General features: G+C 64.9%; 48 protein-coding genes and 3 rRNA genes (2 of these 51 cut by a window edge). 8 read left to right on the forward strand and 43 right to left on the reverse strand.

All coding sequences use genetic code 11. From position 1 onward, the window contains the following. The 28 genes from QPC17_RS04785 to tyrS form a co-directional block, all read right to left on the reverse strand. On the reverse strand, window positions 1-130 hold the 5' end (the start) of the coding sequence (locus tag QPC17_RS04785) for a metal-sulfur cluster assembly factor (RefSeq protein ID WP_062612643.1). The gene continues 194 nt to the left of window position 1, outside the view; 130 of the gene's 324 nt are visible here — the first part of the coding sequence; it begins with the start codon at window positions 128-130; the stop codon falls past the left edge of the window. 16 nt (window positions 131-146) lie between these two features. Further along, the gene (gene sufU / locus QPC17_RS04790) at window positions 147-587 is read right to left on the reverse strand and encodes a Fe-S cluster assembly sulfur transfer protein SufU (RefSeq protein WP_062612645.1); all 441 of its coding nucleotides are present in this window, start codon (window positions 585-587) and stop codon (window positions 147-149) included. A gap of 4 nt (window positions 588-591) precedes the next feature. Continuing rightward, window positions 592-1,905 carry a cysteine desulfurase gene (locus QPC17_RS04795; RefSeq protein WP_062612647.1) on the reverse strand — a complete coding sequence of 438 codons (1,314 nt, stop codon included), beginning with the start codon at window positions 1,903-1,905 and terminating at the stop codon, window positions 592-594. After that, window positions 1,905-2,654, reverse strand: a complete 750-nt coding sequence (sufC, locus tag QPC17_RS04800) for a Fe-S cluster assembly ATPase SufC (protein ID WP_062612649.1) — start codon at window positions 2,652-2,654, stop codon at window positions 1,905-1,907. The genes QPC17_RS04795 and sufC overlap by 1 nt, the downstream gene beginning before the upstream one ends. 32 nt (window positions 2,655-2,686) lie before the next feature. Continuing rightward, complete coding sequence (locus tag QPC17_RS04805) at window positions 2,687-2,995, reverse strand: Rieske (2Fe-2S) protein (protein WP_062612650.1); 309 nt, start codon at window positions 2,993-2,995, stop codon at window positions 2,687-2,689. Beyond that, window positions 2,992-4,125 carry a Fe-S cluster assembly protein SufD gene (sufD, locus tag QPC17_RS04810; protein ID WP_062612652.1) on the reverse strand — a complete coding sequence of 378 codons (1,134 nt, stop codon included), beginning with the start codon at window positions 4,123-4,125 and terminating at the stop codon, window positions 2,992-2,994. Before sufD ends, QPC17_RS04805 begins: the two co-directional genes overlap by 4 nt. Then, window positions 4,125-5,564, reverse strand: a complete 1,440-nt coding sequence (sufB, locus tag QPC17_RS04815) for a Fe-S cluster assembly protein SufB (protein ID WP_068539260.1) — start codon at window positions 5,562-5,564, stop codon at window positions 4,125-4,127. The genes sufD and sufB overlap by 1 nt, the downstream gene beginning before the upstream one ends. Beyond that, entirely contained in the window at window positions 5,564-6,301 is a 738-nt protein-coding gene (locus tag QPC17_RS04820) for a helix-turn-helix transcriptional regulator (protein ID WP_236698635.1), read from the reverse strand. The genes sufB and QPC17_RS04820 overlap by 1 nt, the downstream gene beginning before the upstream one ends. A gap of 170 nt (window positions 6,302-6,471) precedes the next feature. Further along, window positions 6,472-7,110 carry an NUDIX domain-containing protein gene (locus QPC17_RS04825; RefSeq protein WP_083200646.1) on the reverse strand — a complete coding sequence of 213 codons (639 nt, stop codon included), beginning with the start codon at window positions 7,108-7,110 and terminating at the stop codon, window positions 6,472-6,474. Between the two features lie 9 nt (window positions 7,111-7,119). Continuing rightward, the gene (gene murJ, locus QPC17_RS04830; protein WP_285347522.1) at window positions 7,120-8,673 is read right to left on the reverse strand and encodes a murein biosynthesis integral membrane protein MurJ; all 1,554 of its coding nucleotides are present in this window, start codon (window positions 8,671-8,673) and stop codon (window positions 7,120-7,122) included. After that, entirely contained in the window at window positions 8,670-9,470 is an 801-nt protein-coding gene (locus QPC17_RS04835; protein ID WP_083200647.1) for a hypothetical protein, read from the reverse strand. Before QPC17_RS04835 ends, murJ begins: the two co-directional genes overlap by 4 nt. Then, window positions 9,467-10,519 (reverse strand): copper transporter, encoded by a 1,053-nt coding sequence (locus QPC17_RS04840; protein ID WP_068539265.1) that lies wholly within the window; start codon window positions 10,517-10,519, stop codon window positions 9,467-9,469. Before QPC17_RS04840 ends, QPC17_RS04835 begins: the two co-directional genes overlap by 4 nt. 9 nt (window positions 10,520-10,528) lie before the next feature. Beyond that, window positions 10,529-11,704, reverse strand: coding sequence for a putative cytokinetic ring protein SteA (gene steA, locus QPC17_RS04845; RefSeq protein ID WP_062612664.1), 1,176 nt, complete (start codon window positions 11,702-11,704; stop codon window positions 10,529-10,531). Window positions 11,705-11,711: 7 nt separating this feature from the next. Then, window positions 11,712-13,406 (reverse strand): DNA repair protein RecN, encoded by a 1,695-nt coding sequence (gene recN / locus QPC17_RS04850; protein WP_285347523.1) that lies wholly within the window; start codon window positions 13,404-13,406, stop codon window positions 11,712-11,714. Then, complete coding sequence (locus QPC17_RS04855) at window positions 13,403-14,245, reverse strand: NAD kinase (RefSeq protein ID WP_062612668.1); 843 nt, start codon at window positions 14,243-14,245, stop codon at window positions 13,403-13,405. Before QPC17_RS04855 ends, recN begins: the two co-directional genes overlap by 4 nt. Beyond that, window positions 14,242-15,075, reverse strand: coding sequence for a TlyA family RNA methyltransferase (locus QPC17_RS04860; RefSeq protein WP_062612670.1), 834 nt, complete (start codon window positions 15,073-15,075; stop codon window positions 14,242-14,244). Before QPC17_RS04860 ends, QPC17_RS04855 begins: the two co-directional genes overlap by 4 nt. Next, window positions 15,076-15,216, reverse strand: a complete 141-nt coding sequence (locus QPC17_RS04865; RefSeq protein WP_160326857.1) for a hypothetical protein — start codon at window positions 15,214-15,216, stop codon at window positions 15,076-15,078. Continuing rightward, the gene (locus QPC17_RS04870) at window positions 15,216-16,238 is read right to left on the reverse strand and encodes an HAD-IIA family hydrolase (RefSeq protein ID WP_062612671.1); all 1,023 of its coding nucleotides are present in this window, start codon (window positions 16,236-16,238) and stop codon (window positions 15,216-15,218) included. The genes QPC17_RS04865 and QPC17_RS04870 overlap by 1 nt, the downstream gene beginning before the upstream one ends. Continuing rightward, window positions 16,235-17,965 (reverse strand): tetratricopeptide repeat protein, encoded by a 1,731-nt coding sequence (locus QPC17_RS04875; RefSeq protein ID WP_285347524.1) that lies wholly within the window; start codon window positions 17,963-17,965, stop codon window positions 16,235-16,237. The genes QPC17_RS04870 and QPC17_RS04875 overlap by 4 nt, the downstream gene beginning before the upstream one ends. Window positions 17,966-18,341: 376 nt before the next feature. Then, a 5S ribosomal RNA gene (rrf, locus tag QPC17_RS04880) occupies window positions 18,342-18,458 on the reverse strand. A 104-nt stretch (window positions 18,459-18,562) separates the two neighbouring features. Further along, window positions 18,563-21,641 (reverse strand): 23S ribosomal RNA (locus QPC17_RS04885). After that, entirely contained in the window at window positions 21,636-21,842 is a 207-nt protein-coding gene (locus tag QPC17_RS04890) for a hypothetical protein (protein WP_201783186.1), read from the reverse strand. Before QPC17_RS04890 ends, QPC17_RS04885 begins: the two co-directional genes overlap by 6 nt. A gap of 14 nt (window positions 21,843-21,856) precedes the next feature. Further along, window positions 21,857-23,382: ribosomal RNA gene (locus tag QPC17_RS04895) — 16S ribosomal RNA — on the reverse strand. Together the 16S, 23S and 5S rRNA genes form the textbook arrangement of a ribosomal RNA operon. Before the next feature lie 383 nt (window positions 23,383-23,765). Then, a complete protein-coding gene (locus tag QPC17_RS04900; protein WP_068539011.1) occupies window positions 23,766-24,680 on the reverse strand; it encodes a metal ABC transporter permease in 915 nt (304 codons plus the stop codon). Then, window positions 24,677-25,567 (reverse strand): metal ABC transporter permease, encoded by an 891-nt coding sequence (locus QPC17_RS04905; RefSeq protein ID WP_068539010.1) that lies wholly within the window; start codon window positions 25,565-25,567, stop codon window positions 24,677-24,679. Before QPC17_RS04905 ends, QPC17_RS04900 begins: the two co-directional genes overlap by 4 nt. Further along, entirely contained in the window at window positions 25,564-26,286 is a 723-nt protein-coding gene (locus tag QPC17_RS04910) for a metal ABC transporter ATP-binding protein (protein WP_062613850.1), read from the reverse strand. The genes QPC17_RS04905 and QPC17_RS04910 overlap by 4 nt, the downstream gene beginning before the upstream one ends. A gap of 33 nt (window positions 26,287-26,319) precedes the next feature. Next, window positions 26,320-27,249: a metal ABC transporter substrate-binding protein gene (locus QPC17_RS04915; protein WP_068539009.1), complete on the reverse strand. Its 930-nt coding sequence runs from the start codon at window positions 27,247-27,249 to the stop codon at window positions 26,320-26,322. 142 nt (window positions 27,250-27,391) lie between these two features. Further along, window positions 27,392-28,651 (reverse strand): tyrosine--tRNA ligase, encoded by a 1,260-nt coding sequence (tyrS, locus tag QPC17_RS04920; RefSeq protein WP_068539008.1) that lies wholly within the window; start codon window positions 28,649-28,651, stop codon window positions 27,392-27,394. Between the two features lie 193 nt (window positions 28,652-28,844). On the opposite strand from tyrS, the gene QPC17_RS04925 reads away from it, so the two are divergent. Genes QPC17_RS04925 through QPC17_RS04935 form a run of 3 tightly spaced genes read left to right on the forward strand, consistent with a single transcriptional unit; the run spans window position 28,845 to window position 30,707 of the window. Next, window positions 28,845-29,666, forward strand: coding sequence for an ABC transporter ATP-binding protein (locus QPC17_RS04925; RefSeq protein ID WP_068539007.1), 822 nt, complete (start codon window positions 28,845-28,847; stop codon window positions 29,664-29,666). Window positions 29,667-29,697: 31 nt separating this feature from the next. Continuing rightward, entirely contained in the window at window positions 29,698-30,483 is a 786-nt protein-coding gene (locus QPC17_RS04930; protein WP_068539006.1) for an ABC transporter permease, read from the forward strand. Continuing rightward, complete coding sequence (locus QPC17_RS04935) at window positions 30,483-30,707, forward strand: helix-turn-helix transcriptional regulator (RefSeq protein ID WP_068539005.1); 225 nt, start codon at window positions 30,483-30,485, stop codon at window positions 30,705-30,707. The genes QPC17_RS04930 and QPC17_RS04935 overlap by 1 nt, the downstream gene beginning before the upstream one ends. Window positions 30,708-30,768: 61 nt before the next feature. Here the strand turns inward: QPC17_RS04935 and argH are convergent, their stop codons facing one another. Beyond that, window positions 30,769-32,190 (reverse strand): argininosuccinate lyase, encoded by a 1,422-nt coding sequence (argH, locus tag QPC17_RS04940; protein WP_257000620.1) that lies wholly within the window; start codon window positions 32,188-32,190, stop codon window positions 30,769-30,771. An 87-nt stretch (window positions 32,191-32,277) separates the two neighbouring features. Between argH and galE the strand changes: the two genes are divergently transcribed. The 3 genes from galE to QPC17_RS04955 all read left to right on the forward strand — a co-directional run bounded on the left by galE (window position 32,278) and on the right by QPC17_RS04955 (window position 35,631). After that, window positions 32,278-33,321: a UDP-glucose 4-epimerase GalE gene (gene galE, locus QPC17_RS04945; protein WP_062613843.1), complete on the forward strand. Its 1,044-nt coding sequence runs from the start codon at window positions 32,278-32,280 to the stop codon at window positions 33,319-33,321. A gap of 71 nt (window positions 33,322-33,392) precedes the next feature. After that, window positions 33,393-34,394, forward strand: a complete 1,002-nt coding sequence (gene argF / locus QPC17_RS04950; protein ID WP_062613842.1) for an ornithine carbamoyltransferase — start codon at window positions 33,393-33,395, stop codon at window positions 34,392-34,394. Next, window positions 34,387-35,631: an MFS transporter gene (locus QPC17_RS04955; RefSeq protein WP_285347053.1), complete on the forward strand. Its 1,245-nt coding sequence runs from the start codon at window positions 34,387-34,389 to the stop codon at window positions 35,629-35,631. Before argF ends, QPC17_RS04955 begins: the two co-directional genes overlap by 8 nt. Window positions 35,632-35,794: 163 nt before the next feature. Here the strand turns inward: QPC17_RS04955 and QPC17_RS04960 are convergent, their stop codons facing one another. The 7 genes from QPC17_RS04960 to argC all read right to left on the reverse strand — a co-directional run bounded on the left by QPC17_RS04960 (window position 35,795) and on the right by argC (window position 47,258). Next, entirely contained in the window at window positions 35,795-40,900 is a 5,106-nt protein-coding gene (locus QPC17_RS04960) for a S8 family serine peptidase (RefSeq protein WP_285347055.1), read from the reverse strand. A 327-nt stretch (window positions 40,901-41,227) separates the two neighbouring features. After that, window positions 41,228-42,463 (reverse strand): argininosuccinate synthase, encoded by a 1,236-nt coding sequence (locus QPC17_RS04965; RefSeq protein WP_101923858.1) that lies wholly within the window; start codon window positions 42,461-42,463, stop codon window positions 41,228-41,230. A gap of 11 nt (window positions 42,464-42,474) precedes the next feature. After that, window positions 42,475-42,972: an arginine repressor gene (locus QPC17_RS04970; protein WP_308802793.1), complete on the reverse strand. Its 498-nt coding sequence runs from the start codon at window positions 42,970-42,972 to the stop codon at window positions 42,475-42,477. Next, the gene (locus QPC17_RS04975; protein ID WP_068538998.1) at window positions 42,969-44,108 is read right to left on the reverse strand and encodes an acetylornithine transaminase; all 1,140 of its coding nucleotides are present in this window, start codon (window positions 44,106-44,108) and stop codon (window positions 42,969-42,971) included. Before QPC17_RS04975 ends, QPC17_RS04970 begins: the two co-directional genes overlap by 4 nt. Next, entirely contained in the window at window positions 44,105-45,034 is a 930-nt protein-coding gene (gene argB, locus QPC17_RS04980; protein ID WP_201783166.1) for an acetylglutamate kinase, read from the reverse strand. The genes QPC17_RS04975 and argB overlap by 4 nt, the downstream gene beginning before the upstream one ends. Next, window positions 45,031-46,218: a bifunctional glutamate N-acetyltransferase/amino-acid acetyltransferase ArgJ gene (argJ, locus tag QPC17_RS04985; RefSeq protein WP_068538997.1), complete on the reverse strand. Its 1,188-nt coding sequence runs from the start codon at window positions 46,216-46,218 to the stop codon at window positions 45,031-45,033. The genes argB and argJ overlap by 4 nt, the downstream gene beginning before the upstream one ends. Beyond that, window positions 46,215-47,258: an N-acetyl-gamma-glutamyl-phosphate reductase gene (gene argC / locus QPC17_RS04990; protein ID WP_285347056.1), complete on the reverse strand. Its 1,044-nt coding sequence runs from the start codon at window positions 47,256-47,258 to the stop codon at window positions 46,215-46,217. The genes argJ and argC overlap by 4 nt, the downstream gene beginning before the upstream one ends. Window positions 47,259-47,392: 134 nt before the next feature. Between argC and QPC17_RS04995 the strand changes: the two genes are divergently transcribed. Beyond that, window positions 47,393-48,349 (forward strand): sugar-binding transcriptional regulator, encoded by a 957-nt coding sequence (locus QPC17_RS04995; RefSeq protein WP_083200609.1) that lies wholly within the window; start codon window positions 47,393-47,395, stop codon window positions 48,347-48,349. Further along, window positions 48,350-49,411: an NAD(P)H-dependent glycerol-3-phosphate dehydrogenase gene (locus QPC17_RS05000; protein ID WP_062613833.1), complete on the forward strand. Its 1,062-nt coding sequence runs from the start codon at window positions 48,350-48,352 to the stop codon at window positions 49,409-49,411. On the opposite strand, the gene ybaK is transcribed toward QPC17_RS05000, so the two are convergent. The 7 genes from ybaK to QPC17_RS05035 form a co-directional block, all read right to left on the reverse strand. After that, complete coding sequence (gene ybaK / locus QPC17_RS05005; protein ID WP_285347057.1) at window positions 49,412-49,897, reverse strand: Cys-tRNA(Pro) deacylase; 486 nt, start codon at window positions 49,895-49,897, stop codon at window positions 49,412-49,414. 62 nt (window positions 49,898-49,959) lie between these two features. Next, window positions 49,960-52,536 carry a phenylalanine--tRNA ligase subunit beta gene (gene pheT / locus QPC17_RS05010; RefSeq protein WP_070445580.1) on the reverse strand — a complete coding sequence of 859 codons (2,577 nt, stop codon included), beginning with the start codon at window positions 52,534-52,536 and terminating at the stop codon, window positions 49,960-49,962. Then, on the reverse strand, window positions 52,536-53,624 hold the full coding sequence (gene pheS, locus QPC17_RS05015) for a phenylalanine--tRNA ligase subunit alpha (RefSeq protein WP_062613830.1): 1,089 nt from the start codon (window positions 53,622-53,624) through the stop codon (window positions 52,536-52,538). The genes pheT and pheS overlap by 1 nt, the downstream gene beginning before the upstream one ends. A 113-nt stretch (window positions 53,625-53,737) precedes the next feature. Beyond that, on the reverse strand, window positions 53,738-54,574 hold the full coding sequence (locus QPC17_RS05020; RefSeq protein WP_083200614.1) for an SGNH/GDSL hydrolase family protein: 837 nt from the start codon (window positions 54,572-54,574) through the stop codon (window positions 53,738-53,740). After that, window positions 54,535-55,623: an NADH:flavin oxidoreductase/NADH oxidase gene (locus tag QPC17_RS05025; protein ID WP_218837031.1), complete on the reverse strand. Its 1,089-nt coding sequence runs from the start codon at window positions 55,621-55,623 to the stop codon at window positions 54,535-54,537. Before QPC17_RS05025 ends, QPC17_RS05020 begins: the two co-directional genes overlap by 40 nt. Next, window positions 55,623-57,281, reverse strand: coding sequence for an NAD(P)-binding protein (locus QPC17_RS05030; protein ID WP_068538990.1), 1,659 nt, complete (start codon window positions 57,279-57,281; stop codon window positions 55,623-55,625). The genes QPC17_RS05025 and QPC17_RS05030 overlap by 1 nt, the downstream gene beginning before the upstream one ends. Further along, window positions 57,278-57,671, reverse strand: partial view of a thiamine pyrophosphate-dependent enzyme gene (locus QPC17_RS05035; RefSeq protein ID WP_068538989.1) — the end only. It continues 689 nt past the right edge of the window; only the last 394 of its 1,083 coding nucleotides appear in the window; its start codon lies beyond the right edge, outside the window — the gene reads right to left on this strand; it ends in the stop codon at window positions 57,278-57,280. Before QPC17_RS05035 ends, QPC17_RS05030 begins: the two co-directional genes overlap by 4 nt.

A 57,671-nucleotide genomic window follows, 5' to 3' on the forward strand; every position in this document is an offset into this window, starting at 1 on the left:
TGTTGCCATCGAGCGTGACGCCGTACAGCAGGCCGAGGTCAACAATGTTGATGCCCAATTCGGGGTCGATGACGTCGCGTAACGCTTCTTCGATGTCTGCGACGTTCGGTGGTGTCTGAGTCACTGCCATCTCCTATTTCTTGGCCCTACTCGAGGGCCTGGTCCGTTGCGTCGCGCAATGCCATCCATCCCAGCAGCGCGCATTTGATTCGCATGGGGAACTTGGAGACGCCTTGGAAGGCCGAGGCGTCCTCGAGCAGGTCGGCGTCCTCGTCCGAGATCGCCCCGCCCTGCTGGTCCATCATGTGGCGGAAGGTGTGGTAGAGCAGGTCGAATTCCTCCACCGTCTTGCCGTCCACGAGCTCGGCCATGATCGAGATTGACGCCTGCGAGATCGAGCACCCGTGCCCGTCCCAGGCCAGGGCGATCTTGCCGTCCTCGATGTTGACCTGCATGGTGACCTGGTCGCCACACGTGGGGTTGACCTGGAAGGATTCCCCCGCCGGGTCGGTCAGGCTCCCTTCGCCGTGGCGTTCGCGCGCGGCGTCGAGAATGATCTCCTGGTACATCTGTTCGAGTTCGTTCATCGCCTCAATCCTTTAGTCCAAAGAACGAGCGTACACCGGAAAGTACCTCGAGGAACACGTCGACTTCTTCCGCCGTGTTGTAGGGCCCGAACGACGCGCGGCTGGAGGCGTGAACTCCGAAGTGGGCGTGGACGGGCTGGGCGCAGTGGTGGCCCACCCGGATCGCGATGCCCTTCGAGTCGAGCACCTGGCCGACGTCGTGCGGGTGGACGCCGTCGACGTCGAAGCTGACGATACCGAGCCGGTCGCCGGCGTCGGTGGGGCCAAGCACGCGCACGCCCGGGATCTTCGCCATTCCCTCGAGCGCGCGGGCCGTGAGGGCGGCCTCGTGCTCCTCGACCCTGTCCATCCCGATATTCATGAGGTAGTCGGCGGCCACTCCCATGCCCACGGCCTGCGCAACCGGCTGCGTGCCAGCCTCGAAGCGCGCCGGCGGCATCGCGAACGTGGTCTTGTCCATGGTCACGATCTCCACCATCGACCCGCCCGTGAGGAACGGCGGGAGTGCCTCGAGCAGCTCCTTACGCCCGTAGAGCGCGCCGATGCCGGTGGGGCCGAGCATCTTGTGCCCGGAAAAGACGGCGAAGTCCACATCGAGTGCGTGGAAGTCCACCGGCATGTGCGGCACCGACTGGCACGCGTCCATGACGACGACCGCGCCCACGCCCCGCGCCAGCTCCACGATCCGCGCCACGGGCGCGACGACGCCGGTCACGTTGGCCACGTGGGCGTAGGCAACTACCTTCGTGCGCTCATCGACGATCCCGTCGGCAATCCCGCGGTCGACGTCGATCCGCCCGTCCTCCGTCAGCTCGAACCAGCGCAGTTCGGCACCGGTGCGCAGGCACAGCTCCTGCCACGGGATGAGGTTGGCGTGGTGCTCGGCGCGGGTGATGACGATGTTGTCGCCCTCCCGCAGCGTCATCCGCTCCTGAGCCCGACGCAGCTTCTCCGCGTGCTTGCGCCCGCCGCGAATCACGGACTCCCCGCGCCCGCGCGAGATGTCGTCGAACGCGTAGGCAACGAGGTTGAGGGCCTCGGTGGAGTTTTTCGTCCACACGATCTCATCCGTATCGGCGCCGACAAAGCGCGCCACCGACGCGCGGGCCCCTTCGTAGGCCTCCGTGGACTCGGCGGCCAGCTGGTGGGATCCGCGCTTGACCGCGCCGTTGTGGTGCAGCTCCTGGCGGTCGACGGCGTCGATCACCACCTGCGGCTTTTGCGACGTGGCGCCAGAATCAAGATAAACGAGGGCCTCCCCGCCCTGCATACGACGTTGCAGGACGGGGAAATCCTCTCGCGGAGCAACAGAGTGCATTACTTCTCGAAACGCTCGTAACCCTCGGCCTCAAGCTGATCGGCGAGCTCGGGGCCGCCCGAGAGCGCCACGCGGCCGTCCACGAACACGTGCACGTGATCGGGCTTGATGTAGCGCAGGATGCGGGTGTAGTGGGTGATGAGCATGATGCCGTTGCCGTTGGTGGCATGGACACGGTTGACGCCCTCGGACACGAGGCGCAGCGCGTCGATGTCGAGGCCCGAGTCGGTCTCGTCCAGGACGGCGAACTTCGGCTTGAGCATCTCCATCTGGAGAACCTCAAGGCGCTTCTTCTCACCGCCCGAGAAGCCGACATTGACGTCGCGGCCGGCCCACTCCTTCTCCACCTTGAAGTTCACCATCGCCTCATCCAGCTCCTTGACCCACTGGCGCAGCTTGGGGGCCTCGCCGTCGATCGCGGTCTTGGCCGAACGCAGGAAGTTCGTGACGGTCACGCCCGGCACCTCCACCGGGTACTGCATGGCGAGGAACAGGCCAGCCTTGGCGCGCTCGTCGGCGGTGAGCTCAACGATGTTCTCCCCATCGAGGAGGATCTCGCCCTCGGTGATGGTGTAGCTCGGGTGGCCCGCGATCGCGTAGGCGAGCGTAGACTTGCCCGAACCGTTCGGGCCCATGATGGCGTGGATCGCGCCGTGCTCGATCGTCAGGTCAACGCCCTTGAGGATCGGCTTGGGGCCCTCGGCGGTCTCAACGGACACGTGCAGGTTCTTAATTTCGAGAGTAGACACGAGTTTTCTTCTTTTCTCTTGAGGATCAATAGTTACAGCGTGAGGAGGACGCTTTCGCCGTCCACCCGCACCGGATAGGTCTGGATCGGCACGGTGGCCGGTGGGGAGAGCGGCTCGCCAGTTTCCACACTGAAAGCCGCGCCATGACGGGTGCATTCGATTTCGTCATCGAAGACCTCGCCCAGGGAGAGCTTGAAACGCCCGTGCGAGCACTGATCATCCATGGCGAACCAGCGCCCGGCCTCCGTGTGGATCACCGCGATGTCCTTGCCATCCATGGTGAATCCCTCCACGGTTCCGGGTGCCACATCCGACACGGAGCAGATTGGCCGTTCGCTCATTCGGCAAGCTCCAGCACGATGTCGAGTTCCTTCTCAATGGACTCCATGAGCTTGGACTGCACCGACTCCACGCCGATCTGGTTGATGAGCTCGGCGAAGAAACCGCGCACTACCAGCCGGCGCGCCTGATCCTCCGGGATGCCGCGCGAGCGCAGGTAGAACAGCTGCTCATCGTCGAAGCGGCCGGTGGCAGAGGCGTGGCCGGCGCCCTCGATCTCGCCCGTCTCGATCTCCAGGTTCGGCACGGAGTCGGCGCGCGCGCCCTCGGTAAGGACCAGGTTGCGGTTGAGCTCATAGGTGTCCGTGCCCTCGGCGTTGGGCTGGATCAGCACGTCGCCGATCCACACCGAGTGCGCGTCATCGCCCTGCAGCGCGCCCTTGTAGGTGGCGTTCGACTTGCAGTTGGGCTGGTTGTGGTCCACGAGCAGGCGGTTTTCGATGTGCTGGCCGGCGTCCACGAAGTAGGCGCCCAGCAGGTTGACCTCGCCGTTTTCGCCCCCGAAGTCCACCGACGTGGTGGTGCGCACCAGGTCGCCGCCGAGCGAAACCACGATGTGCTTGAGGTTGCCATCCCGGGCCACGTGGGCGCGATTGGAGGAGGTGTGGACGGCGTCGTCGTCCCAATCCTGGATCGTGACGAAGGTCAGGTGCGCGCCGGACTCGACGTCGATCTCGATACCTTCGGCGAGCCGCGCCGAGCCGACGTGGTTGACCACAACAGTGGCCTCGGAAAACGGCTGGGCATCGATGAGCAAGTGGAGGGCCGACACGTCCTTCAAACCGGAGCCGTTGATGGTCACCACGACCTCGCGCTCCAGCTTCGTATCCTTCGGAAGGGTGAGGACGTAGGCATCTTTCGAGCTGTTCCAGGCGAGGGCGGCCACGCGGTCCTCCGGGGGCATGATGCGGCCGAGGCGGTCGTCGTCGTGCGTCACCTTCTCCAGCAACGACGGCTCGGAGGCACTGATGGCCGGGAGCTCGCCGGAGACCTCGTCGGCGAAGAAGTCCTCCATGCGCTCGAGCGGGGTGAAGCGCCACTCCTCCTCCGTGCCCTGCGGGACCGGGAAGTCCCCCAGGTTAAAGGAGAGCAAACGCTCCGCTCGAGACGCTGCGGGTTGAATGGTAGTCATCAGCCAACGGATCCTTCCATCTGAAGAGCAATAAGGCGGTTAAGTTCGAGCGCGTATTCCATCGGGAGTTCGCGGGCGATCGGCTCGACGAAGCCGCGCACGATCATCGCCATCGCCTCTGTCTCCTCGATTCCGCGGCTCATAAGGTAGAACAGCTGATCGGCCGACACCTTCGACACGGTGGCCTCGTGGCCCATCTCCACGTCGTCGGTACGCACGTCCACGTACGGGTAGGTGTCCGAACGCGAGATCTGGTCGACCAGCAGCGCGTCACAGAGCACGTTCGACTTCGAGTGGCGCGCGTTCTCGTTAACCTGGACCAGGCCGCGGTAGGAGGAGCGCCCGCCGCTGCGCGCCACGGACTTCGACACGATCGAACTGTGCGTATTCGGTGCGTTGTGCACCATCTTCGAACCGGTGTCCTGGTGCTGGCCCTCGCCGGCGAACGCGATCGAGAGGGTCTCGCCGCGCGCCTGCTCGCCCATGAGGTAGACAGCCGGGTATTTCATCGTCACCTTCGAACCGATGTTGCCATCGATCCACTCCATGGTGCCGCCCTGCTCGACCATCGCGCGCTTCGTGACGAGGTTGTAGACGTTGTTCGACCAGTTCTGGATGGTCGTGTAGCGCACGCGCGCGTCCTTCTTGACGAAGATTTCAACGACGGCGGAGTGCAGCGAGTCCGACTTGTAGATCGGGGCGGTACACCCCTCCACGTAGTGGACCGAGGAGCCCTCGTCGGCGATGATGAGCGTGCGCTCGAACTGGCCCATGTTCTCCGTGTTGATGCGGAAGTAGGCCTGGAGCGGGATCTCAACGTGGACTCCCTTGGGGACGTAAACGAACGAGCCGCCCGACCACACGGCCGAGTTGAGGGAGGCGAACTTGTTATCGCCCAGCGGGATCGCGGTGCCGAAGTATTCTTCGAAGATCTCCGGGTATTCCCTCAAGCCCGTGTCGGTGTCCAGGAAGATGACGCCCTGCTCTTCGAGGTCCTCGCGGATCTTGTGGTAGACCACCTCGGACTCGTACTGGGCGGCGACGCCGGCCACCAGGCGCTGCTTCTCAGCCTCCGGGATGCCCAGGCGGTCGTAGGTGCGCTTGATGTCCTCCGGGAGGTCCTCCCAGGTGGTGGCGGTCTTCTCCGTGGAGCGCACGAAGTACTTGATCTGGTCGAAATCGATGCCGGTCAGGTCGGCACCCCAGGTGGGCATGGGCCGACGCTCGAACATCTTCAGCGCACGCAGGCGCTTGTTCAGCATCCATTCCGGCTCGTTCTTCAGCGCGGAAATGTTGCGCACGACATCTTCGTTCAGGCCGCGCTGAGCGGACTCAGCTGCCGGATCCTTGTCATGCCACCCGTACTGGTAATTGCCAATGGAGGCAATCGTTTCTTCCTGGGTCAAACCCTCGTTTGTACCCGGTGCGGTTTGGGTCATCAGTTTCCTTCCGAGACGCCGCCGTGGGGCGGTGTAGTTGTTGCGCGTTCCGTAGAGCGCGACGATCGTGAACGAGTTCGCAAATTCTTGGGTAGCCCGAGCGGGATATTCGTGGTGCACACGTGCCCGCCCGCGGCGATGGTGGACAGTCGTTGAATCGGGACGTCGAGGAGGCGCGCGAAGGCCTCGGTTTCTGCCTCGCACAAGAGCGGGTAGTCCTCGGCGCTCTCGTGGATTGGGCAGTGGCCCTGGCAGATCTGGATGGCCAGCGCGTTCGGCCCGCCGCGGCGCAGGGTGGCCACGTACCCGTCGCGGTTGAGGGCGTCAGTGAGCGCGGCAGCGCGGACAGCTGGGGTGGTGCCGGCGGCGTCGAGGATCGGCCCGTAGCGCTTGACGAGCGATTCGGCGCGCGCCTGAATGAAGGCCTCCAGGCCCTCTTCGCCCATGGCGTTGCGGACGAACTCGAGCGCGTTACCTGCCAGGTCGGAATATCCCTGGCCAAGCTGGCTCTGACCCTCGGCGGTTGCGACGTACTTGCGCGACGGGCGGCCGCGCCGGGCGTGAGCGCGCACCGGGGCGTCGTATTCTTCGATGAAGCGGTCCTCCACGAGCACTCCGATGTGGCGACGCACGGCCGCGGGGGTGAGGACGAGGATCTTGGCAAGTTCCCCGGCGGTAATCGGCCCGCGTTCGACGATCAGACGCAGAATCTGCCCGTACGTTCCTTGGTCATTCACTCGCTTCACCTCCTTGCGCCATTAAGAAACATGATCGTTGCTTTAATGTGAAATCTCAAGTCGACCCGCGGGCAGCGACACCGTACATACTCACATTCGCAGTGCGCGAAGAAGGCGCCAAGTAGCGGCCCTCATGCGAGAGCGGGCGCGCGCCTCGGGGCGTCGGAGCGCTAGTTCGTCAGCGGGAGGCGAACCTCGTCGTCGGCCTTGAGACCGCGGCTGAGGGAGACGTTCGCGGCGAGTATGCCCGCCACCAGGCTGGGGCTGGACAGCTCCTGGCGTAGCACGGCGTTCGTGACCGCATTCAGCCCGCACCACTCGACCACGATCTCGGCCTCCTCCTCTCGTCGGGTAAAGGACGGCGAGGGCCGGTGGGTGAGGTCGAAGGCGAGGAACACCCCCAGGTCCTCATCCGACACCCCGGGCGAGGTGACGAAGTTGATCACGCGGTACCAGGAGGTGGCCACGTAATCCGTCTCCTCCTGCAGCTCGCGGGCGGCCGTCAGCACCTCGGCCTCCCCCTCCGCATCCCGCAGGCCCGCGGGGATTTCCCACATGATACGCCGCGGCGCGTGGCGGTACTGGCGAATGAGGAGCACGTCCCAGTCCTCCCCCGGCGACTCCGAGGGGCGTAGCGCGACAATCGCCACGGCGTCGTCGTGATTCATCCACTGCCGGCGCGCCCGGTCGCCGGCCGCGAACTCGATCTCGTCGTCAAAGATGGTGAAAATCGGGCCGCGGAAGCGCTCCACACGGTCGGTGAGGCGGACGTGGCCCGGGGCGGGAATATCGCGCAGTTCAGGTTTCACTCTTCCAGCCTAACGCGTGAGGCTGGCGAGCGCCTGGCGGTCGGTGGCGTACAGGGCCGCGGCGGAGGCTCCAATGATCACGACGCCGCCCGCGCATGCCGCACCCAGCGCCGCAGGTATCGAGCTGCTCCCGGCGAGGACCCACTCGACGAGTGGCCAGGCACCCGCTCCTGCGAGGGCCACGACCGGGGCGAGGAGCAGGGAGCGGGCAATCCCGGCGAGGGCCTGAGGGCCGAGCGAGGCCCGGATCATGGCGAGCACCGCCACGCCGCCGACCGTCAGCCCCACTGACATGGCGATCCCGATCCCGGTGAGCGTTCCCGTGCGTCCACCCATCCCGGCCGCGTGCATGATCGCGAGGCAGACCACCACGGCGCCCCAGCCCACCGAGTTGGCGAGGATGACACGGCGCGCCTCTCCACGCGCGTAGAGCACCCGAACGCCGTGGTAGAGCAGCGAAAAGCCGATGAGGCCCACGGCCATCGACCGCATGGCGGCATCGAGCCCTGCGATGTCGCGCCCCACCTCGAGCACGATCTTCGCCGGCCGCGCAAGCACGATGAGAAGGGCCGCGCAGACGATCCCCATGGCGAGCACCAAGCGCGTGGACTGGGCCACCAGCCGCTGCAACTGATCCCCCATCGCGGCCGAGATCCGGGGGAAGGTGACGGTGGCGATGGGAACGGCCAGCACGGCATAAGGCACCATGAAGATGGCGTAGGCGTAGTTGAAGGCGGCGTACGTGCCCGAATCACCCGCGTGGTTGGCGCTGAGCATGATCGCGATGATGGCGATCTGCTGGGCGGCGAGCGCCCCGAGGCCGGCCGCCCCGAGGCGCAGGGTCTCGCGTCCCACACCCGACGGGAACGTGAAGGTTGGCCGCAGGCGCACGTACCGCCCTGCCACCGCGAGCTGGGGCAGGGAGAAAAGCACCACCCCGAGCGTCGTCCCCCAGGCCAGCAGGGCGACGTCGGCGCCCGTGAGCTCCCCGGGGTCGGCGAAGGCCGGCACCCGGGTGGCGTAGAGCAGGAACATCGCGGTAACCGACAGCGAGGACAGGAGCGGGGAGAGCGCGGGCCAGAAAAAGCGGTCGTGGCTGTGGAGCACGCCCGTGGCCACCACCGACAGCCCGTAGAGCGGCACCTGGACGGCGAACACACGTAGCAAGAGCGCGGCCAAGTGCTGGGTGGCCGGGTCGGCCTGGGGCAGGAGCAGGGCGGTGAGTGGGCCGGCGAGGAGCGCCACGACGACCGCAACGCCCGTGCCCACGCTCATAATCCACGTGGCGAGCGCGGAGGCGGTCTGCCCCACCAACCGCTTGTCCCCGCGCGTGACGAAGCGGGACAGGATGGGGATAACTGCGCCGGCCAGCGCGCCGCCGGCAGCCACTTCGAACAGCACGTTCGGCACGGTGTTTGCCGTGTCGTAGGCGGTGGCGATGGCGGAATCGGACAGGGCCCACGATTGGGAGAGCTTGCGCAGCAGGCCGAAGACGCGCGAGAAAAGCGTGAGGGCGGCCACCAGCCCGGCCGCCCCGGCAAGTGCCCGCCCCGAGCGCATCATGCCCGGCCCAGGTTATCGAACTCGCGTAGCACCGGCGTGTTCTCGATGACAGCCGAGAAGGAGACCTTTTCCGAGGCCGCGGTCAGCGCGATGAGCCCGGCAACGGCCGCGCACTTGCTCCGCATCGGCAACGCGGTGAGTGCCACGCCGAGGTGCGCGCCGATCGCGTTGGCGCCCAGGTCACCGAGCATCTTCTTCCCCAGCAGGTCCTCACGGATGCCCGCCTGCGCGGCCCCAAGTGAGACCTGCGCCAACGGCGTGGCCGGAAGGGCGGCGCAGGCTGCAAGTGAGGCAACCTTGCGGGCGCGGCCCGGGCGCAAATCGAGCAGATTGATGAAGTTGGCACTGAGCGCGATGAGGGCGGCATCCAGCGCCTTCTCCCCCGAGTGCGTGCCCGTAAGGGCCCCCGCGCCCAGCGCGCCCGCTCCGATCGCCGCAATCTTCAGCAGGCCCGAAGTCAGCTTACCCTCTTTCAGCGCGCCCAGGTGCCCGTGAAAACCCTTGCCTTGGGCGGGAAAGCGATCCTCCAGATGGTCATCGATGTAGCCCGCGCCGGCCGCGGCGAGCGTGGCAACAAGCGTAGCTGTCGACTGCCGCGCACCCGCCCGCATCCCCGTCACGGGACAGGGCAGCGCGGCCACCAGCGTGCCCGCCAGCAGGCCGGCCGCCGTCTCCAGACCGCCCGTCAGCGACACCTTCCGTCCGGCGAAGTTCGTCCGCTCCCAGCCCGGCAGCCGCCTCGCCAGCCCGTGGCGCGCCACGACACTACCGGCTATCGCGCCGGCCACACCCATCATGCGTTATCGGCTTCGTCCGACTCCCCCGCATCAGCGGGCTCCTCGGCAGGCTGCGAATCCTCGCTCGGATCTGCCGCGGGCTCCTCGGCAGGCTCAGCAGGTTCGGCAGGCGCCGCCTGGGCGGGGGCCTCCGTGCGAGCTCCCATGATCGCCTGGGCGCCCGCGTCGAGGCCAAGGTGGACCAGCTGGTCTCGAAGTTCGTTCGCCACCGCGATCGCCGCGTTGATCTGGCCGACCACGGTGTCAGGCGAGTCGATCGTCGACACCGGCGCCCCGGCCTCGCGCAACACCTTCACCACGTCCGTGTCCGAGTTCGCCGCGCCCGCCACCGCGGCAGGCCCGCGCGTGCCGAGCTCGGTGACGAGCGCGCTCAATGTCTGGGTGGTGTACTGCTGCTGGGCCACCGCGTCGGCGTCGGCGTCGGCGGGCATGTCGACGTCGGGCGCGAAGACGAGCACCGCGTCAGCGGCCTCCCCCAGGCCGTCAATCGCAAGCATCGGCGTGTCCGTGCCCGTCATGAGACCGGCCAACGTGTCGTGCTTGGCGGCCCCCTCGCGCACGAGCGCGTTGAGCGCCTGCGCAAGCACCAGGTTTGTATCGGCGTCGTCGGCCACGCCCGGCACGTAGGAGCGGATCTGGTCGGAGAAGGTGGAGCGGAACGACGTCGTCGACGCCGCCGTCCATGCCTCCGTCACACTCGCCTGGCCGGTCACCTTGGCGCCCGCGAGCTCAAGCTTGGCGCGCGCCGCGCTCACATCGGCCTCCACCACGCCCGGTAGTACGACGATCGCCACAGTGCGGCCCGTCAGCGTGCCCTCCACTAGGCTCGGCGCGATCTCATTGAATGCCTGGTCCTGGGAGTCGATGGTCTGGGCGAGGTCCGTGTTTTCCTGCTTGAGGTTCTCGTTCGTCACGCGCAGGTCAGCCACCTGGCCCTGCAGCACGTTGCCGATCGAGTTCTGCAACGGCCCTGCTCCCAGGATGATCCCGATCGCGAGGGCGAAGAAGACGGAGATGAGCGAAACTAAGTGATACCTAAAATCAACCACGATGAGACCCTAAAATAGATTCTTGATCCAGATGATCAGATCAGACCACCACACGTTACTCAGGTCGAACGCGATCCGCCCAAGCTCCGTGGCGGACACCGCCGCGACCACGCCGGCCACCCCGGCGATGATTAGCAACGCGATCTGCCAATTCGAGATGCGCGACCTGTAGAGCCGGCTCACGCCGCGCGCGTCAACCAGCTTCGAACCGACCTGAAGACGGGTCAGGAACGTCGAAGCCATGCCCCGCCTGCCCTTGTCCAGGAAGTCCATGAGATTCGAGTGCGTGCCCACGGCAACCAGCATGCTGGCGCCCTTGCCGTCGGCCAGCAGCATCGCGATGTCCTCCGACGTGCCGGCCGCCGGGAAGATCACGTGCTCCACGCCCAGGTCCTCCACGCGCTTCTCCCCCGGCGCGTTCCCGTCGCGGTAGGCGTGCACCACGACCTCGGCGCCCGAGCGGATCGCCTCATCCGACACCGAATCCATGTCGCCAATCACCATATCGAGCTTGTATCCGGCCTCGAGCACGGCGTCGGCGCCGCCGTCCACGCCCACGATAATCGGGCGGTACTCGCGAATGTAGGGGCGCAGCGTGCGCAGGTCTTCCTTGTAATCGTGCCCGCGCACCACGATCAGCACGTGGCGCCCCTCAAACTGTGTGCGCACGGCCGGCATTCCCGCGCCGTCCAGGATGAGGCTCTGTTCCTTTTCCAGGTACTCCATCGTGTTGTTCGCGAACGCCTTGAGCTGCACGGTCATCCCAGCCCGGGCCGTGGTTTGGTTCGCGTCGATGGTCTCCTGGGTCTGCACGTCGCCGTGGCTGATAAGCGTGGTACCGCGGTAAACCTCACCCTCGGGCGTAATGCGTAGCGAGTGGCCCTCGTGGATGTCCATGATCCCCGAACCCAGGTTATCGATCACCCAGATGCCGGCGTCGTGCAAAATCTGCGGGCCCATGTTGGGGTAGCGGCCCGAGGTGGACTTGGCGGCGTTCAGCACCGCGGCCGGCTGCTTTTCCACCAGGCCCTCGGCGGCCACGCGATCGATATCCTCATGGTCGATCACCGCGATCTCGCCTGGGCGCAGGCGTTTGACTAGATTCTTCGTGCGCGAATCGACCCGGGCGACTCCCGTGAGCTCCCCCGTTGCGATCTCCTCGACACGACGACGCTTAAACATCATGCCTTCATCATGACACAACAGCACCCGCAATGAGCTCAGCCGCGTGCGTGCGCGCCACCTCCGATTCGGCGTGCCCGGACAGCATTCGCGCCAGTTCCGACACCCGCTCCTCGCCCTCGACCACCACGACGTCCGTGGAGGTCGTCACGCCCTCGCTCTTCTTCGCGACCACGACATGGTGGTTCGCGTACGCCGCCACCTGTGCCAGGTGGGTGACGGTAAGGACCTGGCTGGCACGTCCCACCTTCGCCAGGCGCTCACCCACCGAAAGCGCCGTCTTTCCGCCGATTCCAGCGTCCACCTCATCGAAGATGAAGGTGTGGTCGGGGCGCGGGTCGGCATTGACGGTGACTTCGAGGGCAAGCATGATGCGCGAGACCTCGCCGCCCGAGGCGGCCACGCTGAGCGGCAGGTCCGGGGCTCCGCGGTGGGCGCGCAGGAGGAAGCTCACCGAATCGATGCCGTGGCGCGCCGGCTCCTCTCGCGGCTCAACCGCAACGCTAAATGTGGCGTCTTTCATGGCCAGATCGTGCAGCTCGGCCGTGACCATGGCCCCGAGTTTCTCGCCCGCGGTGCGGCGGGCGGCCCGGAGCTTGCGACCGGCGTCCATGAGCGTCTTGTGTGCCGCGCGCACCTGCTCCTCGAGCTGTGCCAGGTGCTCCTCGGGCGCCGCGAGCTGGGCGAGCTTGGTGTCGGCCGCGCCGCGCTCGGCCAGGATCTCCTCGACCGTCATCCCGAGGTCACGCTGGAGGGAGCGCAGCTCGGCGCGCCGGGCGTGGATGGAGTCGAGCTCCTCCGGGTCGGCGTCCAGCCCCGACAGCTTCACGCCGAGCGCGTTCGTCACGTCCGAGGCCAGCAACGAGACCTCGCGCAGCTGATCCGATAGGGCGCCCAATTCAGCGTCGGCGTCGCGAACCTGCGCCAGCAGCTCGGCCGCGGCGTCGATCGCGCCGAGCGCCCCGGCGTCGTCGGAACCGGACAGCGCCGCGATCGAGCCCGCCATCGCCGAACGCAGGTCCTCAACGTTCTCGAGCACGAGCGCGCGGGCCTTGAGCTCGTCCTCCTCGCCGGCGCGCGGCTCGACGGCATCCACCCGCTTGACCAACGCCTCCAGCGCCAGCCGCTCGGCGGCCGCCTGGCGCATGTCCGCCTTGAAGTCCGCTAGCAGCTCCTCGCTCTCCCGCGAGGCCGCCCACGCCGCCTCGTAGCCTGCGCGGGCCGCGGCGAGCTTCTGCCCGCCGAACGCGTCGAGCGCGTGGCGCTGCTGGGCCTCCGAACGCAACTTGAGCTGGTCGGCCTGGCCGTGGACGGTGATGAGATGCTCGGCGATCTGCTCAAGCAGCTTGACCGGCACCGACTGCCCACCCGCATACGCGCGCGACCGTCCCTTCGCCGGCACGTGCCGCGCCAAGATCACGGCCGCCTCGTCGCCCTCGACGTCGACGACGCCACCCGCGTTTTCCACCAGCTCCACCACCGGCGAGTCGGCGCGGACCACGAAGGTGGCCTCGACGCTCGCAGCCGTGGCGCCCTGGCGCACCCGGTGAGGCTCGGCCTTGGCTCCCATGAGCAGGCCGAGCGAGGTCAGCGCCATGGTCTTGCCCGCGCCCGTCTCGCCCGTAATCGCGGTCATCCCGCGCGAAAGATCAACGTGGGCGGACTCGATGACGCCCAGATTCGAGATACGCAGTTCGTCGATCACGCCTCATCCTTTGGTCGGCGCCAGCCCTCAACCGGAAGGTGGAACTTGCGCACCAGCCGCCCGGAGAAGGGCGAATCGTTGAGGCGGGCGAGCCGCACGGGGTGGCCGCCCTTGACGGCCGTGATGAGCGAGCCCTCCGGCGCCTCGATGTTACGCCGCCCGTCAAACCACACCACGGCGTTATCGGAGCGGATGTAGACCTCGAGCGTCGACTCCTTCGACACCACCAGTGGCCGGGCGAAGAGCGCGTGGGCCGCGATCGGGGTGAGTAGGAGCGCCTCCACGTCCGGCCACACGATCGGGCCGCCGGCGGAGAAATTGTAGGCGGTGGAGCCCGTGGGCGTGGACAGGAGCACGGCGTCGGCCTTGAACGAGGACAGCCCGCGGCGGTCCACCCCGATGTCGGCCTCGATCATGCGCATGTGCGGGCCCTTCTCCACCGAGGCCTCGTTCAACGCCCAGTCGGTCTTCGTGGAGCCGTCGGGGAAGGTGACCGTGACGTCGATCGTGAGGCGGGAGTCAACCGTCCACTTGCGCGCCACCACCGCCTGGACCACCAGGTCAAAGGCCTCCGGGTCCTCCTCCGCGAGGAAGCCGACGTGGCCAAAGTTGATGCCGAGGATCGGTGTCTCGTACGGGCGGGCCAGCTCGGCGGCCCGCAGGATCGTGCCGTCCCCGCCGATGACGAGCAGGAGGTCGGCGTCGGGAAGGCGATCCAGGTCCTCGTCCACCCAGAAAGAGTCGGCGCCCGCGGCGGCGAGCCGGTCACGCGCGACCCGCGCCTCGTGGCGCGCCTCGTCCCGGCGCTCGTGCGTGACGACTCCTACGCAAACACTCACTGGCCCTCCCAACGCGCGCCGGCCGGCCCCGAGGCCACCGCGTCCTCGATGGCCGCCTCGAGCCGATCACCCAGGTCGGTCCCACCGGCTTTCATGTGCAAGAAGTATTCTACATTCCCCGCCGGCCCGGGTAGCGGGGAGGGCGCCACCGCGCATACCGCCAAGCCCGACTCGCGCCCCGAGCGCGCCACATTGAGTACCGTTTCGACATGATGGGCCGGGTCGCGCACCACCCCGCCCGCGCCCAGGCGTTCCTTGCCGATCTCAAACTGCGGCTTGACCATGAGCAGGAAGTCCGCCGTATCACTCGCACAGCGGGCAAGCGCCGGAATGACCAGGGTGAGCGAAATGAACGACAGGTCCCCCACCACCAGGTCCGGCGCCGGCGCCACGTCCTCGGGTTGGAGCGTGCGCACGTTCGTCCGCTCCATCACCACGACGCGCGGATCCTCCCGCAGCCGCCACAGCAACTGGCCGTAGCCGACGTCGACAGCGAGCACCTCACTCGCCCCGCGGCGCAGTAGCACGTCAGTGAAACCGCCCGTCGAGGCGCCAGCATCCAGCGCACGCACCCCCTTCACCCGTGGCGCGTCCGCGCCCAGGTAGTCGAGCGCGCCGATGAGCTTGTAGGCACCGCGCGAGGCGTAATCGTCCCGCTCGCCCTCCTTGACCACGAGCGGCAACGCCGGGTCCATCTGTCGGGCCGGTTTCGTCACCTCCATCCCGTCGAGATACACCCTGCCGGCATGGATGAGGTCCGCCGCCTCCGAGCGCGAACGCGCCAGCTTGCGGCGGACCAACTCGGCGTCCACCCGAATGAGCTTGGCCATCTACGCCTGCGCCCGATTCAGCCGGATCGTCAGCTCCTGGTGAATCTTCTCCAGGTCCGCGATCTGCTCCTCGCGCTCCTTGCTAGGGAGCGCCTCGAGGGTTTGGGCCACGTTGATGCGCTGCGGCATCGGGGTACTCATCAGCGCACGACCTTCAGCTCCGGCAGCCACGCCAGCTCCTCGCGCGGCGTGCCCTCGTCGATCGCGTGCCACACGGCCGCCACCGCCGCCCGGTACTCGTCGAGCGTGACGGTGGCCGCGGCATCGGCGTCGTTGATCACCAGACGGCCGGCCTCCAGGCGCGCCCGTGCCCCGCGGCACACGAAGTCCTCGCCCTCGGCGACGACGGCCGGGGCCGGCTCGCTCAGGTCCGACATGTCGATCGCCAGGTAGGTGGGGCGCTCGGAGTCGATGGCGAGCATGATGTCGCGCGCCTGGCTCACGCCCGTAAGTACGTGCAAGGACGGCAGGCCGCCCGCGTTCGCGCCCGCGATGTCGGTGTTGAGGCGATCGCCCACGCACAGCGGGTTGGCCGCCGCCGTCTCCTTCATCGCCAGGCGGTACATGTCCGGTGCGGGTTTGCCCGAGCTCAACGGCTGGACCCCGGTGGCATGGATGACCGCCGCCACCATCGACCCACACCCCAGGTACTGCCCGCGCTCAAGCGGCAACGTCGCATCTAGGTTGGTGGCCACGTACAGCGCGCCGGCCCGGATCGCCAGCGCGGCCTCGGACAGCTCACGCCACGACAGGTCCTTCGACAGGCCCTGGATCACCGCGTCGGGCTGATCGTCGGCCGACTCCACCACCTGCAGGTCCGTGCGCTCCAGCTCGTAGAAGAGGCCCTCAGTGCCGAGCGGCAGCACCTTCGAACCGGGCGCCACGTGCTCGAGCAGCTGGGCGACGCCCGTGCGTGAGCTCGTGTAGATCTCCTCGTCTGCCGCCTCGATCCCCACGGCCTCAAGCTTCTTCGAGACCGACGGTGGGGATGCCATCGAGTTGTTCGTAATGAACGCCTGGCCCACGCCCTTGGCACGCGCCTGCGCGAGGCTCGCCGCCGCGTTCTCTACCGGGAGCGTGCCACGGTAGCACACCCCGTCCAGGTCGAGGAACAGGTAGTCGAATGCGTCAATCAGCGGCTTGTCAGTATTTCCCAGACTCATGCGTCCTCCTCATTCAGATCCAATTCCTGGTCCTCCTCGAGCGCGACGTCAAGGGCGTCACCGAAAAGGTCGTCCTGGACGAACTCTTCGTCCGCTTCTGCCTCCGCTTCGGCTTCTTCCGCGGGCGCCTCAGGCTCAACGACGTCGGCCTCAACAGGTGCGAGCTCAGGATCGACCAGCTCATCGCGCACGACCTCGTCGGCGTTATCCTCCAGCTCGTCGGCTAGCTCCTGGGCGAGTTCCTCCTCAAGCTCGGCCTCGAAGTCGGTCGCATCGTTAACCTCGAGGGCCTCTGAGAGCTCCGAGTCCTCATCGGCCTCAGGATCCTCCACATCGGCGGACTCAGCCTCATCGGAGGAATCCGAGGTGGTGTCAGCTCCGGCGACCGGCTCGACATCGTCAAGCACGTCGTCGAGGTCAACCATGATGTCGCCACCCTCGCCCTCGTAAATCGGCGCCCAGGTGGCGCGCAGCTCCTCGGCCTCGTCCGCGCGGCCGAGCTCCTCAAGGCGGTCGGCCTTGATCAGCTGGACGCGCGCGGCAAGCTCCTCCGGCAGATTCTCCACGATGATTTTCTCCAGGACGGACAGGCCGCCCTCAGAGTTTCCGGTCTCCGCACGCGCGCCGGACGTCACCAGCGCCAACTCGATCTGTCCCTCCGCCTTAAGGCGCTGCAGCGGGATGCCCTCGATGAAGCGCAGCGCCTTCTCGGGTCGGCCCAGGCCACGCTCGGAATCGGCCTCAAGGGGAACGTGCGTGTAATCGTCGCTCATGCGACGGTAGGTGCGTAGCTCGCGCAGCGCTTCCGAGTAGCGCCCGGTAGCGTAGGCCGTAAGGCCGAGTGCCTCGCGCACAACATCGATGCGAGCCGCGCTCTTGTAGGCGGCACGTGCGTGCTCATAGGCGATCTCCGGGTCGATATCAAGCATCTCGCCGGCGTAAACCAGGTGGCGGGCAACGCGCTCGGCGTTGTCCTTGTTGAGCGAGCGTAGCTGCTTGCGTGCACCGGCATCGAGCGCGTCCGCCGTGATGGATTCAGGGATCTCAAGCCTGTCCTGCTCGACATTGCGGCGGACCTGCTCCTGATTGCCAGCCTCGTCGAAACGCTTCTCACGGCGCTCGTCTCGTTCACGATTCCAGTTGCCGTGCCGGCGGCCGTCGCGATCCCAGGACCCACGGCGGTCATTGCGATCGTTCCGGTCACGATTCCAATTACCCCGTCGATCATCACGGCGGTCATTGCGATCCCGACTCCAATTACCATCACGACGGTCGTTACGGTCTCGGTTCCATTTGCCACGATCATCACGCCGATCATCACGGTAGGAAGGACGACGATCCTTACGGCGCTCGGAGCGCTCATTGCGATCCCAGGAAACCCAACGATCATTGCGGTCGTCATTGCGGCTCCAGTTGCCACGTTTGCTACCGCGGTCATCTCGGTCCCAGTTACGACGCTCGCTGCGGTCGCGGTACCAGTTACCCTCGCGGCGGTCGTTACGGTCGCGATTCCAATTACCACGATCATCGCGCCGCCCCTGGCGGTCGTCGCGATCCCACGAACCACGCCGATCATTACGATCATTACGGTCGCGGTTCCACGAGCCCTGACGGTCACGATCCGACCTAAAGCCTTGCCGACCTCCGGAACGCTTCGAGGCCGAGTTCCACCCAGAGGAACGGCGCTCGCCACGCTGGGAGTTGTCGGAGTTATCGTATTGAGACATAGATTCCTCACGGTTTAAGTTTTCAAACAACAGCATTCAACGCTTCTAGCCTACCGGAGATAGCGCCTGCGAATCCGATCGATCGCTGTAAGACGCATGACACCGGCTGCTCGGTAGATCAGACGCTCGGCGGGTGCGGCAGCGTACACGGCGCCGCTTCGGACGGTCAAGCTTGAGTCCTCCGCCGCGCCGTGACGACCACCAGAAGCATCCTGCCCAGCGCAAACCACTTCGCGATACAACTCGTGACTCTGGCACCTGCCAGACCCGATTAGAAAAAAGTAGCCCGATATACTCACGAGTTGCGTCGGGCTCGGGGTATGAAAAAGGAGAGGGGGCCTGGACAATTATGACCAGACCCCCCTATCAAGTTTGGTGACGGCGGTGTCCTACTCTCCCACACCCTCTCAAGTGCAGTACCATCGGCGCTGGTAGGCTTAGCTTCCGGGTTCGGAATGGGACCGGGCGTTACCCTACCGCTATTGCCACCGTCAAAATAACGGGGCCAACCATAACGGTTGGTTTATTCAGTTATCTGGGCCGGTTAGTGTGGTGGCCCAGAATTGTATAGCGGATGCGAACAACAAGTTATAAAAGTTTTTTAAGTGGTCGGCCAATTAGTACCAGTCAGCTCCACCCATTACTAGGCTTCCACGTCTGGCCTATCAACCCCATGGTCTATAGGGGGCCTCACAACACTTAATGTGTCTGGGAAACGTTATCTTGAAGCAGGCTTCCCGCTTAGATGCTTTCAGCGGTTATCCCTTCCGAACGTAGCCAACCAGCCATGCACCTGGCGGTACAACTGGCACACCAGAGGTTCGTCCGTCCCGGTCCTCTCGTACTAGGGACAGCCCTTCTCACGTTTCCAACGCGCGCAGCGGATAGCGACCGAACTGTCTCACGACGTTCTGAACCCAGCTCGCGTACCGCTTTAATGGGCGAACAGCCCAACCCTTGGGACCTACTCCAGCCCCAGGATGCGACGAGCCGACATCGAGGTGCCAAACCATGCCGTCGATATGAACTCTTGGGCAGGATCAGCCTGTTATCCCCGGGGTACCTTTTATCCGTTGAGCGACGGCGCTTCCACAAGCCACCGCCGGATCACTAGTTCCTACTTTCGTACCTGCTCGACTTGTCAGTCTCACAGTCAAGCTCCCTTGTGCACTTACACTCAACACCTGATTACCAACCAGGCTGAGGGAACCTTTGAGCGCCTCCGTTACCATTTAGGAGGCAACCGCCCCAGTTAAACTACCCACCAGGCACTGTCCCTGAACCAGATCATGGTCCAAGGTTAGACATCCAGCACGATCAGAGTGGTATTTCAACAATGACTCCACCATCACTAGCGTGACAGCTTCACAGTCTCCCACCTATCCTACACAAACCGTACCAAACACCAATACCAAGCTATAGTAAAGGTCCCGGGGTCTTTCCGTCCTGCTGCGCGAAACGAGCATCTTTACTCGTAATGCAATTTCACCGAGTTCGCGGTTGAGACAGCGGAGAAGTCGTTACGCCATTCGTGCAGGTCGGAACTTACCCGACAAGGAATTTCGCTACCTTAGGATGGTTATAGTTACCACCGCCGTTTACTGGGGCTTAAATTCTCAGCTTCGACCCAAAAGAGTCTAACCGATCCTCTTAACCTTCCAGCACCGGGCAGGCGTCAGTCCGTATACATCCACTTACGTGTTCGCACGGACCTGTGTTTTTGATAAACAGTCGCTTCTCCCTGGTTTCTGCGGCCATCACCCCTAGCACGTAAAGTGCTTCAAGGATCAGGCCCCCCTTCTCCCGAAGTTACGGGGGCATTTTGCCGAGTTCCTTAACCACGATTCACTCGAACTCCTTAGTATACTCTACCTAACCACCTGTGTCGGTTTAGGGTACGGGCGGCTAGAACCTCACGTCGAGGCTTTTCTCGGCAGCACAGGATCACTCTACTTCGACCATTCGGTCTCATCATCCAGCCTCACTTTATACGTTCCCCGGATTTGCCAAAGGAACAAGCTGCGCTGTTAAACGTGGCAAGCCATAAGCCACGCGGAAGCTACCACTCTGCGTCACCCCTGTTAACACGCTTGCCTACAACAAGATCAGGTCCCACGCCCACCACACCACCAACCCCCGAAAGGGCTAGCAATGGGCAGGGATGGTTAGTATCCCCTGCTTCAGCATGGACGGTCCTTCGCCGGTACCAGAATAACAACTGGTTGCCCATCGACTACGCCTGTCGGCCTCGCCTTAGGACCCGACTAACCCAGGGCGGACGAACCTGGCCCTGGAACCCTTAGTTATTCGGAGGACGGGATTCTCACCCGTCAATCGCTACTCATGCCTGCATTCTCACTCGCACTCAATCCACCACACAGTCACCTGGCAGCTTCACCTCAAGCACGACGCTCCCCTACCCAACAAAAAAATTGTTGCCACGGTTTCGGCGGTGTACTTAGCCCCGCTACATTGTCGGCGCGGAATCACTTGACCAGTGAGCTATTACGCACTCTTTCAAGGATGGCTGCTTCTAAGCCAACCTCCTGGTTGTCACAGCAACTCCACATCCTTTCCCACTTAGCACACCCTTAGGGGCCTTAACCGATGATCTGGGCTGTTTCCCTCTCGACAATGGAGCTTATCCCCCACAGTCTCACTGCCACGCTCAACTTAACCGGCATTCGGAGTTTGGCTGATCTCAGTACCCGGTATAAGGGCCATCGACCATCCAGTCGCTCTACCACCAGCAAGCACACGCAACGCTGCACCTAAATGCATTTCGGGGAGAACCAGCTATCACGAAGTTTGATTGGCCTTTCACCCCTAACCACAGGTCATCCCCTCCATTTTCAACTGAAGTGGGTTCGGGCCTCCACACGCTCTTACACGTGCTTCACCCTGCCCATGGCTAGATCACCTCGCTTCGGGTCTAGAACATGCAACTACAACGCCCTATTCAGACTCGCTTTCGCTACGACTACCCCACACGGGTTAACCTCGCCACACATCCTAACTCGCAGGCTCATTCTTCAAAAGGCACGCCATCACCCCCACCAAGAAGGCTCTGACGGATTGTAAGCGCACGGTTTCAGGTACTATTTCACTCCCCTCCCGGGGTACTTTTCACCATTCCCTCACGGTACTATCCACTATCGGTCACACGAAGTATTTAGGTTTACACAGTGGTCTGTGCAGATTCACACGAGATTTCACGAGCCCCGTGCTACTCGGGACAACCACAAAGAGAGCATGAGGTTTCAGCTACAGGACTATCACCCACTACGGTCCAGCTTCCCAACTGATTCGCCTACCCCACACCTTTATCACTCCACGACCCCATGCCGGTAAGGCCACATGGCTCCCACAACCCCGAATGCGCAACGCCCGACAGCTATCACACACACCCGGTTTAACCTCATCCGCTTTCGCTCGCCACTACTCACAGAATATCTCTTCCTACGGGTACTAAGATGTTTCACTTCCCCGCGTCACCCCCAACCACCCTATACATTCAGGTGGCGGTACCCAGAAACAACTCCAGGCAGGTTCCCCCATTCGGACACCCTCGGATCACAGCTCGTATGCCAACTCCCCGAGGCTTATCGCAGGCTACAACGTCCTTCATCGGCTTCGTGTACCAAGGCATCCACCGAACGCCCTTAAACACTTACAAAAACCAAAAGATGCTCGCATCCACTATACAATTCTCAACCACCACACCAACACCACACACAAACCCAAACAAACAGCCTGAAAACTTGCGCATGGGTGGCCAGGGCCTGTTACCCCACACCCCAACAGCATGCCAGCCAATCACATTGCGAACCACTAAAAACCCCACAACAACACCCACAACCACCATGATCGCAGGCACATGAGGCTCCTTAGAAAGGAGGTGATCCAGCCGCACCTTCCGGTACGGCTACCTTGTTACGACTTCGTCCCAATCGCCAATCCCACCTTCGACCGCTCCCCCCAAAAGGTTAGGCCACGGGCTTCGGGTGTTACCAACTTTCGTGACGTGACGGGCGGTGTGTACAAGGCCCGAGAACGTATTCACCGCAGCGTTGCTGATCTGCGATTACTAGCGACTCCGACTTCATGGGGTCGAGTTGCAGACCCCAATCCGAACTGAGACCAGCTTTAAGAGATTAGCTCACCCTCACAGGCTCGCAACCCTCTGTACCGGCCATTGTAGCATGCGTGAAGCCCAAGACATAAGGGGCATGATGATTTGACGTCATCCCCACCTTCCTCCGAGTTAACCCCGGCAGTCTCCCGTGAGTCCCCAACCGAATTGCTGGCAACACAGGACAAGGGTTGCGCTCGTTGCGGGACTTAACCCAACATCTCACGACACGAGCTGACGACAACCATGCACCACCTGTACACCACCCCGAAGGCTGCACCATCTCTGGCACATCGCAGTGTATGTCAAGCCTTGGTAAGGTTCTTCGCGTTGCATCGAATTAATCCGCATGCTCCGCCGCTTGTGCGGGCCCCCGTCAATTCCTTTGAGTTTTAGCCTTGCGGCCGTACTCCCCAGGCGGGGCACTTAATGCGTTAGCTACGGCGCAGAACCCGTGGAAAAGGCCCCACACCTAGTGCCCAACGTTTACGGCGTGGACTACCAGGGTATCTAATCCTGTTCGCTACCCACGCTTTCGCTCCTCAGCGTCAGTGGTGGCCCAGTAACCTGCCTTCGCCATCGGTGTTCCTCCTGATATCTGCGCATTCCACCGCTACACCAGGAATTCCAATTACCCCTACCACACTCTAGTCTGCCCGTACCCACTGCAACCCCGAAGTTAAGCCCCGGTCTTTCACAGCAGGCGCAACAAACCGCCTACGAGCTCTTTACGCCCAATAATTCCGGACAACGCTCGCGCCCTACGTATTACCGCGGCTGCTGGCACGTAGTTAGCCGGCGCTTCTTCTGCACATACCCTCAACCAAAAAGGCCTTGTTCTGTACTGAAAGGAGTTTACAACCCGAAAGCCTTCATCCCCCACGCGGCGTCGCTGCATCAGACTTGCGTCCATTGTGCAATATTCCCCACTGCTGCCTCCCGTAGGAGTCTGGGCCGTATCTCAGTCCCAATGTGGCCGGTCACCCTCTCAGGCCGGCTACCCGTCGACGCCTTGGTAGGCCATCACCCCACCAACAAGCTGATAGGCCGTGAGCCCATCCCTATCCAGAAACCCTTTCCAACCCCCACCATGCGATGAAAGCAGAATATCCGGTATTAGACCCAGTTTCCCAGGCTTATCCCAAAGACAAGGGCAGGTTACTCACGTATTACTCACCCGTTCGCCACTAATCCACCACAGCAAGCTGTAGCTTCATCGTTCGACTTGCATGTGTTAAGCACGCCGCCAGCGTTCGTCCTGAGCCAGGATCAAACTCTCCACAAAAAACCAAACCAACCAAACAGTCAGTAAGATCCATACAGAAAGCCTGACAAACAGACTCAAACAACCAGAAAAACTGGCAAAAAACACAACCAACCAAAAAGGCCAGCTGCAAAAAACACAACATAAAAAGCTGACACACTATTGAGATATCAAACAACACACCCACATCCGAAAACCACCGTTTGAGCGGTAACTTCCGAAGGGAGGAACGCTAGCTTAGCATTCCCGTTGCTCAGTGTCAAAATCGTTCGAGGTCTTGACTCCGTCGAGCGCGACTCACCTCAAGAATTTGCGTCTTTGGGTTTGTGCCGCTCTCCGTGGCAACGAATAGATACTCTACGCATGAACGACGCGGACGTCAATTTCACGAACGGTGTCACTGGTCACAGCCTCAAACCGCGAGATTCCGCCAGTTCTTCGAAGACACCACCCTCGGCCACCTTGCGCGCACGGTTCTCGCGCGCCGCTTTGAGGTACATGAGGACGACGAAAATGACGCCGTCGACGAAGGCCATGGTCGGCGTCGTGGGAACGTCGGCGAGCCAGGCGATAAGGAAGCCAGCCACTGCAGAAGCCGCCGCAACCCCCAGGGAAGCCGCGAGCATAGTCTTGAGGCTGCGCGAAAACAGCAGCGCTGTCGCAGCCGGCACCACCATGAGCGCAATAACGAGGATCGCGCCCGCCACGTTAAAGGCCGCCACCACGGTGAGGGCAACCAGGATCATAAAAACGGTGTCAACGATCTTGACAGGCATGCCTGACACGACAGCGAAGTCACGGTCGAAGGTGGATGCCTGGAGCACGCGGTAAGTCACCACCATGAAAGCCACGTTCACCGCGGCCACCCCCAAAAGTAGCCACATCATGTTCGGACCGAGGTCGAGGCGGCCCACCAAAAGGTGCTCGGAGGGTAGGGCCATGAGGTTGAGGTCGCCTACGAGCACGGTGTCGGTGCAGATGTGGACGTTGGATAGGCGCGTGGATAGCAACAGCACTCCGAGCGCGAAGAGCGCGGGGAAGATCGCTCCTTGGTTGGCATCTCCCGCAAGCAGCCCCGAGCCCTTGAGCTTGTCCGCGCCGACGACGACGATGAGCCCGCACGCCGTGGCAATTAAGGTCATGAGCGGGGAATGCGTGCTGCCAGACACGATCGCGCCGATCACGATCCCGGGAAGGACGGCGTGCGAGAGCGCGTCCACCAACATCGACTGCCCGCGAAGCACCAGGAAGGTGCCCGGCAAGGCGCACGTGATCGCAGTCGTGAGTGAGAGCAAGAGAACAGAAAGAATGAATGTCATGCGACGGCCCTCCGAACCCGCGCAGCGCGTCGGCGCGACATCCGCCGCGGGGAGAAGACCAGGGCGAGGATGAAGACGGCGAAGAGAATGAGAACGACGACGGGGCCGGTAGGAACGCGCCCGGCGGTCACGGAGAAGTAGGCCCCGACGAGTCCGGAGACTCCCCCGATCAGCGCCGAGCCGGCCACGAGCCCGGACATCGAGGTGGTGAATTGGCGGGCGGCCGCCGGCGGCATGATCGCGAACGCGACCACGAGGATCATGCCCACGGCCTTGATTCCCACCACGATCGCCACGGTGGTGGTGATGATGACGAGCGCCTCCATCTTCCGCGGCGCGAAGCCCTGGACCTGGGCGGCCACCTCATCGAAGCAGTAGAGCTTGATTTCCTTCCAAAAGGCCAGGAGGGCGAGGATAGCGATCCCGCCGAGGAAGGCCACGGTGATGATGTCAACCTGGCGCATGGTGGCGGCGTTCCCGAAAAGGTAGCTGTCGATGCCGCCGCGGTTCGGGAGGGTGGAATGGTTGACGAGGTAGAGGCCGATCATGCCCCCGCCGTAGAAGATGGCCATCGAGATTGCCATGGCGGCGTCGATCCCCACCCGCTGGTGCGCGATCGCGTTCGTCAAAAGGAGTGCGAGGACGGAGGCGATCGTCCCACCCACGGTCAATACGAGGATGGAACGCCCGTCGAAGCCGAGCAACGTGGCAATCACGAAGGCGCTGATGACGCCGGCGAGCGAGGAATGCCCGACGACGTCTGAGGCCAGCGACTGCCGGCGCAGATAAAGGATTGCCCCCAGCGCGCCGGCGAGGGCGCCGATGAGGGTCGTGCCGATCGCGGTGGTGCGGAAGGCGTAGGTGCCAAAAAATTCAGCGAGGCTCACTCCGGGATCACCTCCGCCAGCCCGTAGGCGCGGTGGATGGTCGCGGGCGTGAAGGCCTGGTCGAGCGGCCCGGTCGCCTCCACCCGGCCCTCGCGCAGGAGGGTGGCGTGGGTGCAGAAGTCCTTGACCGTTCCCAGGTCGTGATGCACGACGCCGATCGCTCGGCCCTCGGCCGCAAGCCCGCGGAGCACGTCGGTGATGGCGAGCGCGGAGGCGATATCGACGCCGGCGAAAGGCTCATCGAGCAGAAGGAGGTCGGGCTCTCCGGCGAGCGTGCGCGCAAGGAAGGTTCGCTGCTTCTGCCCGCCGGAGAGCTCGGAAATGTGGCGGTCGGCGAGGTCAGTGATTGAGAGTCGATCCATCGCCTCATCCGCCAGCACGTATTGGGCGCGGCTCGGGCGGCGAAGCCACCCGAGCCTGCCGTAGGTGCCCATGAGCACCACGTCGCCCACGGTGGCCGGGAAATCCCAGTCCACCGCAGCCACCTGCGGCATATACCCCACGCGATGCCGCACGGTGGAAAGGGGCTCGCCAAAGAAGGAGGCGGAGCCCGCCAGAGGCGGAACGAGACCTAGAGCCGCCTTGATGAGCGTGGATTTTCCCGCACCGTTCGGTCCAAGGATGGCCATGATCTGGCCCGTATCGATTGACATGCTGGCGGCGTGGAGTACCACGCGGTCGCGGTAACCCGCAGTCAAGGATGAGATCTCTAAGTGCACTGTTTCTCCTTCCGGCGATCAAGGTGTCGCGGACTACTTGAGGCCAGCGACGATGGCGTCGACGTTGTGCTGGAACGCGCCCAGGTAGGTGTCGACCGGGGCCTCCACGCCGAGCGTGTCAGCGAAGAGCTCCTCGTCGGCGATCTTCACGTCCCAACCGGCGGACTTGACGGCGTCCTGCAGGTGCTTGATGACTTCGGGGTTCTTGAGGTTGTCGGCGAAGATGACGGGGAGCTTCTTCTCGGCGATGAGGGTGGCCAGCTCGTTGATCTGCACGGCCGACATCTCCGACTCAGACGAGACAAAGTCGGTGGCGTGGATCTCGAGGCCGTAGGTGCGTCCGAGGTAGTTGAAGGCGTCGTGGCCGGTGACGAGTGTGCGGCGCTCCGCGGGGATCTTGTCGAACTCGGCTTTGGCGGCCTCGTGCATGGCCTGAATCTTGCCGTTGTACTCGGCGGCGTTGTCGCGGTAGGTCTGGGCGTTGTCGGGGTCGATCTTTGCGATCTTCTCAGCCGTGGCGGTCACCACGAGCTGCCAGGCCACCGGGTCGTTCCAGATGTGCGGATCGTGGCCCTCGATCTGGCCGTCCTCTTCCCAGGGAAGGAGGTCTGCTTCGGGGATCGCCTCGCCCGCGGGGATCTGGCGGTCGCCCAGCTTGTCGAACTGGGCCATCATCTTGTGCTCCATGTCGTGGCTGGTCCACACCACCAGGTCCGCCTTTCCGATCTTCGCGGTGTCAGAGGTGGTGAGCTCCTGGGTGTGGGGGTCTCCGCCGGGGCCGACGAGCACGGTGAGGTCGGCGTCGGGAGCGATGTTCCTGACCGCGTCCCCGAGGTAGCCGGTGGAGGCGACGATGGTGAGCTTGCCGTCGGAATCCGAACCAGTGTCTTCCTGCGAGCATGCCGACATGGTCAGTGCAAGGACCGAAGCCGACGCGAGGGCAAGGAGTCGTTTAATAGTCATGGCCAACTTTCTCTTAGGGAACCCTTATTAGATTCGATATTATCAAATTATTGTTTTCGCCGTGCCGCAATTTAGGGCTTTTGACCTGGTCAAGGCACGAAAAAGCGCCGGGGACTCCCCCGGCGCCTTTCCTAACAGTGTCCTACAGCACGCGGATCGCCGTCAGGTTCTTCTTCCCCTTGCGCAGAAGCACGAGCGAACCCGGCAACACGTCGCCCGCGTCAATCACGCGCTCGGCGTCCTCAACCTTGACGTTGTTGATGTAGACGCCACCGCCGGCGATCGTGCGCCGCGCCGCGCCCGCGCCCTTCTCCAGCCCGAGCGAAACGAGCACGTCCACCACGGCGTCGCCCACGCGCGCCTCGGCAGAAGGCAGCTCGGCCGTGGCGTCGAGTAGCGTGCGCTCATCCAAACCCGCCGGCTCAGCCTTGCCAAACAGCACGAGCGAGGCCTGCTTGGCCCGCTCGGTGGCCTCGGCGCCGTGCACCCACGTGGCAACCTCCTCGGCCAGCACGCGCTGCGCCTCGCGGGCCTGTGGGCGCTCCGCCACTGCGGCCTCCAGCTCTTCGATCCGATCCCGATCGAGGAACGTGAAGACCTTGAGCATGCGCACCACGTCCTCGTCGGCCGTATTCAGCCAGAACTGGTAGAACTTGTACGGGCTAAGCATGTCGGGGTTGAGCCACACGGCCCCACCCTCGGTCTTGCCGAACTTCGTGCCATCGGCCTTGGTGATGAGCGGGTTGGTGAGCACGTGCACCGACTCCCCCTCGGTCTTGCGGATGAGATCGAGCCCGCCCACGAGGTTGCCCCACTGATCATCCCCGCCCACCTCGAGCGTACAGCCGTAGCGGCGGTAGAGCTGGAGGTAGTCATTCGCCTGGAGGATCTGGTAGGAGAACTCGGTGTATGACAGCCCCTCCTCCGACTCGAGACGGCGCCTCACGATGTCCTTGTTCAGCATGGTGCCCATGCGGAAGTACTTGCCAAGATCGCGCAGGAAGTCGATCGCGGACAGCTCGTTGGTCCAGTCAAGGTTGTTTACCGTGCGGGCCGCGTGCGAGCCCTCGAAGTCGAGCAGGGTCTCCAGCTGGCCGCGCAGCGCCTCGGCCCACCCGGCCACCACGTCCTTCGTGTTGAGCTGGCGCTCACCCTTGGCGCGCGGGTCGCCGATGAGGCCGGTGGCGCCGCCCACGAGCACGAGCGGGTTGTGGCCGGCCATCTGCAGGTGGCGCATGACCTTGACCGCCACGAGGTGGCCGTGGTGGAGAGAGGCCGCGGTCGGGTCGAAGCCACAATAGAACGTCACGGGCCCCTCCGAGAGCGCCTTGCGCAACTCGTCAATATCGGAGGTTTGGGCGATGAGCCCACGCCATTGCAGTTCTTCGAGGACGTCCGTCACTTCATTCCCTTTCCTTTGCGCTCGCCGCGGCGGCGAACCACATCAATCTTGCCTCAACTGCTTCTCTTGCCTCAATTCTACCCGCGTTCACGACGCCGTCGCCGCCGCTGCGTCCGGACAGTCCGGCGCACGTCGTTGACGTGATGTAGTATTCCTACTACGGTTAGAGCTGTTAGGACAACAAGGAGGTTTCATGCTGACAGTGACCGACCTACACTTCGCCTACGGCAAGAACGAGGTGTTGAAGGGCGTCTCGCTCAGCCTCGACGCCGGCGAACTCCTCGCCGTGCTCGGCCCCAACGGCGCCGGCAAGACCACGCTCATCGAGGTGATCCTCGGCACCTACGCCCCGGTATCGGGAACCGTATCCGTGTTCACGGACGGGCCCACCTGGACCCGGATCGGGCTGGTCCAGCAGCACTGGACCGACCACGCCAAGTGGCGCGTGAGCGACCAGCTGGGCTGGATGGAGCATGCCTTCAAGTCGGCGGGCCGGCCCACCCGCGACATCGACGATCTGCTAACGCGCGTGGGGCTGACCGGGAAAAAGAACGAGCGCCTCGGGCAGCTCTCGGGTGGCCAGCGCCGGCGGGCGGACTTCGCCGCGGCGCTCATCGGATCACCGGACCTGCTCATCCTCGACGAGCCGACCACCGGGCTTGACCCGGCCGGCAAGCTCGAAATCCACGACCTCATCGCCGACGCCGCCGACCGCGGCACCGGCGTCCTCATGACCACCCACGACCTGCCGGAGGCCGAAAAGCTCTCCACCAAGATCGCCATCATCAACGACGGCGTAGTCGCAGCTCAGGGTACCGCCACCGAGTTGCGCGAGAAGTTCGTGCGCCCGGCGGAGGTGACGTGGGTGGAGGGTGACACGCGCCACGTCCACCCCACCGAGCACGTGGAAGAGTTCGTGGCAACGCTCGACCTGTCGGCCATCACCGGCCTGACCATCACCCGGCCCACCCTCGAAGACGCCTACCTCGATCTGGTCGGCCACAAACGCAACTGAAAGGATAGCGATGTCACACTTTGGTAAGGCAGTGAGGATTCAGGCTCTGGCGGATCTGCGTCCGCAGCTCCTGGGCCTGTCCGCTCTCAACATCCTCATCATCCCGGCGCTGTGGACGTTCCTCGGCAGGCGGCTGACGGGTTTGGTCGAGGGCATGGACGTGAGCGTGGGCCACTACCTCATCGCCGGTTCACTCGTCGGATTCTCGGCGATGGTGGCCTACCAGATCGCGACGGAGATATATAACGAGTACATGGCCGGCACGCTGTTGCGGGTGCGCACGCTCCCCCAGGGCGTGAAGATCTGGTCCACGGCAAAGCTGATCACCTCGGCCGGCGTCATCCTCGTCTCCCAGGTGCTGCTCCTCCTCGCCACCCTCTTCTTTATCCCCGGCTTCGCCCTGACGTGGGACAAGGTAGCGCTCGCCATCCCCTTCCTCATCCTCACGCTCGCCGCCACGGCCCCGCTGGGCTTCATCATCGGCGCGTTGACGCGGACCGCCACGGCGCTCATCATCGGGATGCTCCTCTTCATGGGCTTCATGGCGATCTCGGGGATCTTCTTCCCCCTCGACCCCCTGCCCGGCTGGCTCCAGGCTGTCTCAAAGGTGCTGCCGATCTACCACGGCGGCGTGGTCTCACGCTGGGTCTTCCTCGGCGGGGCCGAGAACGTGGCTCTCTCCAGCGGTGTGCTCGCCGCGTGGTTCTTCCTTGGCATGATCGTGGCGCGCAAGGCGATAGTCTTGAGTTTTAGCAAGGTCAGCCTGGGCACGGTGGCCCGCGCCCAGCAAAACCTGAAGAACACCATGGGAATCTGATGAAGGACGACGTCGTATACAACCGGATCGCGCTGCTGCGCACGGACCGCGGCGTGTCCCGGCGCGAGCTCGCCGAAGCGATGGGCGTCCACTACCAGACCATCGGCTACCTCGAGCGCGGCGAGTACGCCCCCTCCCTCCACCTGGCCCTGCGCATCGCCGCATTCTTCGACCTCCCCCTCGAGCGCGTGTTCTCCCTCGAGGAATTCCCGCCGCTCAATTGAGCCAACGACGACGGTCGCCCGCCTGGCGCTTCAGGCGGGCGACCGTCGTGGTTAGCGGCGTTTAGCGGGCGTGAACGCGGGAGTTGGTGAATTCGCGTAGCTCGAACACGCGGCGTGCGGCCTCCTGGCGCTGTTCGGCCACGCGCTCGGGCGCGGTTCCTCCTCGCCCACGACGCGCGGCCACGGATCCTTCGACGCTCAGCACCTCGCGCACAGCGGGCGTGAGGCGCGAGTCGATCCGGGCAAAGTCGTCATCTGTGAGGTCCCACAGCTCGATGCCGCGCTTCTCGCACGTGGCCACACACGCGCCCGAGATCTCGTGGGCCTCGCGGAACGGCACGCCCTGGCGCACGAGCCACTCGGCGATGTCGGTGGCGAGCGAGAAGCCCTGAGGGGCGAGCTCGGCCATCCGCTCATAGTTGAGCTCCATCGTGGCGATCATGCCGGCCACGGCGGGCAGCAGCACGTCGAGGGTGTCCACCTGATCGAACACGGGCTCCTTGTCCTCTTGCAGGTCGCGGTCGTAGGCCAACGGCAGGCCCTTGAGCATCGCGAGCAGACCAGTGAGGTCGCCGATGAGGCGGCCGGCCTTGCCACGGGCGAGCTCGGCCACGTCCGGGTTCTTCTTCTGCGGCATGATCGACGATCCGGTGGAGAACGCGTCGTCGAGGGTGACGAAGGAGAACTCCTTCGTGTTCCAGATGATGATCTCCTCGCTGATACGAGACAGGTCGATGCCGATCTGCGCCATGACGAAAGCGAATTCAGAGGCGAGGTCGCGCGCGGACGTGCCGTCGATCGAGTTCGGCGAGCTCGTGGCAAAGCCCAAGTCCGCCGCCACGGCCTGCGGGTCCATGCCGAGCGTGTTGCCGGCCAGCGCCCCCGAACCGTACGGGCTCTCGGACAGCCGCATGTCAAGATCAACCAGCCGGCCGACGTCGCGAAGCATCGGCCACACGTGCGCGAGCAGCTGGTGGGCCACGAGCACCGGCTGGGCGTGCTGCATGTGCGTGCGCCCGGGCATGATCGCCTCCCCCGCGCGCTCGGCCTGGGCCATGAGGGCGTCGACGACGTCGAGCAGCCGGCCGCCGATGTGGCGGGCCTGGTCGCGCAAGTACATCCGGATGAGGGTGGCAATCTGGTCGTTGCGCGAACGCCCGGCACGCAACTTCCCGCCGAGCTCCGCACCGGCGCGTTCGATGAGGCCGCGCTCGAGGCACGTGTGGACGTCCTCGTCGTCGGGCCGAGGGCCGAACGCACCAGAGGCGACGTCGTCGTCGAGAAGCGTGAGGGCGGAAAGCATCCCGGACAACTCGGAGTCGGACAGGAGGCCGGCCTTATGCAGGGCGCGAGCGTGCGCGCGCGAGCCAGCGATATCGTAGCGTGCCAGGCGCCAGTCAAAGTGAGTGGAGCGGGAAAGCTCGGTCAGTGCGTCCGCGGGCGCGCCACTAAAACGGCCGCCCCATAAAGCCAGATGTTCCATGCATTTATCATGCCAAAGAAGCCAGGCCAGTGCGGGCATTCTTCGCCGGGAGTAGGATAGAAGACACACCGAGAGAAGGGAAGAGCAATGAAGGTGTTGGTCGCAGGTGGAGCCGGATACATCGGTTCGCACACTGTCGTGGAACTGGTCGCCGCGGGCCACGAACCCGTGATCGTCGATAACTTTTCCAACTCCAAAGAAACCGTGATCGACCGCCTCGAGGAACTCACCGGGCGCTCCCTCGAATGGTATAAGACGGACCTGGCCGACCCCGAGCTCACGCGCCAGATCTTCCTCAAGACCCGCCCGGACGCCGTCATCCACTTCGCCGGCTACAAGGCCGTGGGCGAATCGGTGGAAAAGCCGCTCGACTACTACGAGAACAACTTCAACACCACCTTCTCCATCACCCGGGCCATGATCGCCGCCGGCACGAAGGAGATCGTCTTCTCCTCCTCGGCCACGGTCTATGGCGACGTGCCGCTCCCGCTCCTGGAGGATGAGAAGCACCTCGATTCCCTCTCCCCCTACGGCTACACGAAGGTGGCGGGCGAGCGCATCCTCACCGACATCGCCCACGCCCACGGCTTCAAACTCGGCCTGCTGCGCTACTTCAACCCCGTGGGCGCCCACAAGTCCGGACGCATCGGCGAAAACCCGCTCGGGATCCCGAACAACCTCATGCCGGCCGTGGCGAAGGTCGCCGCGGGCCGCCAGGAGAAGCTGCTCATCTTTGGTGACGACTACCCCACGCGCGACGGCTCGTGCATTCGCGACTACCTGCACGTGGTGGACCTGGCCAAGGCCCACGTGGTGGCCCTGGAAAAGATGATGGACGGCCCGTGGGACGTGCGAATCTGGAACCTCGGCACCGGGCGCGGCACCTCCGTCTTCGAGCTGGTGAGCGCCTTCGAGAAGGCGTGCGGGCACGAGCTGGCCAAGGAGGTCGCACCGCGGCGCGCCGGGGACCGCGACGAGGTCTTCGCCGAGCCCACGCGCGCGCTCGAGGAGCTGGGCTGGAAGACCGAGCTCACGATCGAGGACATGTGCGAGGACACGTGGCGCTGGCAGTCCAATAACCCGGACGGCTACCCAGACGGCCCGGCGAAGTCCCAGCCCGGAACCGTCTGACCAGAATGATTGGCCCCCGCGCGGGGGTGAAATCTCGCGCCCGTGGGCGTGCGTGCGGATAAACTGGCCACATGCATGAACTTCACGGACGTTCCTTCCTCAAAGAGGCCGATTTCACCCCCGCGCAGTGGCGCGCGCTGATCGAACTGGCAGCCGACCTCAAGCGGCAACGCTACGAGGGGCGTGAGGTCCAGCGCCTAGTGGGCAAGACGATCGCACTCATTTTTGAAAAGACCTCCACCCGCACGCGCACTGCCTTCGAGGTGGCGGCATACCACCAGGGCGCCCACGTCACCATGCTGGACGGCACCACGTCCCAGATCGGCCACAAGGAAAGCTACGCGGACACCGCGGCCGTGCTCGGGCGCTTCTACGACGCGATCGAGTTCCGCGGCGCCCACCAGTCCGACGTCGAACTGCTGGCCGCTTGGTCCGGCGTGCCGGTCTACAACGGGCTCACCGACGAATGGCATCCCACCCAGATGCTCGCCGACGCGCTCACCATCGCCGAACATGTCGACAAGCCGTTCGAGGACGTCACGTACGTGTACGTGGGAGACGCCCGCTTCAACATGGGCCGGTCCCTGCTCGTGTCCTCCGCGATGCTCGGGATGGACGTGCGGATTGTGGCGCCGCAGGCCTTCCAGCCCGACGCCGAGGCCCAGCGCATCGCGGCGGAGTTCGCGGAGCAGACGGGTGCCCGGATCACGATCACTGACGAGGTGGGGGCGGTCGAGCGCGCCGACGTGGTCGCCACGGACGTGTGGGTGTCCATGGGCGAGTCCAAAGACGTGTGGAACGAGCGCGTCGAGGCGCTGCACGACTACCAGGTCAACGCCGCGCTCATGGCGGCTGCCGGCCCGGAGGCGATCTTCATGCACTGCCTGCCCGCCTTCCACGACCTCAACACGGCTGTGGGCCGTGCGGTCTACGAGGCCACCGGAATGGACGCGCTCGAAGTCACCGACGACGTCTTCTCCTCGGCCGCCTCCGTGGTCTTCGACCAGGCCGAGAACCGCATGCACACGATCAAGGCAGTCATGGTGGCAACCCTGGGCCACGACCTTGGCTAAGTTCCTCGATCGCAACCCGATCACCCGCCTCATCCTGCCCATCTACCTGCCGGCGCTCATCTTCGCGATCTGCTCGGGCACGGTCATGCCCGTCCTGGCCCTCGCCGCGCTCGACGTCGGCTTCGACGAGGCCGGCTCCTCGGCAGCCGTGGGCGTGCTCGGCTTCGTCTCGATCGTCATCTCCCCGCTGCTAGGCAAGCTGATCGCGCGGATCGGCGACAAGTCCGCGCTCATCGCCGGCTCGGGCGCCGCGCTCGTGGCGCTTGGCGGGTTGCTGTGGACGTGGGCGTACCCGGGCACGACGCCGTCCCGCGCTGTTTTCGTGCTCGCTATCGCCCTGTTGGCGGTCGGCTCGAATTCGTGGTCGCTCGCGCGGCAGGCCTACCTGGCCGAGTCCATCCCACCCATGTGGCGGGCCCGCGGCCTGTCCACGCTCGGCGGAATGATCCGGATCGGCCAGCTCATCGGCCCGCTGGTGGCCACGGCCCTGCTGACCGCGTGGGCGCTGCAGTCCGTGTTCATCTTCAACATCCTGCTCATCTTCTTGGCTCTCGCCCTCATCGTCGCCTACGTGGTGCCCGACCCGGCCGCCGAGCGCAAGCGCGTCTCCGCCGGCCAGAGCGAGGAGGGAAGCCGCGGGCTCGAACACCGCTCGAAGCTGGCCACGATCATCCTCGGGATCGGCATCAACTGCCTCAACGTGCTACGGGCCAACCGCTCGGTCATCGTGCCACTGTGGGGGACCTTCCTCGGCTTCCAGCCCACCTTCGTCACCGCCACCTTCGCCGTGACAGCCCTGCTCGATACCCTGATGTTCATCGTCTCCGGCTCGCTTATGGATCGGCGCGGTCGGCACTGGGCGCTCCTGCCCTCCCTCGTCTTCATGCCGATCGGGATCGTGGTCATGATCCTATGGACCACACCGCTCGGCTTCGTGGTGGGCGCCGCGATCCTCGGCTTTGGCAACGGATTTGGCGCCGGGATCGTCATGACGATGGGCGCCGACCTGTCCCCCATCACCAACCGCGCTGCCTTCCTCGGGATCTGGCAGTCGATCGTGGCGATCGGCACCGCGGCGGGCCCGTTCGTGGTGTCGGGCATGACGGCCGCCGTGAGCCTGCGCGCGGGCCTGTGGGCCACCGTGGCCATCGGCGCCTTCGGCCTCATCTGGTGCGCCGCGCTCGTGCCGGTGGCCTACCGGCGCCTTGGCACCGACCTGCGCGGAATGCCGCTCTGAGACTGCCATTATGCGCAGCTCTTCGACACAACTTGTGAGTCTTCTGCTCATCGGGCCCATATAGAAATCGGCAGCCGGTATATTCACGACTTCTGTCGGCCAACCCGGGTAAAGAAGAGGGCGGGGGCTCCGTCCGCGAGCCCCCGCCCTAGTGTTGACCGTGCTAGCCGATCAACGCGATGTTATGCCACCCATGGCCTCCTTCAACCGGGGCATTCCAATACCCCTTACCTATATTGAAGTAGGTAAAGAGCTTGCCATCCTCGCGAATACCAACCAGGTCAAAACGACCATCACCATTGACATCACCAGGAATCACGGCATCGACGAAGTTCTGCCACCCATGACCAATCTGGCCCGTGAGCTTGATCTGGCCCTCACGATCACCGGCGTAGAAGAACATCTTCCCATCAGAACGAATACCGACGATGTCAGCATTCCGATCCCCGTTCATATCACCAGGGCCAAGAATGACGTTCATCGCCCCCCACCCGTGACCGATCTTCACACCCGACTTCATCCCCCGCGAGGTCAGCACGTAGCGGTACAGATCACCGCTCGGCACGTGGCGAGCCACCACATACTCCGTCTGGGTCGAGCCCATCTTGCCGGCATAGACAATGTTGTCCATGTTTGTCCAGCCATGACCCACCTGCGAGCCCTGAGTCAGGAAACCATCACCCTGAGAGTAGTAGAAGAACATCTTCCCATCCGGATAACCCACCAGCGCATCCCCACGACCATCACCATTCTTATCCGGAATAGCAACAATCGAAGTGAAGTGGCCAGCATCGCAATCCACGATCGCACCACCCGAGAACGCGCCACTTGCGCCACCCTGGTACCGGCGCAGGTTACCCTCACGATCAACCGCCCACAGGTCAGCAAAACGATCACCAGTGAACTCGCCCAACAGACCCGTGCCATTAGCCGGAATCGATGGACGATCCACTGCCGCACACACCGGCGGCTCGGTGTCGGTCGTGCCAGGGTTATCCGGCTCACCCGGATCGGTCGTGCCAGGGTTATCCGGCTCACCCGGATCGGTCGTGCCAGGGTTATCCGGCTCACCCGGCTGGTCGGGTGTCACGCTCATCACCTGAGCGTTGATCATGAACTGACCGTTTTCGTCAGGGCTCACCCAGGCATCATTGATCAGTTTGAAATTGTGCTCCGAGCCGTCGCTGCTTGAATCCACGCCCAGGTTGATGCGGTCCTTTCCGCCATCCAGCTGTGTGTAAGAGATGTAGTACGAACCGTGGACCGGAATCGGGTACGGGGTCGAGACTTCCACCCAGGTCCCGCCTTCACCGGCGTCGACTCTCGCCTTCATCGGGCCCACAAGCACGCGGCCTGGAAGGCCGTCGCGGTCATCGTTCTCCCACAGCGCCCACTCGAACTCCTGTGCCACGGTGGAACGGAAGATGAAGAAACGGGCAGCTGTGACATGAGCGTCGGCGTCCGCGTCGAAGCGCACGGCGGCGGTCTTGCCCTCATTGAGTGTAGTGAGTCCGGCGCCAGCCTTGCCAGTGTCGTAGGAGGTCCAGGAAGACTCTCCGCCGACCGCGTGGGCAAGCTCGATCTCAACATGAGCCGGCTGGACTTCCTCCACTGTCAAGGGAAGGTCAACTTCCACGTACCCAGGAGCGCCCGCGCGCAGAGTGTAATCGCCCGGCAAAAGCTCTGCCGTCACGGGCTCTGGCGCCGATTCCGCGAGCACGGGTGCCGTGCTCCCCTTCGCGTACACACTCAGGCGCGCATCCGCAACGCTCTCACCGGACTTGTTCTTGACGGTGAACGTGACGTTCTGGGCGTTTGCCTTCTCCAGGTAGAAGTCCTGGGTAATCGCCTTGCCGTCAACCAGCTGCAGCGTCTCGACCGCTGACTTGTAACCGGGTGCCTTCGCAATGAGCGAGGCCTCACCCGCATGGCTACGTAGCGAGTATTCACCGGTGCCAGCCTCAGTGGCCACCTTCGTACCGCGCTCGGCGAACTCAACAGTCGCCCCCACCGCGGGCACCCACGAGTCGGTGGCGGTAGCGGAAGCGTCCGTCACTGCCTGCGTGAGCGCCAGCGACGGTAGCGTCAGCTCATCGCCGTCGTAAAGAGCAAGCGAGGTCGACGCCGTCAGCTTCGGTTGCGGAACCGTGGCGTCCACCGTATCTGCGAACATGACGTCATCAAGGAACCAGCCGCCGGCGAAGTCGGTCAATTCACTACCGGATACCAACTCAAACTTCACCTGGGTCTTTGCCCCAAGATACTCTGCCGGGATCTTCACGCCGTCGACATGCCAGGCGTTCGCGGTGCGGAGCTGAGTCTTCTTGTCCTCCGGATCCTTCTCGTCGACCTTCGCCTCGTCGAGCTTGAAGATCTCCTTCCACTCTCCCTCACTCTGGCGCACGTAGATGTGCGCGATGTCGTCATCATAGGTGCTCCACTCATCGTGACCGACGCGACCGCGGGTGTTGAACCACTGTTGCCAGTACATGGTGACGTCACTGTATGCGGACAGATCCAGGGCCGGCGAGATCAGGGTGTAGGTGGCCTTGGACTTGCGATAGTCATTGAGGACGGTCGCGAAGACGTTCGGGCTGTCCGGGTTCTTCCCACGCATCTGCGTGCTCGTCGGAGCCTTGCCATAGGCATCGATATCTTCGAGCGCCGGGACGCCGCGCTCGAACACCGTGCCCTTATCCGACTCGGACGTCCATCCCTGGGCATCCGATTCAAAGTCGAACTTCTTGATCTCCTTGCCCATCGTGAAGGTGCGCTGGAGAATCTCCGACGGCTCCGACTCAGCCTCGCCCGCCACGGCAGTCACGTAGTACGAGTACGTGCCCTGCTGTGGGGTTGGATAGTCAGCGAAAGTGACCGAGTACTTGCCGATATCCGAGCCGGTGAGCTCCTGAACGCGGGTGAAAGTGCCGTCGTCGTGAGCGCGGTATAGGCGGTAGGCGCTGATCGTCTCGTCTTTAATCGGGGCAAAGTCAACCACCGTACGGCCCGAGGCGTACTTGTTGATCGCGAGTTCCTTGTCCACCTTCGGAACGGTGGTCGTCTTGATCGCCTCGAGCGCCATGTCATCGATGAACCAGCCGGCGGTGGCGTGCTCGGACTTCCACGCGCCGCGCATGCCGAACATGACCCGGACGGTCTTGCCCGCATACTTCGTCAGGTCAACATACCCGCGCTGCCAGTCGGACGTGTTCTTGAACAGCAACTGCGGCTTGGTCTCCCAGGTGACTTCGCCATCGGAGCCGACCTCGCCAACCCAGACCTCGGCGGTGTCGTACACCGCAAACGCATAGTTATCGAGGTCGTACCAGTGCTTGAAGGTCAACGCTGCCGGCTGGTCGTCCTTCAGGCCGATCGGCGGGGTCAGCAGCACAGCGTCCGACAGGCCCGGGTATCCCTTGCCGTCGAGGCCAACGCCCACGAGCTTTTCGCCCGAGGTCGGCTTCTTCAGCGACTCTGCGGGCCTTCCCCACGCCCACATCGGCGTCTCGCCGCTCATCTCGAAGCCGGCCACGCCAGACTCGAAGTCCTCAGCCCACCCGACAGTGACGGCGTCCTTCTGCTCGAAGCGGTGCACCAGCGTGCAAGCTTCCTTCTCCGTACGGTCGGTGGCACAGATCTGGTAAGAAACGTCATCGGACTTCAACGTGTTCGGCGAAATGACGAATCCATATGTTCCGTCAACCTTCGTGCCCTCGATAAGCGTCATTGCCTCAGTGCGTTCCCCGGTTGCGTTAGCCAGCTTGAGAGTAACGGAAGCAATGCCGGTGTCGTCAGCCACCTGTGCGGTCACGTTAGTTGTGGTGGCGTGGTAGAAAACCCCGATGGGGTTATGCGTGATCACCGGCGCACCGGCATCGACACCGCGAACGTAGACCTTGCCCTGGACAGTGCCGATGGTGGAATCGACCTTCGCCATATCAATCGCGAGGGCAGCGTTGACCTTACCGGCGCCGTAGGCGTGGTTGGGGGCCTCGACGTGCTGAGCATCGGTTAGGGGCGTAGCGGACTGACGCAGGATCTCTTCAAGCTTGTCAACCGTGAGATTCGGGTTGGCGCTCAAGACGAGGGCGGCAACACCAGTCACATGCGGAGCAGCCATCGATGTACCCGTCAAGATCTTCATCGTCTGCTTATTCCAGCCCGAGCGGATGTTGACACCGGGTGCCGAAATATCGGGCTTGACCTGATCGGTGTACCGCGACGGGCCGCGAAGCGAGAACCTCGCCACGACGTCGTCGGAACGCAGCGCGCCAACGGCGAACGCCTCCGGGAAGGAACCAGGCTGGCTGATCGAGCCGGAGCCACCAAAGTTATTCAAGTCCTGGTTACCGGCCGAGAACACCGGGAGAATACCAGCACTGCGCCATTCCTTGAGCGCATCGCGCATGAGGTGGTTGGCCGCCGAGCTCCCCCACGAGTTGTTGACGACGCGCGGAGCGAGCTCCGGGTGCTTGACCCCGTTGCTGTCAACCGGGGCGAGCATCCACTCCATTGCCTTAAGCAGCTGCGAATCACTCGTATCGCCGTTCTCGTCAAAGACTCGCGCAGCGATGAAGTTTGCCTTGGGAGCCACTCCAAGGGATCCGGTCCCGCTCGGGTCCGAGCCGAGGATCGTACCGGCAACGTGCGTGCCGTGGCCCGTGGAATCGACCGGCTCGGTCTCCGAACCGACCGTATCAAACCAGCTCACAGCTTTGTCACCAGTGTTTCCGCGCCACTTATCCTTGAGTGCCGGGTGGGTGATATCGACACCGGAGTCGATGATTCCCACCGTGATGCCCTCGCCGGCATACTCGCCGAGCAGGCCCTCGGTGACAGAAATCTGACGAAGGTTCCACGGGAGGTGCATGGGAGCAGACCCATCGACACTCGACATGCGAGCACCGGAATCGTCGACCACCGGATCGGCTTCGATCTTCTGATCAGCAAGGACCTCGCTGACGCCAGGCATCTTTGCCAGGTCAATAGCGACTTCCTTCGTCACTGTGGCAGTGACTGCGTTGACCACGAACAGCGACTCGATGTTCTGTGCTTTGTCAGCCTTCTCCGCCTCGGCCAACGCGACAAGGACGGCCTGCTGAGAGGTTGCCGCCATATCGACCAGATTCTCAACGTGGTCAGTCTTTTCCTGCGTGGTTCTCGCAGGTGCACCATCCGCCTCCTGCTGGTCGTCCATCACGACGATGACGGAATGCCACGATGCATCTGCCGATTGTGCAATGTCCTCGTCGAGGTGTGATACCGCCATCGCAGACGGAATCGCCGAAAACGCAGTAGCTGTGATCGCGCCAAATGATAGCGCGGCAACTATGCGTCCGAAACGTTCGCGCATGTAATCTCCAATCAATTCGGACCCAACGGGTCGGTGAAAACGGCCGGCGTGGTGTGCGCACATCAACCGCGAGCTAACCAAGGGCAGCCTACCCTAACCTCCGAAAAAGGGCCAGACTGTTGGTTTTCCCTATTTTTGCCGTTGGTGACGTCCGTGCGCGCCCATCCTCCACCCCACTGCCACGCCGTAGCGGGGGCAACAAAAGTGGCGCGGTCTCCCGCGCCACTTTCGCCCCCGTTTCACTTAGGAGAGGCTGAGCTTCGGCATCGCCTCGCCCTTGCCGAACTTCACGTCGCGCGCTGCGGCCAGCTGGGTGGTGAGGCCGGTTAGCGCGATGAAGCCGCGGGCGTGCGACTGGTTGAACGTGTCGCCCTGGTCGTAGGTGGCCAGGTTGAAGTCGTACAGCGAGGTATCCGAGCGGCGGCCCGTCACCACGGCGCGCCCGCCGTGTAGGACCATCCGGATGTCGCCCGACACATACTCCTGGGTGTCCTTGATGAACGCGTCAAGCGAGCGCTTGAGCGGGGAGAACCACTGGCCCTCGTAGACGAGCTCCGACCAGCGCAGGCCCACGCGCTCCTTGAAGCGCGCCTGCTCGCGGTCCATCGTCACGCGCTCGAGCTCGCGGTGAGCCGTGATGAGCGCCACCGCACCCGGCGCCTCGTAGATCTCGCGCGACTTGATGCCGACCATGCGGTCCTCAACGATGTCGATCCGGCCGATGCCCTGGGCGCCCGCGCGGGCGTTCATCTCCTCGATCGCCTGCAGCGGGGTGACGTCCCGGCCGTCGATCTGCACCGGGATGCCCTTCTCGAAGGTAATCACGACCTCGTCCGGAAGCGGCGGGTAGGCCGGGTCATCGGTGTAGTTATAAACGTCCTTCGTGGGCGCGTTCCACAGGTCCTCGAGGTAGCCGGTCTCGATCGCGCGGCCCCACACGTTCTGGTCGATGGAGAACGGGTTGGACTTCGTGGTCTCGATCGGTAGGTTGTGCTTCTCGGCGTAGTTGATCGCGAACTCGCGGGTGAGCGCCAGGTCGCGTACGGGCGAGAGACACTTCATGTCCGGGGCGAGCGAAGTGATGCCGTTCTCGAAGCGCACCTGGTCATTGCCCTTGCCGGTACAGCCGTGGGCCACGGTCTCCGCGCCGAACTGGCGGGCCGCCGTGACCAGGTGCTTAACAATCACCGGGCGGGACAGCGCCGACACGAGTGGGTAGGCCTCCATGTACAGGCCGTTGGCCTGCAGGTCGAGCATGCAGTAGTCCTCGGCAAACTCATCGCGGGCGTCAGCCACGTAGGCCTCCACGGCACCGCAGTCGAGGGCTCGCTGGCGGACCACCTCCAGATCCTCGCCGCCCTGCCCGACGTCGACCGCCACCGTGACGACCTCCGCCCCGGTCTGCTCGGCGATCCAGCCGATCGCCACCGAGGTGTCGAGCCCGCCTGAGTATGCGAGGACTACGCGTTCCTTTGCCATGATGAACCTTTCTAGTTATTTGAGGAAGAGTGGGCGATGTCGATGAGGTGGCTCAGCAGCTCGTCGGCACGTTTGGTGGATTCAGTAATGATGAGCACGGTGTCATCACCCGCGATACAGCCGAGCACGCCGTCGAGCACAGCGCGATCCAGCGCCGAGGCCAGTAGTTGGGCCGCCCCGGGCGGGGTGCGAAGGACGATCTGGTTACCGGCCGACTTGGCCGACACCATGACCTCGCGCGCCCAGCGCTCCAGGTGGAAGCCCGCGGGTGCGTCAGCCTCTCCGGCCACCCCGGGGCTGGGGATCTTGTAGTAGCGCCCGCCGGCGCCGTCGGGAACCTTGCGTGCCTGCAACTCGTCGAGGTCTCGCGAGAGCGTAGCCTGGGTGACGATGATGCCTTCGTCGGCCAGCAGCGCCCGCAACTCGGCCTGCGAGCCGATGGGCTGGGATTCGACCATCGTGATGATGCGGGCGAGCCGGGCCGCCTTGGTCACCATGGTTCCTGTCACGAGTGTGTCTCCATTTCTTCGATGAAAGGTGCCAATTCATCTTGCGTGATGATGAGCGGCGGCGCCAGCCGGATCGTGGTGGCGTTCGGCGCGTTGACGATGAAGCCCTTCTCCAGCAGTTCCGTCTGGAGAGCCGGGGCGTTTTCGACGACGACGCCGAGCAGCAGTCCCGCCCCGCGCACCTCGAAGCCCCGCGCCTCGAGATGGCCGCGCAGCCACTCCCCGGTAGCCCGTACGTGCTCGAAGAGCCCCGCCACTTCGCCCACCACGGCGTTCGCCGCCGCACACGCCAGCGGGTTGCCGCCAAACGTGGTGCCGTGGCTACCGGGGGTAAGCAGGCGCCCGGTCTTTTCAATTCCGACGACGGCACCGATCGGCACGCCCCCGCCCAGGCCCTTCGCCATCGTGATGACGTCGGCCTTGACGATGCCCGAATGAGCGAACCAGCGCCCGGTACGGCCCACGCCGGTCTGGACCTCGTCCACCACGAGCAGGGCCCCGAAGCGTTCGGCGAGCGCGCGGGCGCGGCGCAGGAAGTCACCCTCGAGGGGAACCACGCCGGCCTCGCCCTGGATGGTCTCGACGAAAATGGCGGCCACGTCGTCGTCGAAAGCGGCCTCGAGGGCCTCGATCGTGGGATCGATGAAGAGGACGTTCCCTCCGAGTGGCTCGAAGGGCTCACGGATCGCGGGCTTGTGCGTGATCGACAGGGCGCCGAGCGTGCGGCCATGGAAGCCGCCCTTGAGCGCGATGATCGTGCCGCGCGGCTTGTGCAGGCGGGCCATCTTGATTGCGGCCTCGTTCGCCTCGGCGCCCGAGTTGCAGAAGAAGACGCGGGCTGAGGCGCCCACGTAGCCGTCGTCGGACAGCATGCGCTGGATAGCGCCGGCCAGCTCGAGTTGCGGGGCCGTGGCGAAGAAGTTCGACACGTGAGTGGCCTTGCCCGCCTGCTCGGTGAGCGCGCGGGTGATGGCGGGGTGAGCGTAGCCGAGGGCGTTGACGGCGATACCAGCGAGCAGGTCGAGGTAGCGCTTGCCCTCCTCGTCAAAGACGTAGACGCCCTCGCCACGGTCGATGACCAGCTGCGGATCGCCGAAGGCGTTCATCATCCGCTGGGGATACAGGTCGCGATTCACTTGGCCTCCTTCTGGCCCACCACACCGCGCGGGGCAGCGGCCGTGACCTGGGTGCCGATGCCGGCGTTGGTAAAGATCTCGAGCAGGATGGAATGAGCCATCCGCCCGTCAATGATATGCGCCTTGGGCACGCCGCGCTCCACCGCCTTCAGCGCTGCCTCCATCTTCGGCTTCATCCCCGAATCGAGGGAGGGCAGGAGGGCGCGCAGGTCGTCGGGGTGGATCTCGGACACGAGTGAGGACTTGTCCGGCCAGTCGAGGTAGAGGCCCTCCACATCGGTGAGGATGATGAGCTTATCCGCGCCGGCGGCGTCGGCGATCGCTCCCGCGGCCGTGTCGGCGTTGACGTTGAGCACGTCCTCGGGGTTGTCGACGTCGGTGGCCACGGTCGAGATGACGGGGATGTGTCCGGAGGCAAGCATGTGGTCGAGGGAGGCGACGTTGATGGAGACGATGTTGCCCACGTGCCCGATGTCGATCTTCTTGCCCCCGACCTCAGCCTTACGCCGACGCGCGGACAGCAAGCCCGCGTCCTCGCCCGAGAAGCCGATCGCGCGCGGCCCGTCCACGTTGAGCAGGGAGACCAGCTCGCGCTGGACCTGGCCGGTCAAAACCATGCGCACCACATTCATCGTCTCGCGGTCGGTCACGCGCAGCCCGCCGCGGAACTCGGATTGGATGCCCACGCGTTCGAGCATCGAGTTGATCTGCGGCCCGCCGCCGTGCACCACAATCGGGTACAGGCCAACTGAGTGCATGAAGAGGATGTCCTTGGCGAACGCCCGCTTGAGCTCGTCGTTGATCATGGCGTTGCCGCCGTACTTGACTACCACGCGGTGCCCTGCGAACTCGTTGATCCAGGGCAGGGCCTCGATGAGGATTTCGGCCTTCTGTTGGGCGCCGGCCAGGCGATTCAAGATGCTCATGTCGAATATGCCGAATTCTCGTGGACGTAGTCGTGCGTGAGGTCGTTGGTCCACAGCTCAACGACCTCCTCTCCAGCATGCAGGTCGATCTCGATCGCGACCTCCCGGTTCGAGGCCAGGTCCACCAGGGTCCGGTCCTCGCCCACACCCCCGGCCAGGCACACCTGCACGCCATTGAAATACACGTCCAGCGCGTCGGCGTCGTAGGGCGCCACGTCCGCAGGGACGGTGCCCACCTGGGCAATGACGCGCCCCCAGTTCGGGTCGTTGCCGAAAATCGCGGCCTTGAGCAGGTTCGAGCGGGACACGGCGCGGGCCACCGCGAGCCCGGCCTCCTGCGAGCTGGCACCGACCACGCGGATGAGCACGTCGTGCGAAGCGCCCTCGGCGTCCGCGATGAGCTGGCGCGCCAGCGACTGGGCCACCGCCGTAAGCTGCCCCGTGAAGTCCTCGGGCACGACGCCGGAGGCGCCGCTGGCGAGCAGGAGCACCGTGTCGTTCGTGGACATTGCCCCGTCGGAGTCGATCCGGTTAAACGACGCCGCCACCGCGGCCTCCAGTGCCTCCTGGGCTTGCGCATTGGTCAGCACCGCGTCGGTGGTGATGACGCAGATCATCGTGGCCATGCCCGGGGCGAGCATGCCCGCGCCCTTGGCCATCCCGCCAATCGTGTACGGCCCGGCGATACCGGCCTGTTTGCTGACCGTGTCGGTGGTGCAGATCGCCTCGGCGGCATCGGCTCCGGCGTCAGTGCTGAGGTGAGCCCCGGCGTCGGCGATGCCCGCGAGCAGCTTGCTCATCGGCAAGCGCTCGCCGATGAGCCCGGTGGAGCACACTGCCACCTCCTCGGGCTCCCGCCCGAGCATGGCCGCGGTATGGCGGGCGGTGGTCACCGTGTCCTCGAAGCCGGGCTGGCCGGTGGCTGCGTTCGCACCGCCCGAGTTGATGACGGCGGCGGTCTGCGTGCCGCCTGCGATCTGCTTCATCCAACGCACGGGCGCGGCGTAGACGCGGTTGGAGGTGAGGACCATGGCCGAGGTCGGCTGCGGGCCGTCGTTGACGACGAGCGCGACGTCGCGCCCGGCGCTCTTCAGCCCCGCGCGCACGCCCGCCGCCCGGAAGCCCTGCGGGGCCGTGACGCCGAGGGGCTGGACGTCCGCGGCGGTGTCGGTAAAGAGAATCATGGCGCTACTCCAATTTGGGACAGGCCGGTTGTTTCGGGAAGGCCGAGGACCAGATTCATCGACTGGGTGGCCGCCCCGGCGGTGCCCTTGACCAGGTTGTCGATCGCGCAGATCGCGGTGATGCGCCGCGCGTCGGCGTCGAGCTCGGCGTGGACGAGCGCGAGGTTGGAGCCCGCCACGATGCCCGTGGAAGGCCAGTCGGGCGACCACGTGACGAAGGGCTCGTCGGCGTAGGCGCCCCGGTAGGCCTCGAGCACGCGCTCCGGGCTCACGCCCTCCACCGGGATCGAGACCGTGGCGAGGATGCCGCGCGACATCGGCACGAGGACGGGGGTGAAGGACAGGCTCACGGTCGGCGCGCCGGCCGTGATGAGGTTCTGCGCGATCTCTGGGATGTGGCGGTGGGTGCCGCCCACGGCGTAGGGCGTGGCCGACTCGATGGCCTCGGAGGCCAGCAGGTGGGTTTTGGGCGACTTACCCGCACCCGAGTAGCCCACTGAGAGGATCGCCACGATGTCCTCCCCGCTTGCCAGCCCGGCGGCGATCGCCGGCTGGACGGCGAAGGTAACGGCCGAGGCGTTGCAGCCGGGGGCGGCGATGCGGCGCGTCGCGGCGAGCAGCTCACGCTGGGTGAGCCCCGTGGCGCGGATGAGCTCGGGCATGCCGTACGTCCACGCCTCGGCCGCCTCCGAGTGGTAGTAGCGCTCCCAGGCCACCGGGTCGGTCAGCCGGTGGTCGGCGCCGAGGTCAATGATGAGGGCGTCCGGATTGATCTGCTCGATCTGTGCCGTGATCGCAGCCGACGCGCCGTGGGGAAGGCCGAGGACGACGACGTCGTGATCAGCGAGCACCTCCGCCTCAAGCGACTGGATCTCAAGGTGTCGCAATGGCCACAGGTGCCTCTGGTGCTCACCGAGCGTGCCGCGCGAGCTGTGTGCGGCGACGGTGGCGACCTTCATGTCAGGGTGTGCGGCGAGTACGCGCGCGACCTCGCCACCTGCATATCCGGTGACGCCAGCGATAGCAACAGAGTACGTCATACGTATAACTATACGCTCCGGCGCATCTTTCCCCACTGGCGTCCACTGTGAGAACAGACACCGAACCCAGTGCACTTAAGAGCCCTTTATGTAAAACCCTACCCATATGAGTGGATTGTTGAGAAACTCAAGACATGAAGAAAGCAATGCCGCATTCGTCTCGCGATGACCTCATGTTCGAGGCCGCCTACCTCTACTACATGGAGGGCCTCACCCAACAGGCCATCGGCACACGCCTGGGATACACCCGCTGGACGATCGGCCGCCTCATCGACGAGGCACGCCAAACCGGGCTCGTCACCATCACGATCAACCACCCGCGCATCCAGACCCACCACCTCGAGATGCAAATCGCCGAGCAGCTGGGACTCAAGCGCGCGATCGTCGTGCCGTCGAAGAACGGCGACGGGCGCCAGGTGGTGGCCCGCGCCACCGCCCAGTTCCTCATGAGCCGCGCGCCCATCCGCTCCCTCGCCGTGGCCTGGGGGCGCACGATGACCGCGCTCGCCACCGCGCTGCCCGAGCACTGGTCACCCGGCATCCGCGTCTACCAAACGAACGGCGGGCCCACCCACCACGGCGACAACGAGGTCTCATCCTCCATCTCCGCCATGGCACGCAAGGCCCCCGGCACCGCGTTCACGCTCCCGGCCCCCACGATCATCGGCAACCCGGACCTCGGCCCGCAGCTCATGGCCGAACCCTCCATCACCCGGATCTTCGAGGGCGCCGCCGGAGCGGACCTCGTCGTCTACTCCCCCGGCACGGTCTCCAAGGAGTCCGTGCTGGTCGAATCGGGATTCATCCCGGAAGAGACCATCGACATGCTGCGGCGCAAGGGCTCGGTGGGAGACATCCTCTCCCACTACGTCGACGCCGACGGGAACCCCATCTCCGCCCAGCTCGAACGGCGCACGATCGCCTACCCGCTACGCAACCTCGCCCAGGCCCACCTCTCGGTGGCGGTGGCCGGCGAGGTGGAGAAGGCGCCCGCCATGGTGGCGGCCGCCCGCGCCAAGCTTGCCCAAATATTCATTATCGACACCTACACGGCCGAGGCAATCTTGGCCTACACCTCGAAGGAGAACTAAATGGCAACCATCGCAATTCTCGGCGCCGGCATCATGGCCACCGCCCTCACCTTCCCGCTCACGGAGAACGGCCACAAGGTCAACCTCGTTGGCACCCACCTCGATCGTGACATCATCGAGTCGATCCAGACCACGGGCGTCCACCCCGACCTCGACCTCAAGGTCAACGACAAGGTGGTGGCTTACCAGCTCGAGGACGCCGAGGCCGCCTTCGAGGGCGCCGACGTGGCGATGTCCGGCGTCAACTCCTTCGGCGTGCGCTGGGCGGGCGAGCGCCTGGCCAAGCTGGTGAGGCCCGGCATGAAGGTCCTCAACGTCACCAAGGGCATGGAGGCCGACGACGACGGCACGCTCCACCTACTCCCGGACGTGCTGCGCTCCTACTTCGACGAGGACCTGGCCAACTCCGTGACCTGGAACGCGATTGTGGGCCCGTCGATCGCGGGCGAGGTGGCCGTCCACCACGACACGTGCGTCATCTTCGCCGGCGAGGACCAGGACTCGCTCGACTACCTGGCCGACCTGTTCCGCACGGACTACTACCACGTGTGGACCTCCACCGACTTCCGCGGGTGCGAGATCGGCGCCGCCACGAAGAACATCTACGCCTTCGCCGCCGGCCTCGGCGCCGGGCTCCTGCGCAAGGAAGGCAAGCAGGATGACCGCTACGTGCGCTTCAACTACAACGCGGCCGTGTTCGGCCAGGGCCAGACCGAGCTTCGCCAGTTCATGACCCTGCTTGGCGGCAAGCCCGAGACGGCCGACGGCCTGGCGGGCGTGGGCGACATGTATGTCACCTCCGCCGGCGGACGCAACGTCAAGGCGGGCACGTTCGTGGGTGAGGGCGTCCCGTTCTCCGAGGTGCGCGACTCACTGATGAAGGGCGTGACTCTCGAGGGCGTCCAGGCGATCCGCGTGATCGGCGGCGCGCTTGAGCCGCTCACCGAGCGCGGCGTGATCAAGCCCGAGGACTTCCCGCTATGCCGCTACCTCTACCAGATCATCGAGAAGGATGCCCCGCTCGACATGCCGTGGGAGAAGTTCTTCGGCGGTATGAAGTAATCAGGTGCCAATCGGCGCAAATTGCGCCCGCGTGAGCCCGGCCAGATCGGTCGGGCTCATTGCTACCGACAGGGTGCGCTTGCCCGCCGAGACGACCAAGCGATCCAAAGTCTGCGCCGAGGAATCGATCCACGTGGGCAACTGGCGGTTCTGCCCGAGCGGCGAGATCCCGCCCGTGACGTACCCGGTGAGTTTTTCGGCGTCGTGCGGAGCAATCATCGCAGCGGACTTGCCGCCCGCGGCCTTCGCCAGCGCCTTGAGGCTCAACCGCCCCGACGCGGGCACGACGGCGACCACGGGGTGGCCATCCACACTCACCATGAGCGTCTTGAAGATCATGTGCGGGTCAATCCCGAGCACGCGCGAGGTGTCGAGCGCGTAACCGCCGTCCATCTGCTCCGAGTGCTCGTACTCGATGAGCTCGTAGTCCACGCCGGCCCAGTTCAGGGCCTGGAGCGCCCGGGTTGCACCTTTGTTCTTCGCCATAACACCATCCTATGGGCGCGGGCCCTGCCGAGTGGCAGGGCCCGCGTGTCGGTCAACCGCAATCACATCCGTAGCTGCGCATCGAATGCCTTCTTCGCGGCCTTGATCACCCGGTTGCGCACCTGGGCGATCTCCTCGGCAGGCAGGGTGTGATCCCCACGGAAGCGGAGGGCGAAGGCGAGGGACTTCTTACCCTCGTCGATCTGGTCGCCGGTGTAAACGTCGAAGAGGCGGATCTCCTCAAGGATCTCCCCCGCCGCCTCAGCCAGCACCTTTTCCACCTCCGCGGCCGTCACCTGCTCATCGACCACGAGGGCGAAGTCCTCCTTGGCCACCGGATGGGTGAAGACGGGCCCCACCGTGATCGGATCACCGCCACGCGCCTCGATGAGCGCATCCAGGTCGAATTCGAAGGCCACCGTGCGGGCGGGCAGCTCGAAGGCCTTGCACACGCGCGGGTCCAGCTCGCCCGCATACCCGATCACGGCCCCGCCCACGGCGAGCTCGGCACACCGGCCCGGGTGGAATGGCGCGTACTCGGCATTCGCGACCCCGAGCGTGAGATCGATCGTGCGGGCGGCGGTCTTGACCGCCTCCACCGCGTCGCGCCAGTTCCAGGTCTGGGCCGGCAGATCCGCCGCAGCCTGGGTGACCGCCGGGATTGCCACGCCCGCCACGTGATGCGGCTGGGCCGGGATCGAGGCGAGGAGCGCCTCCAGCGCCTCGGGATCGGGCCGCTTGCCCACGCCCGGATTCGCCGCCAGCGCAATGCCGGTGGGCCGCGTGACAACCCCGGCCTCGAACACCGCCACGGTCGGGTTGCCGCGCGCCACGTTCATGCGCGCAGTCTCCAACAGCGAATCAAGGAGCGAGGTGCGCATGTAAGGAGCCTCCTCCTGCAGCGGGTTGGCCAGCCGGATCGCGAGCCGGCGATCGTCGTCGTCAGCAATGCCCTGCTTCGCAAACGCCTCGGCGGAGACGAACGGGTAGGACAGCACCTCGGTCCAGCCGGCCTCGGCGAGCGCACGGCTAATGTCGCGGCGGTGGCGCTGGGCCGGGCGCAGGCCCGCACCTGCGGGTGCGGTCGGCAACCAGGACGGGATCTCGTCATAGCCCACCAGCCGGGCCACTTCCTCGACCAGGTGCGCCGGGCCCGTGAGATCCGGTCGCCACGTGGGCGGGGTGACCAACAGGGCGTCGTCGCCCGACACGGCGCAACCGATCTGCTCGAGGATCTCCACGATCCGCTCGCGGCCGAGGTCGAGGCCCGTGAGGCGGGCGACCTCGAAGATGTCGAAGGTGAGCGGCTCGGGCAGAGTAGTCTGATCGTAATCCGAGTTCGCCTCATCGATCCTCCCGCCGCCGAACTCCACGAGGAGCTCGGCCACGCGCTGGGCGGCAACGCCGGCCACCCGCGGGTCCACGCCACGCTCGAAACGCTTGGAGGCCTCCGAGGGCAACTTATGCTTGCGGGCCATTCGCGCCACGGAGACGGGATCGAAGTGGGCCGCCTCGATGAGGACGTTCGTGGTCGCATCCGTGATCTCCGTGTCCAGGCCGCCCATCGTGCCGGCCAGGCCGATCACGCGCGCCCCGCGCCCGCCCTCGGAATCGGTAATGAGCAGATCGTCCCCGCCGAGCGCGCGCTCCACGCCGTCCAGCGTGACAAGGGTTTCGCCGTCGTTGGCCCGCCGCACCACGATCGGGGCCACGAGCGTGTCGAGGTCGTAGGCGTGTAGCGGCTGGCCGAGGTCGAGCATGACGTAGTTAGTCACGTCCACCGCCAGCGAGATCGAGCGCATGCCCGCAGCCAACAGACGCTCCTGCATCCACGCCGGCGAGGCGGCCTGCGGTTTGATCCCCCGCACGATGCGCGTAACGAAGCGGTCACAGCCCGGAACGCCGTGGATCGGCGCCGCGTCGTCCACCTCCACCAGGAAGCCGTCCTCCGTGGGTGTCGGCAGCGGGGCGGAAAGGTTTTCCTCGAGCCCCAGGTCGGTGAAGCGGGCGCCCGTGGAGTGGGCGAACTCGCGGGCCACGCCGCGCATGGCGAAGCAGTAGCCGCGGTCCGGGGTCACGTTGATCTCCAGCACCTCGCCGGCGAGGCCAAGGTAGTCGAGCACGTCCTCACCCACCGCCGGGATGCCGCGCTCGGCGGCCTCCTCCGGGCTGGAGGCGAGCACGATAATGCCGTCGTGATCCTCGCCCAGGCCCAGCTCGGCCTTCGAGCAGATCATGCCGTCCGAGACGTGCCCGTACGTCTTACGCGCCGCGATGCGGAAATCACCCGGCAATACGGCGCCCGGAAGCGAGACCACCACGTAATCGCCCTCGACGAAGTTGTGAGCGCCGCAAATAATGCCGCGCGAGGCCAGTTCCGAGGGCTCCTTGCCCTCGCCCGGGGCGTCGTTATGCGCGCCCACGTCCACGCGGCAGTAGTTGATGAGCTTGCCGTTCTTCTGCTCGTTCTTCTCCAGCGTCAGCACGCGCCCGACGACGATCGGCCCGGTCACGTCCGGGCGGTGGATTTCCTCTTCCTCCAGGCCCACACGCACCAGGTCAGCTGCGAGCTGCTCGGCCGTGAGGCCGGCCGGGACCTCAACGTGGTCGGAGAGCCAATCAATATCGATCCTCGGCATTAGTTGCCCCTTCCGGTCGCGGCGAACTGGGCGGAGAAGCGCACGTCGCCCTCCACCATGTCGCGCATGTCGTCGATGGAGTTGCGCAGCATGAGCGTGCGCTCGATGCCCATGCCGAAGGCGAAGCCCGTGTAGAGGTCCGGGTCAATACCCGCGTTGCGCAGCACCTCCGGGTTGACCATGCCGCAGCCACCCCACTCGATCCAGCCCGGGCCGCCCTTCTTCTGCGGGAACCACAGGTCCATCTCCGCGCTCGGCTCGGTGAACGGGAAGAACGACGGGCGCAGGCGCGTGCGCGCCTCCGGGCCGAACATGCCCTTGGCGAAGTGATCGAGCGTGCCCTTGAGATGCTCCATCGTCAGACCCTTGTCCACCGCCAGGCCCTCGATCTGGTGGAAGACCGGGGTGTGGGTGGCATCGAGGGCATCGGTGCGGAAGACCTTGCCCGGGCACACCACGTAGATCGGCGGCTCACCGCGGTCCAGCATAACGTGGGACTGCACCGGCGAGGTGTGCGTGCGCAGCACCAGACCCGTAGCATCCGCCACCTTCTCCTCGCCGGCCGCTCCCACGCGCTCCACGCTGCGCACATAGAACGTGTCCTGCATCTGGCGTGCCGGATGATCCGGGCCGAAGTTCAGCGCGTCGAAGTTAAACCACTCGTTTTCCACCTCGGGGCCCTCGGCCACCTCCCAGCCCATGGCCACGAAGAGGTCGCAGATGTCCTCCATGAGCACGGGCAGCGGGTGGCGGGCACCCAGCGGCGCGCGCCTGGTCGGCACCGTGACGTCCACGCGCTCCTCGCGCAACACGCGCTCCTGGTCGGCCGCCTCCAGACGCGCGGCCGCCACGGCCAACGCCGCCTGAATGTCTTTGCGGGCCGCGCCCATGAGCTTGCCGGCCACCGGCTTGTCGGCCTTATCCAGGTTGCGAATCTGCATATTCGCGTGCGTGATCGGCGCGTTGTCTCCGCTGTGGGCCAGGCGCGCCGCCTTCAATTCATCGAGGCTCGACGCACGTGCGAATGCGTCTCGCGCATCGGCCACCGCCTGCGCGATCCCGGCCTCGTCGAGTGGACTGAGAGTCATGTCTACCTTTCCTTGCCCCCGCAGGCGCGGGTTTACGCTCCAAGTCTAATCATTGAGCCAGCCCGGGGCGATTTCGGTCCACTGTGGCCCGCGCAACGACGCCGTCGCCCAACTCACGTCCGCGCGATCGGCCCGCTCCAGGGCCCGAGCTCCGCCACCTCGGTGCGCTCCCAACCCCGGTCGTGCGCCACGGCGTCGGCAAGCTCCTGCGCCCACACCGCATACCACGGGCTGTTGGGGTGGAAGAGGTCGATCGCATGGTAGGAAAACAGGTAGGTGGCCATCGGCAGGCTCTGAGAGATACTGCGGATGTCGATGACGCGGTGAGACTCGAGCCGATCGATGCTGGCCGAGAACTCCTCCGCCCGCGCGTCGGCCGTCATCACCCCGAACGAGGGGATATTCATGACGAACGAGCCGGCGGGCAGCTCGCCCTCCAGACGCTCGACGTAAGCGGCAAACTCATCCTGGCTCAGCCACGGCTGGAGCACGTCGTTGCCGCCGATGTCGAGGCTGACGACGTCAGGGCGCAACGGCTCGCCCGCCACCTTGAGCCCGCGCAACTGCGGTAGCTGGGTACCGAGCACCGACTGGATCGTGCCGCCCGAGAGCGACAGGTTAAGCAGCACGACCTCGCGCCCGCTCATCTCCTCCAGCGCCCGCGCGAGCCGGGGCACGTAGCCCTCCTGAACCACCCGGGCGCCCAGGCCCTGGGCCGCCGAATCCCCGAGCGCCACGTAGACGAGTGGCATCTCGCCGCCCACCTGCGCGATCTGGTCAAGGCGGGCCAGTTCAGCCTGGAGGTGGCGCTCCCAATACCGGCGGAAAGGCGAGTTCTGCTTCGCCACTCCCCGGCGGCGCACCATCCCGGCCATCACTCCCAGCGCGACCACTCCTGCAATCTTGCCCTTCAGCGCGTCGACCTTCCCCTCACTAGCTGGTCCGGCCATGGGATCTCCACATCCAGCACCTTCGCCCAGTGCCGCGGCACGTACGGGTCATGGAGCCCCACGCGGCCCACGTAGACCACGTCAGCCTCTTCTTCATAGACGACGACGTCGGCCTGCGTGGCGTTCGTGATCTGCCCGGCGGCGCCCACCACGGCGCCCGTCTCCTCCCGGATCCGGCGGGCGAAAGGGACCTGGTATCCCGGGCCGGCGGGGATCTTAACGGGGAAGCAACCGCCCGTGCTCACGGACCAGAAATCGACGTCGGGAAGCTCGCGCACCAGCCGGATCGAATCCTGCAGCGTCCACCCGTAGCTGCCGTCCACCTCCTCGAAGTTCTCCGCCAGCCAGTCGGTGGCCGAGATCCGCACGAAGAGCGGCACGTCGCCGATCACCGCACGCACCGCGCGCACAACCTCGCGCAGGAGGCGCGTGCGGCCCTCGAAGTCTCCGCCCCAGGCGTCCTCGCGATGATTCGATATCGGGGAGAGGAACTGGTGAATGAGGTAGCCGTGGGCGGCATGGATCTCGATCGCCTGGAAGCCGGACTCCACCGCCAGGTTCGCCGAGCAGGCGAACTGGGCAATAACGGCCTGGATCTCGGCCTCCGTCATCTCCCGCGGAGCGGGCAGGCCCTCGAACGCAATCGCGCTGGGCCCCACGGTCTCCCACGCCTCCTCGGGCGGCAACGCGCCACCACCGAGCCCACCCCGCGTGGAGGCCTTGCGGCCGGCGTGGTTGAGCTGGATCGCGGCCACCCCGCCGTGCTGGGTGATGACCCGGGCGATGTGCCGGAAGGCCGGCACATCCGCCTCATCATCCAGGCACAGGCACTTGTTCGAGATGCGCCCCACCGGGGTGACCGCCGTTGCCTCCACCGTGATGAGGCCAAAGCCGCCCACAGAGCGGGAGGCGTAGTGCTGGTAGTGCCAGTCGTTCGGCCGACCCAGCCACTCCCCCGACTCCCCCGCGCAGTATTGGCACATCGGCGGCAGCCAGATCCGGTTGCGGACCTGCAGCCCGCGTAACTCGATGGGATCGAAAAGACTCACTAAATCTCCTCCGGCACCATGGAGATCGCTCCACACGGGCATTCCTCGGCACACACGCCGCAGCCCTTGCAGTAATCGTACTTGAACTCATACACGCCGGAGGCAATCTTCGTGACCGCGTTATCCGGGCACACGCCGAAGCAGTTGTCACACCCGAAGCAGTTGCCGCAACTCATGCAACGCCGCGCCTCGTAGATCGCCGACTCCTCGTCCAGGCCGATCACCACCTCGTCGAAGGTGGAGGAGCGCCGGGCGCCCTCGAGGCGCTTGCGCATCTTGTGCGGGGCGTCAGAGTAGTACCAGGTCTCCATCCGATCGAGCGTGGCGTCCCCGTGCTTGTCCGCCGGGGCGTACGTGCCACCCCTCAGCCAGGAGTCGATGTAGCGGGCGGCCTTCTTGCCGTGCCCGATCGCCACGGTCACGTTCTTCTCCGCCTTGATCATGTCGCCACCGGCGAAGACGCCCGGGCGGCCCGTCATCATCTGGCCAGAAACCGTGACGACGCCGTCGTTGATCTCCACGCCCTCCACTCCCTCGAGGAGCGTGAGGTCGGACTGCTGGCCAAGCGCCATGATGAGCGAATCGGCGGCCAGCTCCTCGTACTCGCCGGTGGGCTGGGGGAAGCCGTTCTCGTCCAGGGCCATCTTCTCGATCTTGATCGAGCCGGCATCCACGTGGTCCACTGTGGACAGCCAGCGCATCGTGATGCCCTCCTCCTCGGCCTCCTGGACCTCCGAATCATGGGCCGGCATCCGATCGCGCGTGCGGCGGTAGAGAATGACCGACTCGGTGGCGCCCAGGCGCTTGGCCGTACGGGCGGCGTCCACAGCCGTATTGCCGCCACCGTAGACCACCACCACGCGGCCGAGGAGTGGCTGGCTAGCATTCGCCGCGAAGCCGTCCTCCTCCACGTCGCGCAGCACGTCCACCGCGTCCATCACGTGCGAGGCCGACCCGGCGGGCACGTTGATGTTCTTCCCGATCTGGGCGCCCACCGCAGTGAAGACCGCGTCGAAGTCGGCAAGTGCGGCCTCGACGTCGTCGACCCGCGTGTTTTGCTCGAAGGTGACGCCCATGTCGGCAATCCGCTGGATCTCCGCGTCGAGGATATTGCGCGGGAGGCGGTAGGACGGGATGCCATAGCGCATCATGCCGCCCGGCTTCTCACCCAAGTCCCGCACCGTGACCTCATGGCCGAGCAGGGCGAGGTGGTAGGCGGCCGACAGCCCCGCCGGGCCCGAGCCGACCACCAGGACCTTCTTTCCCGACGGCGCGGCGGCAACCTCAACCTTCCAGCCCTCCTCGATCGCCTTGTCACCAAGGAAGCGCTCAACCGAGTTGATGCCCACCGCCTCGTCCACCTGGGCGCGGTTACACGCCACCTGGCAAGAGTGGTAGCACACGCGGCCCATGCAGGCGGGAAGCGGATTGTTGACCATGATCTCGCGCCAGGCCGCCTCGTAGTTGCCCTCCTCGGTGTGGTAGAGCCACTTTTGGATGTTCTCCCCCGCCGGGCACTGCTTGTTACACGGAGGCAGGAGGTTGACGTAGACCGGCCGCTCCGAACGCCACGTGCCCGTGCGATTCGCCGCCGAGGAGCCCACCTCGAGGGTGATCGCAAACGGCAGGTTTTCCTTCTCGTCTCGCAGCGATGTCATGATTCGTCTCCCTCGTACTTGACAAACTCATCCAACGACTCGTCATCGATCAGGTCATAGCGCCTGATATTGCGGTCCGCCATTTCCTGGATCCGACGAATCACCTCCGGGTCCGCGCCCTTCTTGAATAGGTGGGCGAAGCGGCGCTGGAGGCGCAGGTAGTCCTCCACGGGCGCCGGGCGGCGGATCTTCGACACGGACGTGATCTCGCCATACTCGGCCTCGTAGACCGGAAACAGGCCAGTCTGGGTGGCCAGGCGCGCCACCTTGACCGTGACTCCGGAGGCGGTGCCCCAGCCGAGCGGGCACGGCACGAAGATGTGGATGTAGCGCGCGCCGTGCATACCCATCGCCTTCGTCACCTTGTACTCGAGATCGCGCAGGTCAGCC

It is taken from the genome of Trueperella bernardiae, from assembly GCF_030246965.1.
Classification (GTDB): Bacteria; Actinomycetota; Actinomycetes; order Actinomycetales; family Actinomycetaceae; genus Trueperella; species Trueperella bernardiae.

Coding starts and splice junctions, on each gene's coding strand:
- sufU (WP_062612645.1), bottom strand. CDS start 587: ATGAACGAACTCGAACAGATGTACCAGGAGATCATTCTCGACGCCGCG.
- QPC17_RS04795 (WP_062612647.1), bottom strand. CDS start 1,905: ATGCACTCTGTTGCTCCGCGAGAGGATTTCCCCGTCCTGCAACGTCGT.
- QPC17_RS04805 (WP_062612650.1), bottom strand. CDS start 2,995: ATGAGCGAACGGCCAATCTGCTCCGTGTCGGATGTGGCACCCGGAACC.
- sufD (WP_062612652.1), bottom strand. CDS start 4,125: ATGACTACCATTCAACCCGCAGCGTCTCGAGCGGAGCGTTTGCTCTCC.
- sufB (WP_068539260.1), bottom strand. CDS start 5,564: ATGACCCAAACCGCACCGGGTACAAACGAGGGTTTGACCCAGGAAGAA.
- murJ (WP_285347522.1), bottom strand. CDS start 8,673: ATGATGCGCTCGGGGCGGGCACTTGCCGGGGCGGCCGGGCTGGTGGCC.
- QPC17_RS04835 (WP_083200647.1), bottom strand. CDS start 9,470: ATGATGGGTGTGGCCGGCGCGATAGCCGGTAGTGTCGTGGCGCGCCAC.
- steA (WP_062612664.1), bottom strand. CDS start 11,704: ATGATGTTTAAGCGTCGTCGTGTCGAGGAGATCGCAACGGGGGAGCTC.
- QPC17_RS04860 (WP_062612670.1), bottom strand. CDS start 15,075: ATGGCCAAGCTCATTCGGGTGGACGCCGAGTTGGTCCGCCGCAAGCTG.
- QPC17_RS04865 (WP_160326857.1), bottom strand. CDS start 15,216: ATGAGTACCCCGATGCCGCAGCGCATCAACGTGGCCCAAACCCTCGAG.
- QPC17_RS04870 (WP_062612671.1), bottom strand. CDS start 16,238: ATGAGTCTGGGAAATACTGACAAGCCGCTGATTGACGCATTCGACTAC.
- QPC17_RS04875 (WP_285347524.1), bottom strand. CDS start 17,965: ATGTCTCAATACGATAACTCCGACAACTCCCAGCGTGGCGAGCGCCGT.
- QPC17_RS04900 (WP_068539011.1), bottom strand. CDS start 24,680: ATGACATTCATTCTTTCTGTTCTCTTGCTCTCACTCACGACTGCGATC.
- QPC17_RS04915 (WP_068539009.1), bottom strand. CDS start 27,249: ATGACTATTAAACGACTCCTTGCCCTCGCGTCGGCTTCGGTCCTTGCA.
- QPC17_RS04925 (WP_068539007.1), top strand. CDS start 28,845: ATGCTGACAGTGACCGACCTACACTTCGCCTACGGCAAGAACGAGGTG.
- QPC17_RS04935 (WP_068539005.1), top strand. CDS start 30,483: ATGAAGGACGACGTCGTATACAACCGGATCGCGCTGCTGCGCACGGAC.
- argH (WP_257000620.1), bottom strand. CDS start 32,190: ATGGAACATCTGGCTTTATGGGGCGGCCGTTTTAGTGGCGCGCCCGCG.
- galE (WP_062613843.1), top strand. CDS start 32,278: ATGAAGGTGTTGGTCGCAGGTGGAGCCGGATACATCGGTTCGCACACT.
- argF (WP_062613842.1), top strand. CDS start 33,393: ATGCATGAACTTCACGGACGTTCCTTCCTCAAAGAGGCCGATTTCACC.
- QPC17_RS04960 (WP_285347055.1), bottom strand. CDS start 40,900: ATGGCGGTATCACACCTCGACGAGGACATTGCACAATCGGCAGATGCA.
- QPC17_RS04965 (WP_101923858.1), bottom strand. CDS start 42,463: ATGGCAAAGGAACGCGTAGTCCTCGCATACTCAGGCGGGCTCGACACC.
- argB (WP_201783166.1), bottom strand. CDS start 45,034: ATGAGCATCTTGAATCGCCTGGCCGGCGCCCAACAGAAGGCCGAAATC.
- argJ (WP_068538997.1), bottom strand. CDS start 46,218: ATGATTCTCTTTACCGACACCGCCGCGGACGTCCAGCCCCTCGGCGTC.
- argC (WP_285347056.1), bottom strand. CDS start 47,258: ATGACGTACTCTGTTGCTATCGCTGGCGTCACCGGATATGCAGGTGGC.
- QPC17_RS04995 (WP_083200609.1), top strand. CDS start 47,393: ATGAAGAAAGCAATGCCGCATTCGTCTCGCGATGACCTCATGTTCGAG.
- QPC17_RS05000 (WP_062613833.1), top strand. CDS start 48,350: ATGGCAACCATCGCAATTCTCGGCGCCGGCATCATGGCCACCGCCCTC.
- ybaK (WP_285347057.1), bottom strand. CDS start 49,897: ATGGCGAAGAACAAAGGTGCAACCCGGGCGCTCCAGGCCCTGAACTGG.
- pheT (WP_070445580.1), bottom strand. CDS start 52,536: ATGCCGAGGATCGATATTGATTGGCTCTCCGACCACGTTGAGGTCCCG.
- pheS (WP_062613830.1), bottom strand. CDS start 53,624: ATGACTCTCAGTCCACTCGACGAGGCCGGGATCGCGCAGGCGGTGGCC.
- QPC17_RS05020 (WP_083200614.1), bottom strand. CDS start 54,574: ATGGCCGGACCAGCTAGTGAGGGGAAGGTCGACGCGCTGAAGGGCAAG.
- QPC17_RS05030 (WP_068538990.1), bottom strand. CDS start 57,281: ATGACATCGCTGCGAGACGAGAAGGAAAACCTGCCGTTTGCGATCACC.